The sequence below is a fragment of the Pseudomonas sp. NPDC090592 genome (assembly GCF_044769185.1).
GTDB lineage: Bacteria > Pseudomonadota > Gammaproteobacteria > Pseudomonadales > Pseudomonadaceae > Aquipseudomonas.
The window spans coordinates 169210-213058 of sequence record NZ_JBIVXJ010000010.1 but is presented as its reverse complement, the minus strand read 5'-3'; the positions used below and the strand labels follow the sequence as shown (position 1 = coordinate 213058).

Below are 43849 nucleotides of genomic sequence, written 5' to 3'. Positions count from 1 at the left end.
CTGCTGCACCTGGTTTACGGGGTGGTGAAGTCGGGGATACCGTTTGACCCCAAAATCCCTCTTGCGGGGTGAGGGTCAAGACGGTATCTACAGGGACCGTGCAGGTCATCATTAGCATCAACTTCAAAATGGCCCGGGCGCGTTGATGCATGGCGTATCGAGAGCGGGTGGCCTTATTGGGCGAAGCTTCATCAGCACTTAGGTTGGCTGGCCCAAGGCCTTGTAGCAGGCTGCAATCCTGGACGCTCAAACCGCAATAAGCTCGGCAAGGTTGCGGTATTGGCCCTTGAAGTACAGCAATGGCTGCGAATCAGCCGCTTTCTGCAAGTTGAACGCCTTCACCTCACCAATCACGATCAGGTGGTCGCCCGCTTCGTGCTCTGCGTGAATTTCGCAATCGAGCCAGTACAAGCTGCCCGCAATGACCGGATTACCCAAAGGCGATTGCTGCCACTCCACGCCGTGCCACTTGTCCGTACCCCGCCGGGCGAACTGGTTGGAGACATTGACCTGTTCACCGGACAGGATGTTGACCGCGAACCGACCGGCCTGGCGGATTCTAGGGTAGCTGGCCGAGCTGCGCATTACGCTGAATGACACCAGCGGTGGGCTCATCGACACGCTGTAGAACGACTGGCAAGTAAAGCCAATCGGCTCGTCGTCGATGTGCGTTGTAATCACCGTGATGCCAGAGGCGTAGTGCCCAAGCGCTTCGCGGAAGCTCAACGGCTCGATAGCAGTACTGGGGAGTGACATAGTGGGTCCTGGGTATTGATTACCGCTCGAAAGTGCAGGGGTAAGCCGAGCCAGCCCGATCACTCGGGCTGTACTCCACCTGAACCTTCGCTGCTTTAGGCTCAGCGCTTGTTCAGTAGCTCTTGACGGACAATTTCTGCGCCGGCGCTCAGGGCATTGAGCTTGCCTCTTGCCACGTGACGCGGCAGCGGCGCCATACCGCAGTTGGTGCAGGGGTAGAGCTTGTCGGCGTCTACAAATTGCAGGGCCTTGCGAAGCGTGTTTGCCACTTCTTCTGGTGTTTCGATGGCGTGGTTGGCCACATCGATGGCGCCGACCATTACTTTCTTGCCACGGATCAGCTCGATCAGGTCCATGGGCACGTGGGAGTTGTGGCACTCCAGCGAGACGATATCAATGCTGGACTTCTGTAGCTTGGGGAAGGCTTCTTCGTATTGACGCCATTCCGAGCCCAAGGTCTTTTTCCAGTCGGTATTGGCCTTGATGCCGTAGCCGTAGCAGATGTGCACGGCGGTTTCGCACTTGAGGCCTTCGATGGCGCGCTCCAGCGTAGCGACACCCCACTCGTTCACTTCGTCGAAGAAGACGTTAAAGGCAGGTTCGTCGAACTGGATGATGTCGACACCGGCCGCTTCGAGTTCGCGAGCTTCCTGGTTGAGGATCTTGGCGAACTCCCAGGCCAGCTTTTCGCGGCTTTTGTAGTGCGCGTCATACAGCGTGTCGATCATGGTCATGGGACCTGGCAGTGCCCATTTGATCGGTTGCGAGGTTTGCTGACGCAGGAACTTGGCGTCTTCGACGAACACGGGCTTGAGACGGGCAACGGCGCCCACCACCGTTGGCACGCTGGCATCGTAGCGATCGCGAATCCTTACGGTTTCACGTTTTTCAAAGTCCACGCCATCGAGGTGTTCGATGAAGGTCGTGACGAAATGCTGACGTGTTTGCTCGCCATCGCTGACGATGTCGATACCGGCGTGTTGTTGCTCTTGCAAAGACAAGCGCAGCGCATCTTGCTTGCCTTCGATCAGTTCATCACCTTGCAGTTTCCACGGTGACCAAAGTTTTTCAGGTTCTGCGAGCCAGGAGGGTTTAGGCAAGCTGCCAGCAGTCGACGTGGGGAGCAATTTTTTCACAATAAAAGACCTTGTACGTGGGCGATTCAAGCGGCGTAACGGGTAGACCACTGCTCAAGAATGGCGTGGTAAGGTTTGATGAAGTGCTCTTCGGCAAACTTCCCTTGCTCAATAGCGAGCCGGCCACGTTCTTCTCGATCATAAACAATACGCGTCAGCGAATAGTCCTGGTGTTGCAAGCTGGGTTGATAGGACTTTCCGGCTACGGAGTTCGCATTGTAGATTTCAGGGCGGTAAATTTTCTGGAACGTGTCCATCGTGCTGATGGTGCTGATCAATTCCAGGTTGGTGTAGTCACCCAGCAAGTCACCGGCAAAGTAGAAGGCCAGGGGCGCAACACTGTTCGGTGGCATGAAGTAACGCACCTTCAGGCCCATCTTCTTGAAATACTCATCTGTCAGGGAGTATTCATCCTGCTGGTATTCAGCACCGAGCACCGGATGCTGGTTCTCCGTGCGCTGATAGGTCTTGGCACTGGAGACACTCAGGCAGATTACAGGCGGCTTGTTGAAATGCGCCTTGTAAGCGTCCGAGCTGACAAAAGACTTGAACAGCTTGCCGTGCAGGTCGCCAAAGTTATCCGGTGTGCTGAACTCAGCGCGATCCTTGTTATGGCCCAGCAACAGCACGCTGAAGTCATAATCCCGCACGTACGATGAGAAGTTGTTGCCCACCATTCCGGCAATGCGCTCGTTGGTCAGGCGGTCAACCACGGTGGTTTTCAGGATTTCAATCAAGGGTAGAGCATGGTCGCTGTGCTCTGCCGCAATATTCATTTCTACAGAAATGATCTCAAGCTCGACGGAGTAGCGGTCAGCCTTGGGGTTGTCCCAGTGCGCCAGCGCATTGAAGCGGTTATCAATCATGTTCAATGTGTTGCGCAAATTCTCCTGACGGCTGGCCCCTCTCGCCAAGTTAGCGAAGTTGGTGGTTATGCGCGTATTGTTCGATGGTTGATAGTTTTCATCGAAACAAATGCTCTTAATGGCAAATGTAAAGTCATTGCTCATTTTGGCCTGTTACCCTGATCTCGTAATGGTTTCAGTGCGTCTTGTAGCGCTGTTGTTCAGCTAGCCAGAACTACACTGCCTATTTGAGATACATTTTAGGGGGCGCTATAGAGCGATAGCTAATGAATTGAATTCAGAGATTTTTTAGCGCTGCTCATGATGAGGCTAGGTTTGATTGAAAAATTCTCACCAGAATTTTCAGCACTGTGCGCAGCATCGTGTCGAGATTTTGCAGCGTGGGGCGCAAGATACGACCTGAAGGATATTCAGTGCAGGCACTGAGGCGTGTTACTTTCAGCGCCCCATTGCGCAACATATGGATCATCGTATGCGTACCGCCTTTCTCGCCGCTGCCGGGGTGGCTTTGCTATCCGGCTGTGCTACATCCCCGATTCCTTCCTCTCAGGCAGACCCTGTGCCAGCGAGCCGCCTGTTAGCGTTTCAAGCAACACCATCCACCCCTTACGGCACGCTTGTGGTCACTCGCGATTCAGGCTTCACCGGCAGCGCTTGCAACACCATCCTCTACATTGACGGCCAGAAATCAGCTGAAATTGCTTCGGGGGAGAGTGCAAGGTTCTACCTTGCGCCGGGCGAGCGAATTGTCGGGGTCAATTCCACTACCCTGTGCGGTGGGGGCCTGAAAGAGCGTGCATTTGTGCTGGATGCTGGCGCCACCAAGAAATACCGTATCTCGATTGATACCAGCATGAGCATGGATCTCTCGCCTACAGCTTTCTAGCCAGTCAGGGGCTTTCGCTGCCTCGCTGCACGAAATACAACCTTGAAGTCCGTAACGCCAGGCATCTCGCCACATTGAGGATACACCGCCATGGAAAGCGCATACGCCCACGTCAAACACAGGCTGCATAATCGTCGCTTCACTGTCGCCAACAACACCCAAGGCCTGTCGGGGACCGGCACGGTTTTCCACTATCTGGTCGAAGAATCTGCTATCACCAGCACCTATCAAGGCGGCCGGATTCGTTCCGGCCATCAGGTGGGCCGGGTAACCGGGCCGGATACCATCGAGCTGCTTTACCACTGCATCACCAACGACGGCGAAATGCTCGCTGGTTGGTCACGCGGCAGGGTAGGGGTCGATGAAGCTGGGCGCACTACGCTGCATTTCGTTTGGGGGTGGTTGTCGGGCGGGCAGGGTGGTGGGGAGTCCAGCTACGTCGAAGCCAAGGCAGCTGGCGCTGTGTTCGAGCAGATAAAGTAAAAACCACTGCAGGCTCGACGATGTATGTTCTGTCGCTGAGTAGCTGATCCATTTTCTGCACGTGCCGCGCGTGCTCGAAGGCCTCGAGCTGGCTGCTTTGCAGCCCTTCACGGGCTTGCCCGCCCTCATAGAACTGCACATCACTTACTGATTCAGCAGGGACCCTGTGGGAGCGGGCAAGCCCGCGAACACCGGCGCAGCCGGTGCCATGCACCGCGTAGGATTCTTCGCGGGCACGCCCGCTCCCACAGGGTACGCGGTGCGTCCGGCATCAGTTCTCTGCGCGAGAGCGCATGGGCAATCTCCCAAAGGGTCGGCGGCGCGCTTGCAAGCTTTCGCTCCTAGGCGGGCAGGCTCAGGCGCAAGGCCAGGGCGGCCAGGGTCGCGAGCAGGATCGGCAGGGTAAGCAGGGTGCCCACCTTGAAGTAGTAACCCCAGGTGATGCGGATGTTCTTCTGCGCCAGTACGTGCAGCCACAGCAAGGTGGCGAGGCTGCCGATGGGCGTGAATTTCGGCCCCAGGTCGCAGCCGATCACGTTGGCGTACACCATCGCGTCATGGATCACGCCCGTGGCATTGCTGCCCTGGATTGAAAGCGCACCGATAAGCACGCTGGGCAGGTTGTTCATCACCGAAGACAGCAACGCCGCGGTAAAACCGGTGCCCAACGTGGCGGCCCACAGGCCCTGCCCGGCAAAGTAGCTGAACAGTGTGGAAAGCGCATCGGTAAGGCCTGCGTTTCGCAAGCCGTATACCACCAGGTACATCCCCAGCGAGAACACCACGATGTGCCAGGGGGCGTGCCTGATGACCTTGCGCGTAGAGATGATGTGGCCCTTGCCAGCGATGACCAGAAGGATGACGGCACACAGCGTCGCGACAACGCTGACGGGTACACCGAGCGGCTCCAGCGCAAACAGGCCGGCCAACAACAGGGCCAGCACCCACCACCCCGCAAGGAATGTGGCCTGGTCCCGAATGGCCCGCTTGGGGGCGGCCAGTTGTTCGGGGTCGTACTGGGCGGGGATGGCCTTGCGGTAGAACAGCCACAGCATCAGCAACGTGGCGGCCACGCTCACCAGGTTCACTGGCCACATGACAGCGGCGTACTCACCAAAGCCTACCCCGAAGAAGTCGGCAGAGACGATGTTCACCAGGTTGGACACCACCATGGGCAGGCTTGCCGTGTCGGCGATAAAGCCCGCAGCCATGACGAAGGCGAGTGTGGCAGCAGGGCTGAAGCGCAGGGCGGTGAGCATTGCGATAACGATAGGGGTGAGGATCAGCGCCGCGCCGTCGTTGGCGAACAGTGCCGATACCGCCGCGCCCAGCAGCACCATCAGCGCGAACAGGCGCCCGCCGTTGCCCCGGCCCCAGCGGGCCATGTGCAAGGCTGCCCATGCGAAAAACCCGGCCTCGTCCAGCAACAGGCTGATGATGATGATCGCGATGAAGGTGGCCGTGGCATTCCACACCACGTGCCATACCACTGGTACATCACTGAGGCTGACCACACCGGTGAGCAGCGACAGGGTTGCGCCTGCAGCGGCACTCCAGCCAACGCCAAGGCCTTTGGGTTGCCAGATGACCAGTGTGAGGGTGAACACGAAGATCAGGGCAGCGATGAGCATGTGCGAACCTCAGCAGCACGAAGCCTGGCGGATGGGGCGGTCTTCCATGCCGGCAACCCGCCCCTATCGTTTTAATCCGCTTTAACCCACAGTGATAGCTGCATTCAACACCAGTACCACAATCAAACCGACTACCGCCACGATGGACTGCACCACCGAAATGGTCTTGGTGGCTTCGCCCATGCTCATGCCAAACGACTCCTTCACCATCCAGAAGCCGGCATGGTTGGCATAGTTGAAGAACAACGAGCCGCAACCGATGGCCAGGGCCAGCAACGGCAGGTTGAGGCTGGGGTCTGCACCTGCAAGCGGTGCCAGCAAACCGGAAGCGCCAACGATACCCACGGTGGCGGACCCGGTAGACACCGAGAGCAACATCGCAATCAGCCACCCCAAAATCAAGGGCGGGAAGGCCGATTGCTGGGTCAGGTGCACAATGGCATCGCCCACCTTGGCGCTGGTCAGCAGCTCCTGGAAGGCGCCGCCACCGGCGATGATCATGATGATGGAGGCGATAGGCTTGAGGCTTTTGCCCAACGCATCGCGCAGTTGTTCGGCGTCGCCGCCACGGGCCAGTACCAGGCTGGCGCCGGCGAACAGCACGCCCAGCAGCATGGCGATCAGCGGGTTACCGAGGAAGCTGGCCAGCTCCAGCAGTGCATTGCCTTTGGGCAGCAGCATTTCGGCCACGGCATGCACCAGCATCAGGATTGCCGGCAGCAGCGCGGCCAGCATGCCGATGAACACGCCTGGGCGGGGTTGGTCGCCGGCTTTTTCAGTCAGCGTGAACTGGTCGAGCAACGCCTGGTCGGGGCGTGTGCTCATACGTTTGGAAATGAACATGCCATACAGCGGGCCGCCCAGGACCATTGCCGGGATAGCCGCAAGGAAGCCGTAGAGCATGGTGGGGCCAACCGACGTCTTGAGCACGGCGATGGCGGTCAGCGGGCCTGGGTGCGGCGGCACCATGCCGTGCATGGCGGCCAGCGCCGAAATTACCGGCACACCTACATACACATAAGCCGAGCCTTTGAAGCGTGCCTTGCCTTCCAGCTTGCGCGCCACGCTGAAGATCAGCGGCAGCATGATCACCAGGCCCACTTCGAAGAACATGGGGATGCCGATGACGAAGGCAACCAGCATCATGGCCCACGGGATCATGCGGTCCGACGTGCGTTTGAGGATCACGTCAGCGACCTGCTCGGTGACGCCTGCGTCAGCCAGGATTTTACCCAGCATCGCGCCAAGCGCGATCACTACCCCGACTGCGCCCAGGGTCTTGCCGGCGCCGGTGATCAGGTGGGCGACGATGCTGCCGGGCTCCATGCGGGTTGCAAAGCCAACGCCGATGGACACCACCAGCAAGGCCAGCAGCGGGTGCATCTTCAGGCGCGACACGATAAGCGCCACCAGTACCAGAACACTGACCAAGGCAGTCAGCAACAGCTGTATATCTAAAGGAGTCATGCAAGGAATCTCGGTTGGGCAGGCGCTCTGGCGGCACTCAGGATTAGAAGGCGAACTGTTCGACGTCGAGAGGAATGGAGCTGAAGCCTGCGGATGGAGGTTCCGCACACGGCAAATGCACGTTGTTGCGTGGGGTAGTCATGGCACGATTCACCTTGTTATTTGGTCATCTATATGAATCGTTTCAAAGTATTTCGGTTGTGACCGGGTACTGTCAAGCGCAGGTGGTCGTCTCCAGGGGCGCGCGCTGTTGTCAGCCATCAGCTTCGAGTGGCCTTTTAGCCCCGGCGGGCAATACTTCTCTGTATACGCAGGCGTGTTCCTGGTGGCGCGCGCCGCTGGGAGGTGTCAGGTGAACAAACTTTCAATCATAGGTGCCGGCCTGGTCGGCGAAGCGGCGGCGCAGATCATCGCCCGGGATGAGCTGTGCCGTGAGCTGGTATTGATGGACGTGCAGGGTGAACTGGCGCAGGGCAAGGCGCTGGACGTGTGGCAGGCTGCCGTGGAATCCGGCTCGGATACCCGCGTTTACGGCGGCGCCAAGGCCGAAATGCTGGATGGCTCCGAGCTGGTGGTGATTACCGCAGGCGTGCCGCGCAAGCCCGGCCAGTCGCGCCAGGATGTGTTGAGCATCAACCTGCCGATACTGGATGGCATCATGGCCGACATCAAACACCATGCCCCAGCGGCAACGGTGCTGGTGGTGTCCAACCCGGTCGACGTGCTCACCTACCGCGCCTGGAGCCTCAGCGGCCTTGGCCGCGACAAGGTGTTCGGGCAGGCGGGGGTGCTGGATACCGCGCGCATGAAGTGTTTCATCGCCGAGCAAACCGGGTTTTCTGCACGGGACATCACGGCACTGGTGCTGGGCGGGCATGGCGACAGCATGGTGCCATTGATGCGTTATTGCCAGATCGGCTCGGTGCCGCTGTCCCACTTCCTGTCCAGTGACCAGATCGAGCAAATCGTCGAGCGCACGCGCAAAGGCGGCGGCGAGATCCTGGGGTTGAAGAAGATGGGCAGCGCCTGTGATGCACCGGGCGTGGCCATTGCGCAGATGGTGGATGCCATCGCCAACCAACGCAACCGTATCTTGCCAGCGGTGGCGATTCTGGAAGGGGAGTACGGGCGCAAGGACATCGCCATGGGCGTGCCCTGTGTATTGGCGGGCGCGGGGCTTGCGCGGGTAATCGAGTTGCCGCTGGATGCGCAGGAGCAGGCGATGTTTGACCATTCTGCCGATCAGGTGGCACGGGATATTGCCGAGATGAAGGCCCTTTGAGCGAAGGGCATGGCTTTATCGTCGGCGTGTGGGGATGCGATAAAGCCTGTGCACAGCGGTGAAAGGCCTGGAACGAACGACACATCATGTGTCAACCTGAATTTGACCTCTTCCACTTGACTTGTGCAAAATCGCGCCTCATTTTCGATGAAGAACCCGACCAAGCTCAGGAGGCCGAATGGAGTACCGTACTGCAAACGACGTCCTGCAAGCGCATTGGGACGGTCGGCTGCCTGTTGACCCGCTGGCAATCGCTCTGGCGATGGGTATTGAAGTCAAGGCGCTTGGTCCGTTCGATCAGGACAACTGGCGGCCAAACGAGAGCGGCCACTATTCCTATCGGGATGGAAAACCGCTGATCACCTACAACTTGACGGATGCGCCTGTCCGTCAGCGCTTTACCATCGCTCACGAGCTAGGCCATCACGTGCACGGTGATCTGGATGCCCCACGGGATACCATCGAGCAGTTCAGTGCAAGGGCACGAGACCCCAAAGAAGTTGCGGCCAACCGGTTTGCAGCTGCGTTGTTGATGCCGGCTGCATTGGTCAAGCACCTTGTACTCGAGCAAAGGGTCACAGACCTGGCTCGCTTGGCAAAAGCCTTTGGTGTGTCGACCGCAGCCATGGAGTTCAGGCTGAAAGCCATTGGGTTTCTATGACGAAATCAAGCGATGATCTGTCCCTTGGCGAAGCCGACAATGCAGGCCTTGTCAGTGACTATCTGAGACGGGAGTCCTGGCGTTTCAGGTGGGAAAAGCGCCTGACCAGTGTCACAGTGGCATTGGTGATCATTTTCTATCTAGCACTGCTTGGTTTCGTCTTTCTCGGCAACATGCGCATTTCCGCCGGCATGTGGTATTTCTTCACTTCGGTCAAACCTCACTCGACGGGCGATATTCCCATCATCGTGGCGTTATCGACAGTGCCTACGTTACTGCTTATTGCGTTGCTGCGGTATTTCCATCAACGACCAAAACCGGAGCAGGATGATTCACAAGCGCCGTTGCCGATCAGCGTCGAGGCCGCGAAAGAGCTCATCAAGGCTACGAGAGACGCCATGAAAGCACCCTGACAGCGCGGATTGCTCCTCGGAACGCATCCAAGCTACCATTGCTAATAATTCCTATTAGCACAATGGCGTCCCCCATGAATGCCCCTCCCAGTGCTCCAGCCCCTGGTTTCGAACTGGAGGCACTCTACCGTGCCCACCACGGCTGGATCCGCCAGTGGCTGCAGCGCAAGCTTGGCAACGCCCATGATGCGGCGGAGCTGGCGCAGGATGTGTTCGTGCGGTTGCTGACCAAACCCCGTGCCTTCAATGACCACGAGCACGCGCGCGCCTACCTCGGGCGCATGTCGCGCAATGCCTGTGTGGACTTCTGGCGGCGGCGGCGAGTGGAACAGGCCTACCTGGAGGTGCTGGCAGCCCAGCCAGAGCACCTGGTGCCGTCGCTGGAGCATCAGGCCGTCATCCTCGAAACCCTGGGGCAATTGCAGGCGATGTTCGAGCGCATGCCCAAGCGGGTGGCCGAGGCATTCTTCATGGCGCAGTTGCAAGGCATGAAGCAACGCGAGATTGCCGAGCAGCTGGGCGTAAGCGAACGCAGCGTGAACACATACCTGGCCCAGGCGATGTACCAGTGCCTGCTGCTGGAAGTGGACCTGGACGACGCGCTGACGTGAGCCGGGCGCAACTCGACCATGCCGTGCTGCAAGCGGCTGCCGGCTGGTTCGCGCGGTTGCACGCAGCGCCGAGCGACCCCGCCGTCAATGCACAATGGCGTGACTGGCTGAGCGAAGATGCGCGCCATCGCCTGGCCTGGTCCTATGTGGAAAACATCAACCAACGCTTCGGCAACCTCGACGGCCAGGCCGAGCAGGCGCGGCAAGTGTTCGACAGCGTTCGCCGTGGCCAGCAGTCGCGCCGGGCCGTGCTGGGCAGCTTTTGCGTGGCGGGTGCTGCCGGGCTGTTGGGGTGGGGCGGCTGGCAGCGGGGCTGGGTGGACTCGCCGCGCGCCTGGTTTGCCACCTATCGCACTGGCTTGGGCGAGGTGCGCCCGCTGACACTTGCAGATGGCAGCCAGCTGTGGCTGAACGGCGAAACGGCGCTGGATGTGCAGTTCGATGAGGGCGTACGGCAGCTGCGCCTGTATCGCGGCGAAATCCTGATCGAAACCGGCAACGACCCTCGGCCTCTTGCCGTCACCACGCGCGCGGGGCGCATGCAACCGCTTGGCACGCGCTTCAGCGTGCGGGACCAGGGGCTGGCAACCACCTTGAGTGTGTTCGAAGGTGCCGTGCAGGCCACCTGCTCCGGCAGCGGTGTGCAAACCACGCTGGGCGCCGGGCAAATGCTGGTGTTCGACGCGCATCAGGCGGGTGCGTCGACGGCTGCACAAGCCCTGCGCCAGGACTGGAGCCGTGGTGTGCTGGTGGCAGAAGACATGCCATTGGGCCAGGTAGTCGACGTCCTGCGTGACTACCGCCGTGGCCACCTGGGCATCGACCCCGCGCTGAACAGCTTGCGTGCGGTGGGTACATTCCCGTTGCTGGACACCGATCGCACCCTGGCGATGCTCGAGCGTGCGTTGCCCATTCGGGTGGTGCGCACCTTGCCTTGGTGGGTCTCGATCGAGGCGCGCTGAAAATTTTTCAAAATTCTTTTTCTGGTTTTGCGACGCTCATGCGCTTGGTGGGATGACGCTACTTCATCCTGCTTACGGAAGGACCCCTTCATGCTGCTTCGCGACCCTGCTTACCTGCGCCGCCATCCGCTGGCCCTGGCCATTTTCCTAGCCCTTGCTGGCCACGTTGCCGTCACCCAGGCCGACAGCAACAGCGTAGCGGCGCAAGGCGTGGTGTTCGACATCCCTGCCGGGCCGCTGGCGCAGCAATTGAACCTGCTGGCCAGCCAAGCCGGGTTGTTGATCGGTGGTGATGCCACGCTCACCGCCAACAAGCAGAGCCAGGCCGTCAACGCTACCAGTGTGGAACAGGCGCTGGCGCAGATGCTGGCTGGCAGTGGTGTGCAAGCCGTGCGTACGGGCGAGCGGGAATTCCAGCTGGTGCGCCAGGCCGAGGCCGCAGCAGGTGCGCTGACACTGGGCACCACCACCATCTCTGGTCAAGGCCTGGGCGACTTGACCGAAGGCACCGGGGCTTACGCCACGGGGCGTTCGTCCACGGCCACCAAGCTGCCGATGAGCCTGCGCGAAACGCCGCAGTCAGTCACCGTGGTCACGCGCCAGCGCATGGATGACCAGAACATGAAAAACCTCGATGACGTGATGCGCAATGCCACCGGCGTCACCATCATCAAGAACGGCAGTGAGCGCTCGCTGTACCAGGCCCGCGGGCAGACTGTGGAAAACCTGCAGATCGATGGCGTGCCGACCAACATCGGCAACCCGTACTCGATGGACACCATCTCCAAGCCCAACACCGACATCTACGACCGCGTGGAGGTGGTGCGCGGCGCCACCGGCCTGATGGAAGGCGCGGGTAACCCGTCGGCCTCCATCAACCTGGTTCGCAAGCGGCCCACGGCCGAGCCCCAGGCATTGATCGAAACCTCGGTTGGCTCCTGGGACGACTACAAGACCATGGTCGATTTGTCTGCGCCGCTGAACGACGCGGGTACCCTGCGCGGTCGCTCGGTCATTACCTATAACAACGCCCACAGCTACCTGGACACCGCCCAGAAAGAAAACCAGCTGTTCTACGGCATTGTCGAGGCCGACCTTGATGAGTCCACCCTGGCCACCATCGGCTTTACCTACCAGAAGGACCGCAACTCGGGTTACGACTGGTCGGGCCTGCCCAGCCAGCAGAGCGGCGCGTTCTACCCGATCTCGCGTTCCACCTCGCTGACCGGTGACTGGAACCACCTGGACAAGCGCAACACCACCCTGTTCGCCGATGTCCAGCACACCTTTGCCAACGGCTGGAAAGGCGTGGTGGCGGTAAACCAGATGTGGGCCAAGTCGGACTTCCTGGGCAACTACACCTACCCGGGTGGTGGCACCGACCTGTTCACCCTCAACCCACGCCACTTTCACTTCGACGACACCCAGACCAGCATCGATGGCTATTTCACCGGCCCGTTCCAGCTGCTCGGCCGCCAGCATGAGCTGATAGTGGGTGGCAACTGGAACAAGGACGACTTCGACTACCACGGCGGGCGCGATGCCACCTACCGCTACATTGTCGACATGAACAACCTGGCCGCGTTCGACCCGCCAAAGCCGACAGCCCTCAACGTCAACCAGTGGCAATACAACCGTACCCAGGAGCAGAAGGGTGTGTATGCGGCCAGCCGCTTCAGCCTTACCGACAGCACCACGCTCATCCTCGGCAGCCGCTGGAGCTGGTACAGCCACGATTCGCTGGACGACACCAATGGCGTGCGTGAACCCACCGACCACAAGCACTTCTCCAAAAGTGGCGAAGTCACCCCGTATGCGGGCCTGGTGCAGGACCTGAATGAAAACTGGTCGGCCTACGCCAGCTACACCGAAATCTTCAAGCCGCAGAGTTCGCAGGATGTGGATGGCAATACGCTGCTGCCGATGACGGGCAGCAACTACGAGGTTGGCTTGAAGGGTGAGTTTTTGGACAAGCGCTTGCAAACCTCCATCGCGCTGTTCCAGGCCGACCAGACCGGCCGTGCCGAACGGGTGACCTGTGCGCAGACCTTTGCTTGCTACCGGGCATCCGACAAGGTGCGCAACAAAGGCATCGAGCTGGAGCTGACCGGCGAGGTGCTGCCGGACTGGAACGTGTCGGCGGGGTATACCTATACCCAGTCCAAGTACATTGCTGGTGAGCAAAAAGGCGAAGACTTCAACGGCGCCTCGCCACGCCACCTGTTCAAGGTAGCCACCGACTACCGCCTGCCTGGCGTGCTCAACCAGCTGCGTGTGGGCGGCAGCTTCTACGCCCAGAGCAAGATGACCCAGACCGAGGCCGGCGCTAGCTACAAGATCCAGCAGGACGCCTACCACCTGACCAACCTGCATGCGATCTACGAGATCAACAAGCACTTCGAAGTGCAGTACAACCTGGATAACGTGTTCGACAAGAAGTACTACCAGACCCTGGGCAACCTCAACTACTGGAACTTCTATGGCGAGCCGCGCAATTTCAACCTGGCGCTGCGGGCGCGGTTCTAAGCAGGGTCCTGAACCTGGCGCTGGTCCTGTAGGCGCAACTGTCTTGCTCAAAACCTGAGGGCTGACGCGATCCCTGTGGGAGCGGGTTCACCCGCGAAGAGGCCGGCACAGGCAGCACAAGGCAGTTGCTCCCACAGGTAAACAGGGTGCAGTCACGACCGGTTGTAAATGAAAACCCTTATCGTTAAAGTCAGCGCCTTCTTCCCCTGCCCGGGTTGCCCTCACGCATGAAGACCGAAGAGCTGGAACTGGCTTTCAAGGCCCATGCCGGGGAGTTGCGCGCGTTCCTCTACCGGCAACTGCGCAACACTGACACTGCTGCCGATCTGGTGCAGGAAACCTACCTGCGCATGCTGCGCCAACCGCCTCGCAGCCCGGTGTTGAACCTGCGCAGCCTGCTGTTTCGCATTGCCCGCAACCTGGTCATCGACCACACCCGCAGCCGTGGCACGCGGGGGCAGCATGACGAGGGCATGGCCTACCTGTACGAAGTCACCGGGGAAAGCCCGGAGCCTTTTGCCGAGGTTGCCGCCCGGCGTGAGTTGGCGTTGATGGCCGAGGCGCTGCAGCGCCTGCCGCAGCGCTGCCAGCAGATTTTTCTGCTGTGCCGCCTGGAAGGCATGGCGCACAAGGCGGTAGCCGAGCAGTTGGGCGTGTCGGTTAGTACGGTCGAGAAGCAGCTGGCCATAGCGCTGGACTTTCTGGGCCAGAGTTTGCAACGTTGACGGTCATGCACAAGCCCTCTGCTCCCCTCGACCCTTCACCTGACGTACGCCGGGCTGCCTATGCCTGGGTGGTGCGTTTGACCTCGGGTGATGTGCAACCAGGCGATGTGCAGGCGGCGCGGGCCTGGTGCGCGCAGGCGCCAGAGCATCAGCAGGCGTTCGTCGAGGCGCGCCGGCTATGGGCGTTGAGTGGGCAACTTCAGGCCCCGGTACGGCGGCGTGCGCCGGGCCGGCAATGGGCGCTGGCCAGTGCGGCGGTGCTGGTGCTGGGCGTCGGCGTGGCGTTGGCTTGGCACGGGCAGTGGGGCGCGGATTACCGGACCGGGGTAGGGGAGCGCCGGGTTGTTGCGCTGAGCGATGGCTCGCGCATCAGCCTGGATGCCGAGTCGGCGGTGGATGTGCAGATCAGTGACCGGGCGCGGCGCATTACCTTGCACAAGGGCGAGGCGGTGTTCGAAGTGGCGCACGACCCGGCGCGGCCGTTTACCGTGCAGGCCGGCGAGGTGCAGGCCACGGCGCTGGGCACCGTGTATGCGGTGAGCCGCGAGGGCTCGGCGGTGGATGTGGTGGTGAGGCGCGGGCGGGTGGCAGTCAGCGATACGATGGACCGGGTTGAGCTTTCTGCCGGTGAAGCGGTGGAGCGAGGGGCAGGGCGGTCAGGCAGCAAGCATCGGCTGGATGTGGACAGTGCGTTGGCCTGGCAACAGGGGCGGCTGGTATTCGAGCAGGCCCCGCTGGCGCAGGTGTTGAAAGCGCTGGAGCGCTACCGGCCGGGGTGGTTGGTAATCGGCGATGCGCAACTGCGTGGCTTGAAGGTGAGTGGCACGTTCCGGCTGGACCGGCTTGACGAAGGGCTGGCGACGTTGGAGCAGGCTTTTCCATTACATATCCGCCGTTACTCGCAATACCTGCTGGTATTTGAGGCGCGTGACTGAGTAACAGTGGATGGCACCAGCCTGAGCGCTACGCGGTCGCTGTGGGAGCGGGCATGCCCGCGAAGCAGGCGACTCGGTGTATGGCACCGGCTGCGCCGGTGTTCGCGGGCTCGCCCGCTCCCACAGGTCCCACGCTAAATCAAGTTGTGCGGGTTATTCAAAACTATTTTTACGGGTCTGCTGCGGTCATCCGTCATCCCTGTTCAAAAACGAATGCTTCGTATTTGAACGGGGGAGTGAGATGGACCGAGGGCAATTGTGCAGGGCGTCGCTGACGTCGTTTTCTTTGCTGTGTGCGCTACTGCCGGGCCTGGCCCTGGCCGAGCCGCGCGAGTTCGACATTGCCCCGCAACCCTTGGCCAGCGCGCTCAACCGCCTGGCCGCGCAGGGTGGGCTGCAGGTGATCTTCGATGGCAACCTGGTGCAGGGCAAGAGCAGCCGTGGTATCAACGGCCGGCGCGAGCCGGAAGCGGCGCTGACCGAGTTGCTGCAAGGCAGTGGCCTGACCTGGCGCTCCACCGGCAGCGCCAGCGTCACCCTCGAGCCCGCTGCGCAGTCGTCCGGCACCCTGGAACTGGGCGCGACTTCCATCGTGGGCCAGGCCTACAGCTCGGTCAGCCCGGACGATGGCTACGTAGCCAAGCGCTCCTCGGTCGGCAGCAAGACCGACACGGCGTTGATCGAAACCCCGGCCTCGGTGTCGGTGATCACCCGCGAGCAGATCGAGGCCCAACAACCCAAGACCGTAGCCCAGGCGCTGCGTTACACCCCTGGGGTGAACACCGAACTGGCCGGCCCGCAGTTCGTGGTCGACCAGTTGTCCATTCGCGGTTTCCAGCAGGGTACCGGGCGCATGCTGCGCGACGGCACCCGCACCTTCCTGCCCGAGTTTCTCGGTTGGGACGCGCCAGAACCCTACGGGCTGGAGCGCATTGAAGTGCTGCGCGGCGCCAGCTCGGTGCTTTACGGGGCCTCGGACCCGGGCGGGCAGATCAACCTGGTGAGCAAGCGCCCGACCCAGCAGCCCCTGCGTCAGGTGCAACTGCAAGCCGGTAACCTGAACTACCAGCAAGGCGCCTTCGACCTGGGCGATGCGCTGGATGACGAGGGGATCTGGAGCTACCGCCTGACTGGCCTGTTCCGCGAAACCGACGCCCAGACCGATCACATCACCAATCGCCGTCAGTACATCGCCCCGGCACTCAGCTATCGCCCCAGTGCCGATACCGAGTTCACCTTGCTGGGCGAATACCAGCGCCAGACCGGCAACTTCGCCAATGCGCTGCCCGCCAGCGGCACGGTGTTCCGTGATGCGCGTGGCCGGCTGGACCGCGACACCTACGTGGGTGACAGTGCCTACGACTTCATGACCAACGAAAAAACCTCGCTGGGCTATGTGTTCGAGCACCACTTCGACGAGGTGTGGACCCTGCGCCAGAACGTGCGCTACAGCAACTACCGCCAGGCCAGCAGCGAAATCGCCCTGTTCGCCCCGGCGGGTGGCGGGCAGTACTCGCGCTACAGTGACGCGCGCAAGGGCGATGGCCGCCTGTTTACCGTCGATACCCACGTCCAGGCCAACTTCGCCACCGGGCCTGTGGAGCACACCTTGCTCACAGGCGTGGACTACAACAACGGCAAGTTCGACCAGCAGCAGTCGCTGGACTTCATCCTGCAAAGCTTTGACCCGTTCCAGCCGGTGTACGGCCAGCCGCTGGATACGGTGCCATTCAGCTTTGCCAGCTATGAGCAAAAGCTGTCCCAGACCGGTGTATACCTGCAGGACCAGCTGCGCATCGACAACTGGGTGTTGCTGCTGGGTGGGCGTTACGACTGTGCCGCCAACCAGAAGGACGACCGCGCCCCGCAAACCCAGAAGGACGAGAAGTTCAGCGGCCGCGCCGGGCTGGTCTACCTGTTCGACAATGGCCTGGCGCCTTACCTGAGCTACAGCGAGTCGTTCCTGCCAGTCATGGGCACCACTGCCGACGGTACCCAGCTTGACCCGGAAACCGGCAAACAGTACGAGCTGGGCCTGAAGTACGAACCGCCAGGCAGCAATAGCCTGTACACCGTCGCAGTGTTCGAGCTAACCCGGCAGAACGTGACCGAGAACGTCAACGGCTTCAGCCGCCAGGAAGGCGAGGTGCGCTCGCGCGGGGTGGAGCTGGAAGCCAAGACCGAGCTGGCGCCGGGCTTCAACCTGATTGGCAGCTACACCTGGAACGATGTTGAAGTGACCCGGTCCGAACGCGGTAACAAGGGCAACACGCCGTTCCGCACACCGGAGCACATGGCCTCGCTGTGGGCGGACTATCTGTTGCCAGGCGGGCTGCGACTGGGCGCGGGCACCCGCTACGTGGGCAGCACCTATGGCGATGCGCAGAATAGCTTCAAGGTCGACAGCTATGTGCTGGTGGACGCAATGGTCAGCTACGAGCTTGGCAAGCTGGATGCTTCGCTCAAGGGTGTGGAACTGGCACTCAATGCCAGCAACCTGTTTGACAAGGAGTATGTGGCCGGGTGCTTCAGCGACATGGGCTGCCAGTACGGACAGCAGCGCACGGTTTACGGCACGGTCACCTATAACTGGTGAGTGCCCACGGGGCCGCTTTGCGGCCCTTCGCGGGCAAGCCCGCTCCCACAGGATCGCGCAAAGCCCAGGATACGCGCGATCCTGTGGGAGCGGGCTTGCCCGCGAACACCGGCGAAGCCGGTGCCATGTAGCGCATCAACCTGAGCGAACCAATCAACCCACCAGCCGTGGCACTACCCGCACATAAATCAGCTCGCTGACCAACTCCACCAGCGTCTGGGTAATCACCGCCGCTGCAGCCAGCCCGCGCATGTCATCAGGTAACGCCAGTGCCAGCGGCAGCACCACCAACGAGTTGCGCGTGGCGGCACTGAACGTTACCGAGCGTGCCTCGGTGGCCGGCAGGCGCAACAGCCGTGCGGATAAAAAACCAAGCGCTGGCGCCAGCAGCATGAAGCCGACGTAAACCGGAATCACTGGCAGCAACCGGTCGAAATCACTCACCACCGCTGCAATCTGCGAAGCGATTACCACCACCAGCACTAACGCCATCGCCGGCACCGGCAGCCACGCCCAGGCATCGTTCCAGGCCGAGACTGCACGCCAGCGGCGGGCGCTGGCGCTGGTGAGCACGGCGAGTGCCATCGGCAGCACGATCAGCAACACGAACGCTTCCACGAACGGGGTGACGGAGATTGCCACGTGACTGCTGTCCCCCAGCATCAAGGCCAGATACACCGGTAGAAGCAGCAGTTGTACCAGCAGCAACACGGGGGTTGCGGCCAGGGTCAGGCGCGCGTCGCCTTTGCCGAGGTGGGTAAACACCACCACGTAATCGATGCAAGGCGTAAGCAGCACCAGCAAGGCACCGACGAGGATCGCCGGGTGCCCGACCAACCCACGGGTGATGGCCCACACCAGCAGCGGCACGAGCATGAAGTTGGCCAGTAGCAGGGCGCTGATGAAGCGGCGGTTACCCAAGCCCTGGCGCAGGTCGAGGAAAGGGATTTGCAGAAACATCGCATACATCAGCACGGCAATGGCGGGGGTGACCAACGCTTCAAGGTGTCGCGCGGTGCCGCTGGCCAGCAGGCCGAAAGCAGCGGCGGCGATTACTGCAGCGAAATACAGGGGTATCTGTCGGGTTTCCAGTTGTTCTCTGGTCAAAGGTGCATCCTGCGCGCTAGGGGGCTTTCAATAAAAAGCCCGGCACTAGGCCGGGCTTTTCAACTTCAGGCGGCTGCCAATCAGTTGCCGTAAACCGGCAGCTTCTTGCAGATGGCCTTGACCTTTTCACGTACAGCGTCGATCACTGCTTCGTTGTTCAGGTCAGCCAGGATGTCGCAGATCCAGCCGGCCAGTTCCTTGCACTCGGCTTCCTTGAAACCACGGGTGGTGACGGCTGGGGTGCCGAAACGCAGGCCCGAGGTGACGAACGGGGAACGTGGGTCGTTCGGTACCGAGTTCTTGTTGACGGTGATGAAGGCTTTGCCCAGCGCGGCGTCAGCGTCCTTACCGGAGATTTCCTGCTTGATCAGCGACAGCAGGAACAGGTGGTTCTGGGTACCACCGGAAACCACGTCGAAACCACGCTCGATGAACACGCTGGCCATGGCCTGGGCGTTTTTCACCACTTGTTGCTGGTAAGCCTTGAACTCAGGCTGCAGGGCTTCCTTGAAGCAGATGGCCTTGGCCGCGATCACGTGCTCCAGCGGGCCGCCCTGGGCGCCTGGGAACACAGCCGAGTTCAGCTTCTTCTCGATGTCGGCGTTGGCACGGGCCAGGATCAGGCCACCACGTGGACCGCGCAGGGTCTTGTGGGTGGTGGTGGTGACCACGTCGGCGAACGGCACCGGGTTCGGGTACACGCCAGCGGCAACCAGGCCGGCAACGTGGGCCATGTCGACGAACAGGTAGGCACCGACTTTGTCGGCGATGGCGCGGAAGCGGGCGAAGTCCAGAACCTGCGAGTAGGCCGAGAAGCCGGCAACGATCATCTTCGGCTTGTGCTCGTCAGCCAGGCGCTCGACTTCGTCGTAGTCGATCAGGCCGTTGGCGTCGATGCCGTACTGGATGGCGTTGTACAGCTTACCCGAGGAGCTTACCGAAGCACCGTGGGTCAGGTGGCCACCGTGGGCCAGGCTCATGCCCAGGATGGTGTCACCGGCCGACAGCAGGGCCAGGTAGACGGCAGCGTTGGCCTGGGAACCGGCGTGCGGCTGGACGTTGGCGTAGTCGGCGCCGAACAGCTCCTTGGCACGGTCGATGGCCAGTTGCTCGACGATGTCGACGTACTCGCAACCACCGTAGTAGCGCTTGCCTGGGTAGCCTTCGGCGTACTTGTTGGTCAGGACCGAGCCCTGAGCTTCCATGACTGCCGGGCTGGTGTAGTTTTCCGAAGCGATCAGCTCGATATGCTCTTCCTGGCGCAGGGCTTCTTGCTGCATGGCTTCGAAGAGCTCGGCGTCGTACTTGGCAATGGTCAAATCACGGCTGAACATGGCGGTCCTCAAGGATCGGGGTAATTTGGGGGGGCATTCTAACCGATTGCTTCGCGGCTGGCATATGAAGTGGCATCAAGTCGCGGACCAATGGGCTTCATGTTGCATCCCGCGCCGTGTCTGGGCTGCGCGGGTAGTGGAGTTGACTCCGAGGTCCGTTTTTTCTGGTGCGGATTCCAGCCTTGGCGCGGCCCCTGTAGGAGCGGCCTTGTGTCGCGAAAGGACCGCAAAGCGGTCCCGGCGATGTCGGCAGCGAGCTGCAATCGTGGGGCCGCTTCGCGCCCCGTTCGCGACACAAGGCCGCTCCTACAGGGACCGCGCGAGCTTGCAGCAGGCAGCATCAATGGAACATGAACAATGTCTCGTTGGAGAACTGCGCCTCGAACTGATGCGCCGGCATCGGTCGCCCGAACAGGTAGCCTTGAACCTCGTCACAACCATGCTCGCGCAGGAACTCCAATTGTTCGTGGGTTTCCACACCTTCGGCAATCACCGCCAGGTTGAGGCTGTGGGCCATGGCGATGATCGCCCGGGCAATCTGCGCATCCTGCTCGCCTTCGGGCAGGCCATCGACGAAGGTGCGGTCGATCTTCAGCACGTCGATGGGGAACTGCTTGAGGTAGTTCAGCGATGAATAACCTGTGCCGAAGTCGTCCACCGCAATGCTCAGGCCGAGGTTTTTCAGGCTGGCAAGAATCTGCAGTGCCTCGTTCACCTCACGCATCAGGATGCTCTCGGTCAGCTCCAGCTCCAGGCACGCTGGCGGCAGGCCGCTTTCATCAAGGATGTTGGCAATCCGTGTGCCCAGCTGGCCGTCGGAGAACTGCCGCGCCGAAATGTTCACCGACACCTTGGGTACTCGTACCTTGGCCTTGTGCCAGGCCTTGAGCTGGCGGCTGGCCTCGCGCAGCACCCAGTCGCCCACTTCCACCACCAAGCCAAGCTCTTCGATCACCGGGATGAAATCGCCCGGCGGCACCAGGCCACGGGTCGGGTGCCGCCAGCGCAGCAGCGCCTCGGCGCCGGTCAGGCGTTTGCCATCACCGCTGAACTGCGGCTGGTAGTAGAGGATGAACTCGTTCTGCTCCATGGCGTGGCGCAGGTCGCTTTCCAGCTCCAGGCGCTCCAGGGCGCTGGCGTTCATTTCGGCCTGGTAGAACTGGAAATTGTTCTTGCCGCGTTCCTTGGCATGGTACATGGCAGTGTCGGCGTTTTTCATCAGCTGGCTCAGCTCGCTGCCATCCTGCGGGCTGAGGGCGATGCCGATACTGGCGGTAACGAAGAACTCGCGGTTTTCCAGCACGAACGGCCGTACCAGGCTGCCGAGGATGTTCTCGGCCACATGGATGGCGCGGTTGAGCGCCATTTCGCGGCTGGGGCGCGGTTGCAGCAGCAGGGTGAACTCGTCGCCGCCCATGCGTGCAACGGTGTCGTCGTCATCCACGCAAGCCAGCAGGCGCTGGGCCATGTCCTTGAGCATGCGGTCGCCGGCGGCATGGCCGAGGGAATCGTTGATCGGCTTGAAGCGGTCGAGGTCGAGGAACATCAGCACCACCCAGGCCTTCTGCCGCTCGGCCTGCTGCAGGGCGTTGTACAGCCGGTCCTGGAACAGGGTGCGGTTGGGCAGGTGGGTGAGGGCGTCGTAGTAGGCCAGGCGGTGGATGCGCTGCTCGCTGGCCTTGCGCTCGCTGATGTCGGTGAAGAAGCACACGTAGCTGGCCAGGTCGCCTTCGTCGTCCAGCACTGCAGTAATGCCGACCCAGGCCGGGTAGTGGTCGCCGTCACGGCGTTTGAGCCATACCTCGCCTTCCCAGCTACCGCGCTGGTGCAGTTGCTTGACCACGTAGCGCAGGTGGCCTTCCTGCTGTTCGTCGACGGTGAGCATGCCCGGTAACTGGTCGAGCACTTCACTGACGGCGTAACCGCTGACGCGGCTGAACGCCTCGTTGGCCTGGACGATATAGCCGGCCGGGTCGGTGATGAGAATGGCCGAAGTGGAGTGCTCGAACACCGTCGCGGCCATGCGCAGGTCTTTTTCGGCGCGGCGTTGCTGGCTGATGTCGCGGCCCACGCCGAGCACGCCTTCAAAACGCTGGTCATCATCCCACACCAGCACCAGGCGCAGTTCGATGGGGATCTTGCGGCCGTCGGCGCGCAGGCAATCGAACAGGAACAGCTGGGTCGGCAACTGGCTGCGCAGGTGGGCCAGTTGGGCAGGGTCGCCCATGGCTTTGCTGACACGCTCCATCAGGCTGTAGATACCCGTGAGCTGGGCCGGGTTGGCAATGATCGATTGCCAGCCGTTGGCGAAGATCCAGTCAGCCTGGTAGCCCAGCACGCCCTGCACCGAAGGGCTGACATAGTTGAGCTGCAGCAGGCTGTCGGTGGAGAAGATCACGTCGCTGATGCTTTCGGCGAGCATGCGGTAGCGCTGTTCGCTGTCGCGCAGTGACTGGCTGGCTTCGATCTGCACCGTCACGTCCTTGCCCACGCCGATGATACGCGTGACCAGGCCGTCGCTGTCACGGGTCAGCACCTGTTCGCGGATGTCATAGCAGCGCCAGCCACCATCATGGTGGCGGAAGCGCAACTGGCAGTGCAGGGGGTGGTCATGGCCGTTGTCGCGTTGTTGCCGGCGCAGGGCCTGGTATTGCGTGGCGTCTTCCGGGTGCAGCAGCAGCTCCCAGAAGCGCTCGCCCATCTGGGCCAGCTCGGTACGGTCGTAACCCAGGGTCTGGCCGAGGTGACGGTTGCTGAAGATCATCCGCTGGCTGAGCACGTCCTGCACATACAGCTGGTCGGGCACGGTGCGCACCACGTCCGACCAGAAGCTTTCGCGTTCCAGCAGCGACAGCTCCACCTGCTTGCGGCTGGTGATGTCGCTGATGCTGAGGATTACCGCCTGGTGGTCGCGGCGTTGCTGCGGCAGCCGCGCCATCAGCCACAGGTGCAGTTCGCCGCCCAGGGGCGCTGGCAGGCGCACTTCCAGCTCCAGCAGCGGGCGTTGTTCGATCAGCGCATCGATCAGTTGCATGCCGATGCTGTCGCGGCCATCGCCAGTGCCGTGGATCAGGCGCTGCCAGGCACCTTCGTGGCAGTCGATGTTCAACAGCTGGCGGGCCACCTGGTTGACCTCTGTGATTTTCAGCTCAAGCAGCAGCGAGCGGCGCAGGTTAGGGTCCAGGGCCAGGCTCTGCTTGAGTGCAGCATGGTTGCGCAGGTGGTAGCGGTCGAGCTGGCCGGGCAGGCTGGACAGGTCGAGCACGCACAAGGCCACGCCGGTGCCTTCGAAGATTTCCTGGTAACGCCGGCGGTCTTCCTGCAGCGCCCGCTGGCGACGGCGCATGTTGATCAGGGCCAGAACGGGCAGCAGGGCGCAGAACAAGACCAGCAGGCATTTGCCGATCAGCGCTGGCAGCAGTTTCTGCTGGGCCAGCTTGGCGTCGAACAGGCCGCGCAGCTGCCAGGTGCTGTTGTCGATGAAAGCCAGCATCACGCTTTGCAGCGGCTCGTTGCTGGTATCGGCCGGCGCATGGCGCTGCAGTATCTCGCCGCTGCGGCTGTTTTCCAGCAACCACAGCGGGTGACCGCCACCGTCGAGGTGGGTAGTGAGTTCGCGGTAGAAGTCCGGTGACAGGCGCAGCAGCCAGTAGCCGCGGTCCTGTTCGGTAGCCTGGCGCAGCAACAGGTACAAGGTGCGGTTGTCGGCCGAATTGGTGAAGAAGTACGGGCGGCCCTGGTTCAGGGTGAGCAACTCGTCAAGCAACTGGCGGTCGGGGCTGGCGGCCAGGCTGTCAGCGCGCAGCTGCCCGGCGCTGTCCAGCCAGGCCACGCTCTGCAAGGCAGGCAGGCGCTCGCGCAGGGTATCCAGCAGGCTGGGCAGGGCCGCAGGTGCCGGTGAATTGACGTAGGGCTGCACTACATTTACCGCCTGTTGCGCCTTGAACGCCATGTTCAGGCTCAGGTGGTCGGCCAGCTCTGCAGTGGCGTCCAGGCTTTGTTTGCGCAGGTCGGCCTGGGTGTGGTTGAACTGGGCGAACAGCTGCCACAGCAGCAGGCCCAGCAGGATCAGGGCCAGCAGCGCCAGCGCACCCTTGATCGACCCGCGCAAAGTAGCGGCGGGCGCCTGTGGCACGTTACGCAATGACGACGGATGAGTAAGGTTGGTCAAGCGTTGATCCTGCGATTGGGCTGGCGATGGCAGGGACGGGTCATGCACGGTGTGTGCCGGTGTCCGGTTGCCGCACCGCGGTGGCGCACTATAAGGCCGGACACCTGAAACCGGCTAGCATGCCTAGGATTATGGCAAAGTGCCAGCCATGTTGACCGGTGGTGGCAGCCCGGTGGTTCGGCAAGCCCCTGCAACCTGTGCGAGAATAGCGCCCGCTCTACATGACAACGCATCGGAGATGTTCGGTTTTGGTTACTCACTTTTCCTCCAATGGCCTCGATTCCGCCTGTGGGCGCAGCAGTCAGACCCTTGTCAGCACTGCCGTGACCGAGGACGTATCCTGCAAGTCTTGCCAGCGTTCGCTGGTCAAACCCGAGGCGACCGCCGCCAAAAGCAAGGCCCCATCGCTGGCTGAACTGCGCAAGACCGCCAAGGCGGCAGCAGCGCCGGCAGTTGCAGTGGCTGCGGCCAAACAGGCGGCCAAGGTTGTCAGTGCGGCACCTGCGGCTGCCAAGCCGGCCAAGGTGGCCGAGCCGCAACCGGCCCGTAGCGCTGGCTTCAGCGTGAAATCCGCCTGGGCTGCACGCCTGGCCGAGCAGGGCGACCGCTGCCGGTTGCCGCGGGGCAAGGCCCGGCAGCGGCACGTCTGAGCCACCTTCGGCTGCTGTGCCGGCCCCTTCGCGGGCACGCCCGCTCCCACAGGGATATCTGATTGCTTCGGCCCTGTGGTGAACCTGTGGGAGCGGGCGTGCCCGCGAAGAGGCCGGCACAGGCAACAAATTCTCCCCAGAGATCACACCGATCCCTGCCCACCATCGACCCCTCCTATGCAACGCCGTGCGTTGGCGTAGAATGGTCGCCTTTGTTCAATTACACCCAAACACACATCCCCCTGGCCAGCGCGCCGGGGCGATCGTCGATGTCTTTACCTATCTGATTAGAGGGCTTGGTTTTGGCTCAATACGTCTACACCATGCATCGGCTGAGCAAGGTTGTGCCGCCGAAGCGGGAAATTCTCAAGAACATCTCCCTGTCGTTCTTCCCGGGCGCCAAGATTGGCGTGCTCGGCCTGAACGGCGCCGGTAAATCGACCCTGCTGCGGATCATGGCGGGCGTCGACAAGGAATTCGACGGCGAAGCCCGTCCGATGCCCGACATCAACGTCGGCTACCTGCCACAGGAGCCGCAGCTGGACCCGACCAAGACCGTGCGTGAAGTGGTCGAGGAAGCGGTCAGCGTGATCAAGGACGCCCAGGCGCGCCTGGACGAGGTTTACGCCGCCTACGCCGACCCGGATGCCGATTTCGACAAGCTGGCCGCCGAGCAGGCCAAGCTGGAAGCCATCCTGCAAGCCGCCGATGGCCACAACCTGGAGCGCCAGCTGGACGTGGCTGCCGACGCCCTGCGCCTGCCTGCCTGGGATGCCCGCATCGAGCACCTGTCCGGTGGCGAAAAACGCCGTGTGGCCCTGTGCCGTCTGCTGCTGTCGGCCCCCGACATGCTGCTGCTCGACGAACCGACCAACCACCTGGACGCCGACTCGGTGGCCTGGCTGGAGCGCTTCCTGCACGACTTCCCGGGCACCGTGGTAGCCATTACCCACGACCGTTACTTCCTCGACAACGTCGCTGGCTGGATCCTGGAACTGGACCGCGGCGCCGGTATCCCGTACGAAGGCAACTACTCGGGCTGGCTGGAAGCCAAGTCGGACCGTCTGGCGCAGGAATCCAAGCAGCAAAGCGCCCACGAGAAGGCCATGAAAGAGGAACTGGAGTGGGTGCGCAAAGGCGCCAAGGCCCGCCAGTCCAAGTCCAAGGCCCGTCTGCAACGCTTTGAAGAAATGCAGTCGCAGGAATTCCAGAAACGCAGCGAAACCAACGAGATCTACATCCCGGCCGGCCCGCGCCTGGGTGACAAGGTCATCGAGTTCAAGAACGTATCCAAAGGCTATGGCGACCGCGTGCTGATCGACAACCTGTCGTTCGCCATGCCAAAAGGCGCCATCGTCGGCGTAATCGGTGGTAACGGTGCCGGTAAGTCGACCCTGTTCCGCATGCTAATGGGCAAGGAACAGCCGGACTCGGGCAGCATCGAGATCGGTGAAACCGTGCAACTGGCCTGCGTGGACCAGAGCCGCGAAGACCTGGACGGCGCCAAGACCGTGTTCCAGCAGATTTCCGACGGTTCCGACCAGATCCGCATCGGTAACTACGAGATCCCGTCGCGTACCTACGTTGGCCGCTTCAACTTCAAGGGTGGCGACCAGCAGAAGTTCGTCAAGGACCTATCCGGTGGTGAGCGTGGCCGCCTGCACCTGGCCCTGACCCTGAAGGAGGGCGGCAACGTCCTGCTGCTCGACGAACCGTCCAACGACCTTGACGTTGAAACCTTGCGTTCGCTGGAAGAAGCCCTGCTGGACTTCCCTGGCGCCGCGATCGTGATTTCCCACGACCGTTGGTTCCTGGACCGTGTGGCTACCCACATCCTGGCGTACGAGGATGACTCGAACGTGGTGTTCTTCGAAGGCAACTACACCGAGTACGAAGCTGACCGCAAGAAGCGCCTGGGCGATGCTGCTGCCCAGCCGCACCGTGTACGGCACAAGAAACTGGCCCAGTAAGCCGGAATTCTGATGCACAAGAATGGGGCCCTGGGTGGCCCCATTTTTGTGCCTGGCTGGAAAGCGGTGCTGGCTTCATTCGCGGGCGCGCCCGCTCCCACAAGAGCCCCATGATGTCTGGACCTGTGGGAGCGGGCATGCCCGCGAAGAGGCCACCACCGACCGCACTTTTTGTATACATTTATAGAAACGCACCAAATAATTTCAAAAAAACGACATTACGCCCTATTCCAGTGCGATTGCTTCTTGGTACATTCCCGAAAAAACCAATAAGCCCAAAACCTTCGGTGAGATGTCTACCATGATCGAATCTGTCGACAATTTCCTTGCGCGCCTGCAACAGCGTGATCCAGGCCAACCTGAATTCCACCAGGCGGTGGAAGAGGTGCTGCGCACCCTGTGGCCATTCCTTGAGGCCAACCCTCACTACCTGCAATCGGGCATCCTCGAACGTATGGTCGAGCCTGAGCGCGCGGTGCTGTTCCGCGTTTCCTGGGTCGATGACCAGGGCAAGGTGCAGGTCAACCGCGGCTACCGCATCCAGATGAGCAGCGCCATCGGCCCGTACAAGGGCGGCCTGCGCTTCCACCCGTCGGTGAACCTCAGCGTGCTGAAGTTCCTGGCCTTCGAGCAGGTGTTCAAGAACTCCCTGACCTCGCTGCCCATGGGCGGCGGCAAGGGCGGCTCGGACTTCGACCCGAAAGGCAAGAGCGACGCCGAAGTGATGCGCTTCTGCCAGGCGTTCATGAGCGAGCTGTACCGCCACATTGGCGCCGACTGCGACGTACCGGCCGGTGACATCGGTGTGGGTGCCCGCGAAATCGGCTTCATGTTCGGCCAGTACAAGCGCCTGGCCAACCAGTTCACGTCGGTGCTGACCGGCAAGGGCATGACCTACGGCGGCAGCCTGATCCGCCCGGAAGCTACCGGCTACGGCTGCGTTTACTTCGCCGAAGAAATGCTCAAGCGCCAGGACAAGCGTATCGATGGCTGCCGCGTGGCGATTTCCGGTTCGGGCAACGTGGCCCAGTATGCGGCGCGCAAGGTCATGGACCTGGGTGGCAAGGTGATTTCGCTGTCCGACTCCGAAGGCACCCTGTACGCCGAAGCCGGCCTGACCGACGCCCAGTGGGATGCGGTCATGGAGCTGAAAAACGTCAAGCGTGGCCGTATCAGCGAGTTGGCCGGGCAGTTTGGCCTGGAGTTCCGCAAGGGCCAGACCCCGTGGAGCCTGCCGTGCGACATCGCCCTGCCGTGCGCCACGCAGAACGAACTGGGCGCCGAAGACGCCCGCACCCTGCTGCGCAACGGCTGCATCTGCGTAGCCGAAGGTGCCAACATGCCGACCACCCTGGAGGCTGTGGATATCTTCCTGGACGCCGGCATCCTGTACGCGCCGGGCAAGGCCTCCAACGCCGGCGGCGTGGCTGTGTCGGGCCTGGAAATGTCGCAGAACGCCATGCGCCTGCTGTGGACTGCCGGTGAAGTGGACAGCAAGCTGCACAACATCATGCAGTCGATTCACCATGCGTGCGTTCACTACGGTGAAGAGGCGGATGGCAAGGTCAACTACGTCAAAGGTGCGAACATCGCAGGCTTTGTGAAAGTGGCTGATGCGATGCTGGCACAGGGCGTAGTCTGATCTTAGGCCGCAGGGGGCCGCTTTGCGGCCCTATCGCGACACAAGGCCGCTCCCACAGGGACAGTGCAGCCTCAAACTCAGTGATACTCCTGTGGGAGCGGCCTTGCGTCGCGATGGGCTGCAAAGCAGCCCCCTGGGCCCTCAGCTTTCACCCTCGATTTCGAGAATCTCGATCACCTGATCCCCCACCGGCCGCCGCCAGACCAACTCATCCCCAGGCCCCGCGCCCAGCAAGGCCCGCCCCAATGGCGACCCCCAGTTGATCAGCCCCCGCCCAGCATCTGCTTCGTCCTCACCCACCAGCTGCACCACCTGTTCCTGATCCTGCGCGTCGACAAACCGCACCCTGCTACCAATCTGCACTTTGCTGCGGGAACTGGCTGCCGGCACCACCTGGGCACTCTGCACCCGCGCGCTGAAGTAACGCAGGTCCCGCTCGGTATCGGCCAGCCGTTGCTTGTCGCCACGCTCACCCTGCGCCTGCAGTTCGCTGCGCAGAGCATTCAGTTCGGCCACGCGCGCCTGCAACTGGCGCAGGCCGTTGGCGGTGACGTAGTTGGGTTGTTCGCTGACGCGTCGCTCTACCGGCTGGTCGGCCTGGGCGGCGGCCTGTTCCTCGTTGACGAATGCTCGGCTCATGCAGGGCCTCCTTGTGCAGGAGACCATCATGGCAGGCCGCCGGTTTCAAGGGATGTCCGTTTGCGACTCAGTTGTGGCGATAAGCCTTGGCGGCGCCACGGTCCTTTTCCTGCTCCCACTCGCGGTCGCGCTGGTCCCAGAACCGTTCGTGGTACTGGCGCTGTTCTTCACTGTTCTGCATGGCGTGGCACTGGCGAAAGCCGTCGTCCCAGCCGGTTTCGTACTGTCGCTCGTGGAGGTAGCGCGGCACGTCCTTGCGGAAGTTGCCCACCATCAGCCCGGCCGCCTGACGACCGCTGCTGCAGCCGTCCTGGAAACCATCGGCATAAGCGGGAGGATAACCACGGTTGACCATCTGTTCATGGGTGGTTTCGCAACCTGACAGCAACAACGCAACGCACACGCCGAACCAGTACCGCGACATGACCACTAAACCCTCCAGTTGATGCTGGCAAGTCTAGGTGGCGATTTGTCGGGGAGGTGTCAAAACAGTGTCAAAGAGTTGGTGGGTCACACTGTTGCCTGTACTGGCCCTATCGCCGGCAAGCCAGCTCCCACAAGATAGCTTCAGGCTTCCAGGCCTGTGCAATACCTGTGGGAGCTGGCTTGCCAGCGATAGGGCCGGTGCAGGCAACCGGCAATTTTCAGTAGTGATACCACTTCAGCTCCAGCATCACTTCGTTCTGCGCCGTGGCCAGGTGGCTGAACTCGCGCGAAGCACTCAAGCGCAACCCCAGGTTCTGGCTGATCTCCCACTGCTGGTTAAGGCTCACACTGCGCCGTACCTCGCCATTGGTGAAGTAATCACCCTTGGCCTCCAGGGTCATGTTGCCCAGCCCGTTGCGCCACAGCAGCCCGCCATTGAACCCTGCGGCCGGGGCAATGAATTCGGCGAAGTCGTTATGGTGCTCGATCCGCACCGTGCCCAGAGCAAAGCCCAGCAAACCATCGGCCAGTTGCCAGGTACCACCGGCGCCACCATTCACATGGCTGACCAGCACCTCGTCGTCGTGTTTGCCAGGCACACGCTCCAGCCCGCCAGCCACTTGCCACGACCAGGGTTTCAGCAGCTGGTTACGGGGTGTCAGCGAGCGGATGGTGGCCAGGTCCAGGCGCTGTACCTGCCAGTCATTGCCCTCGTATTGGCGCACCTTCAGTTGCAGGATCTCGATCTGCGCCCCCAGTGGGAAGCCGTAAGCGTTGTCGTTGAGGTCGTGGTAGGCCATGCGCAGGCCATATTCGGCGTAGGCACGGTCTTCACGGGTGCCCACCCCCAGCTGCCAGGTGCGCGAGTCGTGGCCATCCTCGGGCAGGCCGGGGCGTTCGATCTGCAACGGCGGTGGCGGGTTGCTGTTGATCGCCCGCAGCAGCTCGAAGCTGCGCGTCGCCTGCCCGGGGTCGCGCTCCTGGCCATTGGCCCGGTAACGCTCCAGGCGGTACGCGGCGTCTTGCACGAGTGCTTGCCGTTCACGGGGCAGGGCCTTGAATTCGGGGCTCTGCAATTGAGCGGTGTCGGCACTCACGGCCAGCACCTGTTGCTTTTCGCCGTGGTCCAGGGGCTCGGCGCGGGCCAGCAATTCACGTTCGCGAGAAGGGCGGTAGGTTTCGCTGGCGACCAGGCCGGACTGCTTCACGGCCTTCACGGTGTCGGTGGGGATGGCGGTCAACGGGAACTGCGAGGTCAGGTCCAGGCTCGGCCGGGCAACCTGCAGCAGCTCCAGCAGGCGATACGAGCAGTTTTCGTCGAAGAAGAAGTAGTCGAACTGGACCTGCTTCAACTCCCACACATGCTCGACCATGCGCCCGGTCTCTTCGGGCGTGAGGTCCAGCTGGTACTCCCACAGGTCGCGGTTTTCCAGGCTGCGGTATTCGGAGAGTTTTTCCTGGTAGGGCATCAGCGCGAAAAGCCCCGGGTAACCGCCCATCAGGCCCTTCCATGCGTACAGGATGCTGTTGTCGCTGCCTTCGATGTAGGCACCGAAGTTGATCGCATAGCTCAGCAGCGTAGTGTCGTCGCTGCGGGTGCTGGACTGGTCGATGCGCAGCAGGGTGTGGCCGAACATCGAGGATGGGCTGTTCAGATAGGCCGCCGGGAAGATCAACGCGGCGCTGTGCGGGTCGATCGACTGGTACCAGGTCTTGAATTCCTGGCAGTCCGGTTGCGGCAGGCCTTGCAGGCCGAGCTGTTCACGTAGCCAGCGGGTGCGTGCAGGGAATACACACTGGGCATGCTTGTCGCCGAGGCTGGCGGGGGCATACAGCGCTTCGACCGTGGCTTGCAGCTCCTGGTCGGGGTGGTGCGCACCGTCCTTGGCGAGGAAGAACGCATCATCGTCCACATAACTGCGCCAGCCGCCTAGCTTGGCAGTTTCGTAGTGGCCCAGGGCAATCCAGTAAGGGGTGTTGGCCAGTTGCTGGAGACGACCTTGGTCCAGCACGGGCGCGGCATGAACAGGGGCGCAGGCACACAGCGCCAGCAAAGCGAGGCGTTTGAGCATATCGGGCAACTACTTCTTGACGATGCCGAAAAAGGCGAAACCCGCCCCAGGGTGGGGCGGGAGCAGCAGTGCTTAGGCCTCGGTAGCGTATTTGGCCAGGCGTGGGTCGTTCTTCAGAACGGCCAGGGTGTTGCTGTGGACCGTTTCAGCAGTGACGTCGGCGCTGGTGAAGATCTGGTTGAAGTGCTGGTGGGCGACCGACTGGAAGTAGGTACGGTCTTCCGGGGCTACACCCAGGACCACGGCATAGGTGGTCAGTGCTTCGCCCTGGCCCATGGCCATGTCTTCGGAAAGCTCGTTCATCATGCCGTTCATGGCGAACCACGACTTGCCGCCGTAGGTCAGCGAAGCCTTGGTGGAGCAGCCGTTGGTGCCGGAGGTCATGCCGAAGGTGGCGTTACCGGAGGTGCCGTTGGTGGTGGAAGCCAGGAAGTGCGCCGGCGTGCCGCGCTGGCCTTCGAACAGCATGTTGCCCCAGCCGCAGTTCGGGCCGCCAGGCGCTTCGGCCATGGCGTTCAGCGAGACCACGGTGAACAGAGTACCCAGAAGAATCCGTTTCATAGCATTTGTTCTCTTTGTCTTAACCAAGGGTCAGGGTTTCTGGCAACTCGGTTGCCAGGTCGGGAAAGCATTTCACCCACCCGCGCAGCTTGGAGTTTAGGCACGATCTAAAGGTTGCGTTGTTGATTGCGAAAAATTTGCTGTTACATGACCTGCGCCAGCTGCGACCGGCGCGATATAAAGTCCCGCAGAGCCTTGCAAGGCGCGCTTGGGCAGCGCCAGAATGCTGCGTATCTGCCCCGTCGAAGTAAGGAAACCCAATGCCCGATCCTGTCGCTGCGCGCCTGCGTCTTGCGCCTGAAGCCCTGACCCGGCGTTTCTCCCCCGAGCAGTTTGCCTTTACCAATACCGACGATCTGGAGCCGTTTCGCGGAGTCCTGGGCCAAGAGCGTGCTGTCGAGGCCCTGCAGTTCGGCGTGGCCATGCCGCGCCCCGGTTACAACGTATACGTGATGGGCGAGCCCGGCACCGGGCGCTTCTCGTTCGTCAAGCGCTACCTCAAGGCCGAGGGCAAGCGCCAGCAAACCCCGGCCGACTGGGTGTACGTCAACCATTTCGACGACACCCGCGAGCCCCGTGCCCTGGAATTGCCATCGGGCAGCGCGGGGGCATTCATCGCCGACATGAGCGGGCTGATCGACAACCTGTTGTCGACCTTCCCGGCCGTGTTCGAACACCCGTCGTACCAGCAGAAGAAAGGCGCCATCGACCGCGCCTTCAACCAGCGTTATGACCGTGCCCTGGATGTCATCGAGCGGGCCTCGCTGGAAAAGGACGTGGCGTTGTACCGCGATGCCAGTAACGTCGCCTTCACGCCGATGGCAGACGGCAAGGCACTGGACGAAGCCGAATTCGCCCAGTTGCCGGAAGAGGTACGCGAGCAGTTCCACGAGGACATTGCCCTGCTTGAGGAGCAGCTGAACGAAGAGCTGGCCAGCCTGCCGCAGTGGAAGCGCGAGTCGAACAACCAACTGCGCCAGCTCAACGAAGAAACCATCACCCTGGCCTTGCAGCCGTTGCTGGCCCCGCTGTCGGAAAAGTACGCCGAGAATGCCGCGGTGTGCGCCTACCTGCAGTCGGTGCAGCTGAACCTGCTGCGCACCGTGGTCGAGCAACTGGTCGACGACAGCAAGACCGACGCCGTTGCGCGCAAGCTGCTTGAAGAGCAGTACGCCCCAAGCCTGGTGGTCGGCCACCATGCAGCTGGTGGCGCGCCGGTCGTGTTCGAGCCGCACCCGACTTACGACAACCTGTTCGGCCGTATCGAATACAGCACCGACCAGGGCGCGCTGTACACCTCGTACCGCCAGCTGCGCCCGGGCGCGTTGCACCGTGCCAACGGCGGCTTCCTGATCCTTGAAGCCGAGAAGATGCTGGGCGAGCCGTTCGTGTGGGATGCGCTCAAGCGTTCCCTGCAGTCGCGCAAGCTGAAGATGGAGTCACCGATCGGTGAGCTGGGCCGGGTCGCCACCGTCAGCCTGCAGCCGCAGATGATTCCGCTCAACGTCAAGCTGGTGATTATCGGCTCGCGCCAGCTGTACTACGCACTTCAGGACCACGACTCGGATTTCCAGGAGATGTTCCGGGTGCTGGTGGACTTCGACGAAGACATGCCCATGGTCGACGAGAACCTGGAGCAGTTTGCCCAGTTGCTGCGCACGCGCACCAACGAAGAGGGCATGGCGCCGCTGACCAGCGATGCGGTGGCGCGCCTGGCCACTTACAGCGCCCGCCTGGCAGAGAACCAGTCGCGCCTGTCGGCGCGTATCGGTGACCTGTTCCAGCTGGTCAGCGAAGCCGATTTCATCCGTCAGCTGGCCAGTGACGAAATGACCGACGCCGGGCACATCGAGCGTGCGTTGAAGGCCAAGGCCACCCGCACCGGGCGTGTTTCCCAGCGTGTGCTCGACGACATGCTTGCCGGCATCATCCTGATCGACACCGAAGGTGCGGCCATCGGCAAGTGCAACGGCCTGACCGTGCTGGAGGTGGGGGACTCGGCGTTCGGTATGCCTGCGCGTATCTCTGCCACCGTGTACCCAGGCGGCAGTGGCATCGTCGACATCGAGCGCGAGGTCAACCTTGGCCAGCCGATCCACTCCAAGGGCGTGATGATCCTTACCGGTTACCTGGGCAGCCGTTATGCCCAGGAATTCCCGCTAGCGATTTCTGCGAGCATCGCCCTGGAACAGTCCTACGGCTATGTAGACGGTGACAGCGCCTCGCTGGGCGAAGCCTGTACGCTGATCTCGGCCTTGTCGCGTACGCCGCTCAAGCAGTGCTTCGCCATCACCGGCTCGATCAACCAGTTTGGTGAAGTGCAGGCAGTGGGCGGGGTGAACGAGAAGATCGAGGGTTTCTTCCGCCTGTGCGAGGCGCGTGGCCTGACCGGCGAGCAGGGGGTGATCATACCGCGTGCCAACGTCGCCACCCTGATGCTCGACGAGCGCGTGTTGCAGGCGGTGGAGAACGGCATGTTCCACGTCTACGCGGTCAGCCAGGCTGATGAGGCACTGAGCCTGCTGGTGGGCGAGGAAGCCGGCGTGCTCGATGACCAAGGCCTGTTTACCGAGGGCAGCGTCAATGCCCGAGTGGTGGAACGCCTGCGTGAAATTGCCGAGATGATCAGCGAGGAAGACATCGAGAAGGCTGAAAAGGAGCGCCTGGAAGAGGTGATTGCCCAGGCCAAGCCGGCCTAAGTCAATAAACCGGCGCTAGCGGCTATGTGCTACCGTTCAGCGCCGGTTTTCCATCTTTTTACACGGTTCTTCTATGATGGAACTTAAGGACAGCATCAGCGTTCAGGATGGAAACAGCCTGGGTTCAGGCTGAACAAGGCTTATTGGAGGGGACGCGGCCATGCGCAACCTCAGCCTCACACGCCAGTGCCTGGGCCTGGTGACCCGCATCGAATGCAGCATCCGCCCACTGGCCGGGGACAACGGCATGTGGACGCTGCTGTTCGCCGCCGGCATGGCCGGTGAACAACCTTCCGCAATCAAGGCCCAAGGGCCGTTTCATGGGCCGATGGTGGCCGAATCGGTGCTCAATGCCATTGTCGATAGCCTGACGTTGCACGGGTACCAGGTGGCCGAAGACCCGCAGATCTGGTGCCTGCATTTGCAGGCGCAGTTGCGCAAGATCAATGGCGAGCGGTGTCGGAACCTGGGGGATTACCAGTTTCATCCGGAGACCTGAACGAATGCTGGGGCCGCTTTGCGGCCCGATCGCGACACAAGGCCGCTCCTACAGGGGATCGCGGTCTCTTGTAGGAGCGGCCTTGTGTCGCGATGGGCTGCAAAGCAGCCCCCATTCACCGGGCTTTTGCTGTAACAGGTGGCTGGCTATACTCGCGGTCGTTTTTCCAGTCACCTGACGAGTCCCAAACCCTCCATGGAACGTATTCTTGAAAATGCGATGTATGCCTCGCGCTGGCTGCTCGCACCCATCTACTTCGGCCTGTCCCTCGGCCTGCTGGCCCTGGCGCTCAAATTCTTCCAGGAAGTGGTTCACGTCCTGCCCAACGTCTTCGCCTTGAGCGAAGCTGACCTGATCCTGGTGATCTTGTCGCTGATCGACATGTCGCTGGTGGGCGGCCTGCTGGTGATGGTGATGATTTCCGGCTACGAGAATTTCGTCTCGCAACTGGACATCGACGAGAGCAAGGAAAAGCTCAACTGGCTGGGCAAGATGGATTCTTCGTCGCTGAAGATGAAGGTTGCGGCGTCGATCGTGGCCATTTCGTCCATTCACCTGCTGCGGGTGTTCATGGATGCGCAGAACATCTCCACCGATTACCTGATGTGGTATGTGATCATCCACATGACCTTCGTGGTTTCGGCGTTCTGCATGGGTTACCTGGACAAGCTGACCAAGCACTGAGGCCTGTCAGGCCGCTTCGCAATCCCTGTGGGAGCGGGCAAGCCCGCGAACACCGGCAAGGCCGGTGTCAGCCACCGCGTTGCCTGTTTCGCGGGCACGCCCGCTCCCACAGGGATCGAGGCTAAACGGACGGGCGGTGTTGTTTCTGGCTTGTGATTTCTGCCCGCCTGTACAAAAAATGAGCTCTCATGCGTGGTTCCCATCGCGAGGTGCTCTCATGAACCTGCATCAGCTCAATCTCGAGGCCAGGGCCGGCCATGTCGACGAAGTGAACCTGATCGCCATCGAAGGCGGCGATTATCTTATTGAGGCCCGGCTTAAAGGGCATGCCCATCCGCTGGCTGACATCCGTGGTGAACGCCTGCGTGTACGTTCGGTTGAAGATGCGCGCAAGTTGCTGCAAACCATCCCCATGGTTTCGATGAACCTGGTGCATTGGTCGGTGCAGGACGAAATGTGTGGCATGGGCACACACCCGGAAGAAGACCTGAAGGTGCCGATTTCCCAGCGTTCGGCCTGGTAGCTGCTCGCCGCGCCCCAGTGTGCTAGGCTGCTCGCCCTTTTCATCAAGGGCGCGGCTGCACTGCGCCCTGCAGTGGAGCACGACAATGTCCGAACTCAACCTGTCCACCGACGAAACCCGCGTAAGCTACGGCATCGGCCGTCAGCTGGGCGGCCAACTGCGCGACAACCCGCCACCAGGTGTCAGCCTGGAAGCGATCCTGGCCGGCCTGACCGACGCCTTCAACGGCGCCGACAGCCGCGTCAGCGAAGCCGACCTGTCGGCCAGCTTCAAAGTGATCCGCGACATCATGCAAGCCGAAGCTGCTGCCAAGGCCGAAGCCGCTGCTGCCGCTGGCAAGGAATTCCTGGTCGAGAACGCCAAGCGCGAAGGCATCACCACCCTGGCTTCGGGCCTGCAGTTCGAAGTGCTGACCGCAGGTGAAGGCGCCAAGCCGACCCGCGAAGACAACGTGCGCACGCACTACCACGGCACACTGATCGACGGCACTGTGTTCGACAGCTCCTACGACCGTGGCCAGCCGGCTGAATTCCCGGTGGGTGGCGTGATCGCTGGCTGGACCGAGGCCCTGCAGCTGATGAACGCTGGCAGCAAATGGCGCCTGTACGTGCCGAGCGAGCTGGCTTACGGCGCCCAAGGCGTTGGCAGCATCCCGCCGCACAGCGTACTGGTGTTCGACGTCGAGCTGCTCGACGTTATGTAATACCGCTGGGGCCGCTTTGCGGCCCATTCGCGGGCTCGCCCGCTCCCACAGGTGTCGCGTTAGCTTCCAGGCTTGTGCAGTACTTGTGGGAGCGGGCATGCCCGCGAAGAGGCCGGCCCTGCCGGCTTCAATTCCAGTCTGTTCCCGCAGGGCGCAACGCCCGCGCATAGCAGAACAGAAACAAATTCCGCACCAGCTCCTTGAGCACCCCCGGTTCACTCGAATTCAGCCCGCTCATGTCCAGGTCGCCCTGGTCACGCAGTTCGTCGAGCGCTTCTTCTTCAAGCACCGCGCACACTTCGCCCGTTTCACGATGAAGAATGCGCAGGTAGGGGTGAGGGCGGTCCAGCCAGGCGTCGATCAGATAAGTCATGGCTATTCTCCTTGGATAGCAGTTCCAATGAGAATAATTCTTATTATCAAAATAGCAAGCGCCAATTGGCAGATTTTTGTGTAATCAGACTTTGCGCACGAACTCGGACTTCAGCTTCATGGCGCCGATGCCGTCGATTTTGCAGTCGATGTCGTGGTCACCGTCGCACAGGCGAATGTTCTTGACCTTGGTGCCAACCTTGACCACCAGGGAAGAACCTTTCACCTTCAGGTCCTTGATCACGGTGACGGTGTCGCCGTCCTGCAGGATGTTGCCGACCGAATCCTTTTTCACCACGTCGTCACTGGCCGCCTCGGCGTCGCCGCTGGCCGACCACTCGTGGGCGCATTCAGGGCAGATCAGCTGGGTGCCATCCTCATAGGTGTATTCGGAGGTGCATTTCGGGCAGGGTGGCAGAGTGCTCACTGGGGTTCCTCAAACAAACAGACGGGCGGTAGAAAGCCTGCATTGTAAAAGGTATTTCTGCAGAAGGGATTATGTCCGGACAAAAAGCTTCGCGGGTAAACCCGCTCCCACAGGTACAACACAGGCCCTGAGGCCTGCGATTTTCCTGTGGGAGCGGGTTTACCCGCGAATGAAGGCGACTCGGTCTATCAGTGAGTACGGGCTACAGCAAACTCGCTGAGCTCGACCAGCGCATCCCGATACTCGCTGGCTGGCAGCACTTCCAGGCAGGCAATGGCACGCTTCACGTAATCACGTGCAAGCTCCGCGGTGTACTTCAGTGCGCCCGACTCTTCGACCGCCACGCGAATCTGCTCCAGGTCCTCCAGGCCACCCTTCTGGATCGCCTGGCGTACCAGCGCAGCCTGCTCGGCAGTGCCTTCGCGCATGGTGTAGATCAGCGGCAGGGTAGGCTTGCCTTCGGCCAGGTCGTCACCGACGTTCTTGCCCAGGGTTTGCGAGTCGCCCTTGTAGTCCAGCAGGTCGTCGACCAGCTGGAAGGCCACGCCCAGGTGGTCACCGAAGGTGCGCAGGGCTTCGCGCTGCTCGTCAGTGGCTTCGGCCAGCGCCGCGGCGCTGTGGGTCGAGGCTTCGAACAGCATCGCGGTCTTGCCGCGGATGACTTCCATGTAGACTTCCTCGGTGGTGCTTGCGTCGCGTACCCGCGACAGCTGCAGCACTTCACCTTCGGCAATCACACGGGTGGCCTTGGACAGGATCTGCATGACCGGCATCGAGCCCAGTTCGACCATCATTTCGAACGAGCGCGAATAAAGGAAGTCGCCCACCAGCACGCTCGGTGCGTTGCCCCACAGGGCATTGGCAGTGGAGCGGCCACGGCGCATGCCGGACATGTCGACCACGTCGTCGTGCAGCAGGGTGGCGGTGTGCAGGAACTCGATGGTGGCAGCCAGCAGGCGCAGGTCGTCGCCCTCGCGGCCCAGGGCCTTGCCGCACAGCAGCACCAGCAGTGGGCGCAGGCGCTTGCCACCGGCGGACGTGATATAGTCGCCGATCTTCGATACCAGCGGCACGCGCGAGGTCAGCTGCTTCTTGATGATCTCGTCGACGGCGCTGAAATCATCAGCCACCGCGCGGTAGAAGGTTTGGGGTTGCATCGGCTGCTCCAGTGAGGTTGCGCGGCATGCTAGGTCGCAGGTCCCGGTGTGTCAAGGCGCGGTGCCGGCTGGCCGGGGGCGGTACTTGCAAGCAAAACCCGTGTTGCGTACAATCGCGCACCCTAACTTCCTGGGCAGCACCTGCCTTACGCAATTGCACCGGGCCGTTCCAGCCCTGTGCAGCCATGCCAGCCAATACTCATCATATAAAGCGCTGGGTGAGCAGGATTATCGGAGAAATACCATGTCTTACGCAGTAATCGTTACCGGCGGCAAGCAGTACAAAGTCGCTGAAGGTGAATTCCTCAAGATCGAAAAACTGGAAGTCGCCACTGGCGAATCCGTGACCTTCGATCGCGTTCTGCTGGTCGCCAACGGTGAAGAAGTCACCATCGGTGCTCCAGTTGTTGCTGGCGCTAAAGTAGTGGCCGAAGTCGTTTCGCAAGGCCGCCACGACAAGGTTCGCATCATCAAGTTCCGTCGTCGTAAGCACCACATGAAGCGTATGGGCCACCGCCAGTGGTTCACCGAGATCAAAATCACCGGCATCCAGGCTTAATCCCCTAGATCCCCTGAATTTATTTGGAGAATTGAACCATGGCTCACAAGAAGGCTGGTGGTAGTACTCGTAACGGTCGCGACTCAGAATCTAAACGCCTTGGCGTGAAGATGTATGGCGGCCAGGTTATCAAGCCAGGCAACATCATCGTCCGTCAGCGCGGCACTGAATTCCACGCTGGCTACGGCGTTGGCATGGGCAAGGACCACACCTTGTTCGCCAAGATCGAAGGCGTGATCAAGTTCGAGAAAAAAGGCGAGTTCATGCGCCGTTACGTGAGCATCGTCGCCGCTTAATCGCGACGTCGCTCCAGAAGCCCCGTCATGCGACGGGGCTTTTTCGTTTGTGGTGAGCCTCTTGCAAAGCTGTTTGTCTGGGTTGCCGGCGTTGGTTTCTACGGTCGTACGGGGCCGCCGCGCTCATTTTTGCAAGAGCCTCATGTTTTTGAGTCATTCAGCTCGTCTGCCGACGAGAGGCGGTTTTAATGAAGTTTGTTGACGAAGTATCGATTCGGGTCAAGGCCGGTGACGGCGGCAATGGTTGCATGAGCTTCCGTCGCGAGAAGTTCATCGAGAACGGCGGCCCTAACGGCGGTGACGGTGGTGATGGTGGCTCGGTGTACATGGTTGCCGACGAAAACCTGAACACCCTGGTCGACTACCGCTACACCCGTCACCACGAAGCCCAGCGTGGCGCCAACGGCGGCAGCACCGACTGCACCGGCAAGAAAGGCGACGACCTGTTCCTGCGCGTACCGGTCGGCACCACCGTGATCGACGCCTCCACCCAGGAAGTGATCGGTGACCTGGTGACCCCGGGCCAGAAGCTGATGGTCGCCCAGGGCGGCTGGCACGGCCTGGGCAACACCCGCTTCAAGTCCAGCACCAACCGTGCGCCGCGCCAGACCACCCCGGGTAAGCCAGGTGACCAGCGCGACCTGAAGATGGAAATGAAAGTGCTGGCCGACGTGGGCCTGCTGGGCCTGCCGAACGCCGGCAAGAGCACCTTCATCCGCTCGGTTTCCGCAGCCAAGCCAAAAGTAGCCGACTACCCGTTCACCACCCTGGTGCCTAACCTGGGTGTGGTCAGCGTCGACCGCTGGAAGAGCTTCGTCATCGCCGACATCCCCGGCCTGATCGAAGGCGCTTCCGACGGCGCCGGCCTGGGCATCCGTTTCCTCAAGCACCTGGCACGTACCCGCGTGCTGCTGCACCTGGTCGACATGGCGCCGCTGGACGAAAGCAGCCCGGCCGATGCCGCCGAAGTGATCGTCAACGAGCTGACCCGCTTCAGCCCGTCGCTGGCCGAGCGTGAGCGCTGGCTGGTGCTGAACAAGGCCGACATGGTCATGGAAGACGAGCGCGACGAGCGCGTCCAGGAAGTGGTCGAGCGCTTGCAGTGGGAAGGCCCGGTCTACGTGATTTCGGCCATCTCCAAGCAGGGCACCGAAAAGCTCAGCCACGACCTGATGCGCTACCTCGAAGACCGCGCCGATCGCCTGGCCAACGACCCGGCCTACGCCGAAGAGCTGGCCGACCTCGACCAGCGTATCGAAGACGAAGCCCGCGCCCAGCTGCAGGCCCTGGACGACGCGCGCACTCTGCGCCGTACCGGCGTCAAGAGCGTGCACGACATCGGCGACGATGACGGTTGGGACGACGATTTCGAGGACGACGAAGACGGCCCGGAAATCATTTACGTGCGCGACTGACCGGTTGCAGTACACTAAACGCCGCTCTCTGGAGCGGCGTTTTTGTATCCACGGTATCTACAGATTCGACATAGGTTGGAAGAAGATGCGAAGCAAGGTGACGGGCGCCAAGCGCTGGGTCGTGAAGATTGGCAGTGCGCTGCTGACCGCCGATGGCAAAGGCCTCGACCGGGGTGCCATGGCCGTTTGGGTCGAGCAGATGGTCGCGCTGCGTGAGGCAGGCGTGGAGTTGGTACTGGTCTCTTCCGGGGCCGTGGCTGCCGGCATGAGCCAGCTGGGCTGGACCACGCGACCGAGCGCGATGAACGAGCTGCAGGCGGCTGCCTCGCTCGGCCAGATGCGCCTGGTGCAGGCCTGGGAGTCGAGCTTCGGCGAGCACGGCAAGCACACCGCGCAGATCCTGCTGACCCATGACGACCTGTCCGACCGCAAGCGTTACCTGAACGCCCGCAGCACCCTGCGTACGCTGGTCGACCTGGGTGTGGTACCGGTGATCAACGAAAACGACACCGTGGTCACCGACGAGATCCGTTTTGGCGACAACGACACCCTGGCGGCACTGGTGGCCAACCTGGTCGAGGCCGACCTGCTGGTGATCCTCACCGACCGCGATGGCATGTTCGACGCCGACCCGCGCAACAACCCCGAAGCGCAGCTGATCTACGAAGCCCGTGCCGACGACCCGTCGCTGGACGCCGTGGCCGGTGGCACCGGTGGTGCCCTGGGCCGTGGCGGCATGCAGACCAAGTTGCGCGCTGCGCGCCTGGCCGCCCGCTCCGGTGCCCACACGATCATCATCGGTGGCCGCATCGAGCGCGTGCTGGACCGGCTCAAGGCGGGTGAGCGCCTGGGGACCTTGCTGTCGCCCGAGCGCGGCATGCTGGCTGCGCGCAAACAGTGGCTCGCCGGCCACCTGCAGACCCGTGGCACATTGGTGCTGGATACCGGTGCCGTGCAGGCATTGCGTGAAGCCAACAAGAGTTTGCTGCCGGTCGGCGTAAAGACCGTGCAGGGCAGCTTCCGTCGCGGCGAGATGGTGGTGTGCGTCGGCCCGGATGGTGTTGAAGTGGCCCGAGGGCTGGCCAACTACAGCGCCCTGGAGGCGCAGAAGATCATTGGTCAATCGTCCGACGCTATCGAGTCGATCCTTGGCTACAGCGCTGAGCCTGAGTTGGTACACCGCGACAATCTGGTGCTGGTATGAGCGTGTTCAAGCGGGTGATTACCGTGGCGGCGCTGGCGCTGCCAATACTGGCCGGGGCCGAGGAAATTGGCCAGGTGTCCACCGTGTTCAAGTTCCTTGGGCCGAACGACCGCATCGTCGTCGAAGCGTTTGACGACCCCAAGGTCGAGGGCGTGACCTGCTACCTGTCGCGGGCCAAGACTGGCGGTGTGAAGGGTGGCTTGGGGCTGGCCGAGGACCGTGCGGAGGCGTCGATTGCTTGCCGTCAGGTTGGGCCGATCAACTTCAAGGGTGAGTTGAAGGACGGCGAGGAAGTGTTCAAGGAACGCACCTCGCTGGTGTTCAAGACCATGCAGGTGGTGCGCTTCCTGGACAAGAAGCGCAATACGCTGGTGTACCTGGTGTATAGCGACCGCATCGTCGAAGGTAGCCCGCAGAATGCGGTGACTGCTATCCCGATCTTGCCTTGGGCTCACTGAAAGCCTGGTAGATCGCCGGGAGGCCTTTGGCCTCCATCGCGACACAAGGCCGCTCCTACAGGGGAACGCAGATCCCTGTAGGAGCGGCCTTGTGTCGCGAAAGGGCCGCAAAGCGGCCCCACCTACCTCAGGCCAATTCTTCGGCCTGATCCTCCCGCACAACCGCCTTCACCACATCCAGCCGGCTGATGAACTTCCAGTCCGCTTCGTCGATGTAGATGCCATTCGGCCCGCTACCACCTTCCAGGTCGATCGCCACGTGCGCCGAGACCTGTGGCTTCACGCTCGCCAGAATCGGTACGAAGCCCAGCTGCAAGCTGGTCTCCAGCAGTGCGGCCTGGTTGC

General features: G+C 61.8%; 40 protein-coding genes (1 of these 40 cut by a window edge). 24 read left to right on the top strand and 16 right to left on the bottom strand.

What is annotated here, in order from left to right; all coding sequences use genetic code 11:
* Nucleotides 1–246: 246 nt before the first annotated feature.
* The 3 genes from ACIQUI_RS11830 to ACIQUI_RS11820 form a co-directional block, all read right to left on the bottom strand.
* Nucleotides 247–756, bottom strand: coding sequence for a flavin reductase (locus ACIQUI_RS11830; RefSeq protein WP_391132331.1), 510 nt, complete (start codon nucleotides 754–756; stop codon nucleotides 247–249).
* Between the two features lie 101 nt (nucleotides 757–857).
* The gene (locus ACIQUI_RS11825; RefSeq protein WP_403198467.1) at nucleotides 858–1892 is read right to left on the bottom strand and encodes a methionine synthase; all 1035 of its coding nucleotides are present in this window, start codon (nucleotides 1890–1892) and stop codon (nucleotides 858–860) included.
* Nucleotides 1893–1918: 26 nt separating this feature from the next.
* Nucleotides 1919–2902, bottom strand: a complete 984-nt coding sequence (locus tag ACIQUI_RS11820; protein WP_403198465.1) for a DUF1852 domain-containing protein — start codon at nucleotides 2900–2902, stop codon at nucleotides 1919–1921.
* A gap of 328 nt (nucleotides 2903–3230) precedes the next feature.
* On the opposite strand from ACIQUI_RS11820, the gene ACIQUI_RS11815 reads away from it, so the two are divergent.
* Both ACIQUI_RS11815 and ACIQUI_RS11810 read left to right on the top strand, forming a co-directional pair.
* On the top strand, nucleotides 3231–3644 hold the full coding sequence (locus ACIQUI_RS11815) for a hypothetical protein (RefSeq protein WP_403198462.1): 414 nt from the start codon (nucleotides 3231–3233) through the stop codon (nucleotides 3642–3644).
* Between the two features lie 90 nt (nucleotides 3645–3734).
* Nucleotides 3735–4127, top strand: a complete 393-nt coding sequence (locus ACIQUI_RS11810) for a hypothetical protein (RefSeq protein ID WP_403198460.1) — start codon at nucleotides 3735–3737, stop codon at nucleotides 4125–4127.
* Between the two features lie 341 nt (nucleotides 4128–4468).
* Here the strand turns inward: ACIQUI_RS11810 and ACIQUI_RS11805 are convergent, their stop codons facing one another.
* Together ACIQUI_RS11805 and ACIQUI_RS11800 are read right to left on the bottom strand one after the other, a co-directional pair.
* Nucleotides 4469–5758: an arsenic transporter gene (locus ACIQUI_RS11805; protein ID WP_403198458.1), complete on the bottom strand. Its 1290-nt coding sequence runs from the start codon at nucleotides 5756–5758 to the stop codon at nucleotides 4469–4471.
* Nucleotides 5759–5839: 81 nt separating this feature from the next.
* Nucleotides 5840–7225 (bottom strand): GntP family permease, encoded by a 1386-nt coding sequence (locus ACIQUI_RS11800; protein ID WP_403198456.1) that lies wholly within the window; start codon nucleotides 7223–7225, stop codon nucleotides 5840–5842.
* A 352-nt stretch (nucleotides 7226–7577) separates the two neighbouring features.
* Between ACIQUI_RS11800 and ACIQUI_RS11795 the strand changes: the two genes are divergently transcribed.
* From ACIQUI_RS11795 to ACIQUI_RS11755, 9 genes are all read left to right on the top strand, one after another.
* Nucleotides 7578–8507: a malate dehydrogenase gene (locus ACIQUI_RS11795; protein ID WP_403198454.1), complete on the top strand. Its 930-nt coding sequence runs from the start codon at nucleotides 7578–7580 to the stop codon at nucleotides 8505–8507.
* 178 nt (nucleotides 8508–8685) lie between these two features.
* Nucleotides 8686–9168 carry an ImmA/IrrE family metallo-endopeptidase gene (locus ACIQUI_RS11790; RefSeq protein WP_403198451.1) on the top strand — a complete coding sequence of 161 codons (483 nt, stop codon included), beginning with the start codon at nucleotides 8686–8688 and terminating at the stop codon, nucleotides 9166–9168.
* On the top strand, nucleotides 9165–9581 hold the full coding sequence (locus ACIQUI_RS11785) for a hypothetical protein (RefSeq protein ID WP_403198448.1): 417 nt from the start codon (nucleotides 9165–9167) through the stop codon (nucleotides 9579–9581). The genes ACIQUI_RS11790 and ACIQUI_RS11785 overlap by 4 nt, the downstream gene beginning before the upstream one ends.
* Nucleotides 9582–9655: 74 nt before the next feature.
* The gene (locus ACIQUI_RS11780) at nucleotides 9656–10192 is read left to right on the top strand and encodes a sigma-70 family RNA polymerase sigma factor (RefSeq protein ID WP_403198447.1); all 537 of its coding nucleotides are present in this window, start codon (nucleotides 9656–9658) and stop codon (nucleotides 10190–10192) included.
* Nucleotides 10189–11154, top strand: coding sequence for a FecR domain-containing protein (locus ACIQUI_RS11775; RefSeq protein ID WP_403198444.1), 966 nt, complete (start codon nucleotides 10189–10191; stop codon nucleotides 11152–11154). The genes ACIQUI_RS11780 and ACIQUI_RS11775 overlap by 4 nt, the downstream gene beginning before the upstream one ends.
* Before the next feature lie 90 nt (nucleotides 11155–11244).
* Nucleotides 11245–13680, top strand: coding sequence for a TonB-dependent siderophore receptor (locus ACIQUI_RS11770; RefSeq protein WP_403198441.1), 2436 nt, complete (start codon nucleotides 11245–11247; stop codon nucleotides 13678–13680).
* A gap of 227 nt (nucleotides 13681–13907) precedes the next feature.
* Nucleotides 13908–14405, top strand: a complete 498-nt coding sequence (locus ACIQUI_RS11765) for an RNA polymerase sigma factor (protein WP_403198438.1) — start codon at nucleotides 13908–13910, stop codon at nucleotides 14403–14405.
* Between the two features lie 5 nt (nucleotides 14406–14410).
* Nucleotides 14411–15340: a FecR family protein gene (locus ACIQUI_RS11760; RefSeq protein ID WP_403198436.1), complete on the top strand. Its 930-nt coding sequence runs from the start codon at nucleotides 14411–14413 to the stop codon at nucleotides 15338–15340.
* A 241-nt stretch (nucleotides 15341–15581) separates the two neighbouring features.
* Nucleotides 15582–17936: a TonB-dependent siderophore receptor gene (locus ACIQUI_RS11755; RefSeq protein ID WP_403198434.1), complete on the top strand. Its 2355-nt coding sequence runs from the start codon at nucleotides 15582–15584 to the stop codon at nucleotides 17934–17936.
* Nucleotides 17937–18089: 153 nt separating this feature from the next.
* Here ACIQUI_RS11755 and ACIQUI_RS11750 read toward each other — a convergent pair whose 3' ends face one another.
* The 3 genes from ACIQUI_RS11750 to ACIQUI_RS11740 form a co-directional block, all read right to left on the bottom strand.
* On the bottom strand, nucleotides 18090–19043 hold the full coding sequence (locus ACIQUI_RS11750; protein ID WP_403198431.1) for an arsenic resistance protein: 954 nt from the start codon (nucleotides 19041–19043) through the stop codon (nucleotides 18090–18092).
* Between the two features lie 80 nt (nucleotides 19044–19123).
* On the bottom strand, nucleotides 19124–20377 hold the full coding sequence (gene glyA, locus ACIQUI_RS11745; RefSeq protein ID WP_403198428.1) for a serine hydroxymethyltransferase: 1254 nt from the start codon (nucleotides 20375–20377) through the stop codon (nucleotides 19124–19126).
* A 340-nt stretch (nucleotides 20378–20717) separates the two neighbouring features.
* Nucleotides 20718–24548: an EAL domain-containing protein gene (locus ACIQUI_RS11740; protein ID WP_403198425.1), complete on the bottom strand. Its 3831-nt coding sequence runs from the start codon at nucleotides 24546–24548 to the stop codon at nucleotides 20718–20720.
* Nucleotides 24549–24796: 248 nt separating this feature from the next.
* Between ACIQUI_RS11740 and ACIQUI_RS11735 the strand changes: the two genes are divergently transcribed.
* From ACIQUI_RS11735 to gdhA, 3 genes are all read left to right on the top strand, one after another.
* The gene (locus ACIQUI_RS11735; protein WP_403198422.1) at nucleotides 24797–25198 is read left to right on the top strand and encodes a hypothetical protein; all 402 of its coding nucleotides are present in this window, start codon (nucleotides 24797–24799) and stop codon (nucleotides 25196–25198) included.
* 302 nt (nucleotides 25199–25500) lie between these two features.
* On the top strand, nucleotides 25501–27168 hold the full coding sequence (gene ettA / locus ACIQUI_RS11730) for an energy-dependent translational throttle protein EttA (RefSeq protein WP_391132291.1): 1668 nt from the start codon (nucleotides 25501–25503) through the stop codon (nucleotides 27166–27168).
* A 301-nt stretch (nucleotides 27169–27469) separates the two neighbouring features.
* The gene (gene gdhA, locus ACIQUI_RS11725; RefSeq protein ID WP_391132289.1) at nucleotides 27470–28810 is read left to right on the top strand and encodes an NADP-specific glutamate dehydrogenase; all 1341 of its coding nucleotides are present in this window, start codon (nucleotides 27470–27472) and stop codon (nucleotides 28808–28810) included.
* Nucleotides 28811–28951: 141 nt separating this feature from the next.
* Here the strand turns inward: gdhA and ACIQUI_RS11720 are convergent, their stop codons facing one another.
* The 4 genes from ACIQUI_RS11720 to ACIQUI_RS11705 form a co-directional block, all read right to left on the bottom strand.
* A complete protein-coding gene (locus tag ACIQUI_RS11720; protein WP_403198420.1) occupies nucleotides 28952–29449 on the bottom strand; it encodes a GreA/GreB family elongation factor in 498 nt (165 codons plus the stop codon).
* 67 nt (nucleotides 29450–29516) lie between these two features.
* Nucleotides 29517–29873, bottom strand: a complete 357-nt coding sequence (locus ACIQUI_RS11715; protein ID WP_403198417.1) for a hypothetical protein — start codon at nucleotides 29871–29873, stop codon at nucleotides 29517–29519.
* A gap of 220 nt (nucleotides 29874–30093) precedes the next feature.
* Nucleotides 30094–31947: a DUF4105 domain-containing protein gene (locus ACIQUI_RS11710; protein ID WP_403198415.1), complete on the bottom strand. Its 1854-nt coding sequence runs from the start codon at nucleotides 31945–31947 to the stop codon at nucleotides 30094–30096.
* 72 nt (nucleotides 31948–32019) lie between these two features.
* On the bottom strand, nucleotides 32020–32508 hold the full coding sequence (locus ACIQUI_RS11705; protein ID WP_391132281.1) for a DUF3015 family protein: 489 nt from the start codon (nucleotides 32506–32508) through the stop codon (nucleotides 32020–32022).
* Between the two features lie 260 nt (nucleotides 32509–32768).
* On the opposite strand from ACIQUI_RS11705, the gene ACIQUI_RS11700 reads away from it, so the two are divergent.
* From ACIQUI_RS11700 to ACIQUI_RS11680, 5 genes are all read left to right on the top strand, one after another.
* The gene (locus ACIQUI_RS11700; protein ID WP_403198413.1) at nucleotides 32769–35207 is read left to right on the top strand and encodes a Lon protease family protein; all 2439 of its coding nucleotides are present in this window, start codon (nucleotides 32769–32771) and stop codon (nucleotides 35205–35207) included.
* 160 nt (nucleotides 35208–35367) lie between these two features.
* Nucleotides 35368–35706: a hypothetical protein gene (locus ACIQUI_RS11695; protein WP_403198411.1), complete on the top strand. Its 339-nt coding sequence runs from the start codon at nucleotides 35368–35370 to the stop codon at nucleotides 35704–35706.
* A 195-nt stretch (nucleotides 35707–35901) separates the two neighbouring features.
* Complete coding sequence (locus ACIQUI_RS11690; RefSeq protein WP_003247486.1) at nucleotides 35902–36390, top strand: TIGR00645 family protein; 489 nt, start codon at nucleotides 35902–35904, stop codon at nucleotides 36388–36390.
* Nucleotides 36391–36607: 217 nt separating this feature from the next.
* Entirely contained in the window at nucleotides 36608–36913 is a 306-nt protein-coding gene (locus tag ACIQUI_RS11685; RefSeq protein WP_403198409.1) for a DUF6482 family protein, read from the top strand.
* A gap of 85 nt (nucleotides 36914–36998) precedes the next feature.
* Nucleotides 36999–37616: an FKBP-type peptidyl-prolyl cis-trans isomerase gene (locus ACIQUI_RS11680; RefSeq protein ID WP_403198406.1), complete on the top strand. Its 618-nt coding sequence runs from the start codon at nucleotides 36999–37001 to the stop codon at nucleotides 37614–37616.
* 127 nt (nucleotides 37617–37743) lie between these two features.
* Here the strand turns inward: ACIQUI_RS11680 and ACIQUI_RS11675 are convergent, their stop codons facing one another.
* From ACIQUI_RS11675 to ACIQUI_RS11665, 3 genes are all read right to left on the bottom strand, one after another.
* Complete coding sequence (locus ACIQUI_RS11675) at nucleotides 37744–37989, bottom strand: hypothetical protein (protein ID WP_016713350.1); 246 nt, start codon at nucleotides 37987–37989, stop codon at nucleotides 37744–37746.
* Between the two features lie 84 nt (nucleotides 37990–38073).
* Nucleotides 38074–38415 (bottom strand): zinc ribbon domain-containing protein YjdM, encoded by a 342-nt coding sequence (locus ACIQUI_RS11670; protein WP_403198404.1) that lies wholly within the window; start codon nucleotides 38413–38415, stop codon nucleotides 38074–38076.
* 188 nt (nucleotides 38416–38603) lie between these two features.
* Complete coding sequence (locus ACIQUI_RS11665; protein ID WP_012270433.1) at nucleotides 38604–39572, bottom strand: polyprenyl synthetase family protein; 969 nt, start codon at nucleotides 39570–39572, stop codon at nucleotides 38604–38606.
* Between the two features lie 244 nt (nucleotides 39573–39816).
* Between ACIQUI_RS11665 and rplU the strand changes: the two genes are divergently transcribed.
* From rplU to ACIQUI_RS11640, 5 genes are all read left to right on the top strand, one after another.
* Nucleotides 39817–40131, top strand: coding sequence for a 50S ribosomal protein L21 (rplU, locus tag ACIQUI_RS11660; RefSeq protein WP_003247466.1), 315 nt, complete (start codon nucleotides 39817–39819; stop codon nucleotides 40129–40131).
* 38 nt (nucleotides 40132–40169) lie between these two features.
* Nucleotides 40170–40427 carry a 50S ribosomal protein L27 gene (gene rpmA, locus ACIQUI_RS11655; RefSeq protein WP_003247464.1) on the top strand — a complete coding sequence of 86 codons (258 nt, stop codon included), beginning with the start codon at nucleotides 40170–40172 and terminating at the stop codon, nucleotides 40425–40427.
* Nucleotides 40428–40615: 188 nt separating this feature from the next.
* Entirely contained in the window at nucleotides 40616–41842 is a 1227-nt protein-coding gene (gene cgtA / locus ACIQUI_RS11650) for an Obg family GTPase CgtA (protein WP_391132269.1), read from the top strand.
* Between the two features lie 85 nt (nucleotides 41843–41927).
* Nucleotides 41928–43046: a glutamate 5-kinase gene (gene proB, locus ACIQUI_RS11645; RefSeq protein ID WP_403198400.1), complete on the top strand. Its 1119-nt coding sequence runs from the start codon at nucleotides 41928–41930 to the stop codon at nucleotides 43044–43046.
* Entirely contained in the window at nucleotides 43043–43504 is a 462-nt protein-coding gene (locus ACIQUI_RS11640) for a CreA family protein (protein ID WP_403198397.1), read from the top strand. Before proB ends, ACIQUI_RS11640 begins: the two co-directional genes overlap by 4 nt.
* A 127-nt stretch (nucleotides 43505–43631) precedes the next feature.
* On the opposite strand, the gene mksF is transcribed toward ACIQUI_RS11640, so the two are convergent.
* On the bottom strand, nucleotides 43632–43849 hold the 3' end of the coding sequence (gene mksF / locus ACIQUI_RS11635; RefSeq protein ID WP_391132261.1) for an Mks condensin complex protein MksF. The gene runs 2614 nt beyond the window's last position; 218 of the gene's 2832 nt are visible here — the last part of the coding sequence; its start codon lies off the right edge, out of view — the gene reads right to left on this strand; the stop codon is at nucleotides 43632–43634.

Excerpts from the sequence above, each read along its gene's own strand:
- ACIQUI_RS11675 (WP_016713350.1), bottom strand. The coding sequence starts at position 37,989 with ATGACTTATCTGATCGACGCCTGGCTGGACCGCCCTCACCCCTACCTG.
- ACIQUI_RS11760 (WP_403198436.1), top strand. The coding sequence starts at position 14,411 with ATGCACAAGCCCTCTGCTCCCCTCGACCCTTCACCTGACGTACGCCGG.
- ACIQUI_RS11785 (WP_403198448.1), top strand. The coding sequence starts at position 9,165 with ATGACGAAATCAAGCGATGATCTGTCCCTTGGCGAAGCCGACAATGCA.
- ACIQUI_RS11765 (WP_403198438.1), top strand. The coding sequence starts at position 13,908 with ATGAAGACCGAAGAGCTGGAACTGGCTTTCAAGGCCCATGCCGGGGAG.
- ACIQUI_RS11755 (WP_403198434.1), top strand. The coding sequence starts at position 15,582 with ATGGACCGAGGGCAATTGTGCAGGGCGTCGCTGACGTCGTTTTCTTTG.
- glyA (WP_403198428.1), bottom strand. The coding sequence starts at position 20,377 with ATGTTCAGCCGTGATTTGACCATTGCCAAGTACGACGCCGAGCTCTTC.
- ACIQUI_RS11810 (WP_403198460.1), top strand. The coding sequence starts at position 3,735 with ATGGAAAGCGCATACGCCCACGTCAAACACAGGCTGCATAATCGTCGC.
- ACIQUI_RS11720 (WP_403198420.1), bottom strand. The coding sequence starts at position 29,449 with ATGAGCCGAGCATTCGTCAACGAGGAACAGGCCGCCGCCCAGGCCGAC.
- ACIQUI_RS11685 (WP_403198409.1), top strand. The coding sequence starts at position 36,608 with ATGAACCTGCATCAGCTCAATCTCGAGGCCAGGGCCGGCCATGTCGAC.
- ACIQUI_RS11695 (WP_403198411.1), top strand. The coding sequence starts at position 35,368 with ATGCGCAACCTCAGCCTCACACGCCAGTGCCTGGGCCTGGTGACCCGC.
- ACIQUI_RS11715 (WP_403198417.1), bottom strand. The coding sequence starts at position 29,873 with ATGTCGCGGTACTGGTTCGGCGTGTGCGTTGCGTTGTTGCTGTCAGGT.
- ACIQUI_RS11710 (WP_403198415.1), bottom strand. The coding sequence starts at position 31,947 with ATGCTCAAACGCCTCGCTTTGCTGGCGCTGTGTGCCTGCGCCCCTGTT.
- gdhA (WP_391132289.1), top strand. The coding sequence starts at position 27,470 with ATGATCGAATCTGTCGACAATTTCCTTGCGCGCCTGCAACAGCGTGAT.
- ACIQUI_RS11790 (WP_403198451.1), top strand. The coding sequence starts at position 8,686 with ATGGAGTACCGTACTGCAAACGACGTCCTGCAAGCGCATTGGGACGGT.
- ACIQUI_RS11830 (WP_391132331.1), bottom strand. The coding sequence starts at position 756 with ATGTCACTCCCCAGTACTGCTATCGAGCCGTTGAGCTTCCGCGAAGCG.
- rplU (WP_003247466.1), top strand. The coding sequence starts at position 39,817 with ATGTCTTACGCAGTAATCGTTACCGGCGGCAAGCAGTACAAAGTCGCT.
- ACIQUI_RS11665 (WP_012270433.1), bottom strand. The coding sequence starts at position 39,572 with ATGCAACCCCAAACCTTCTACCGCGCGGTGGCTGATGATTTCAGCGCC.
- cgtA (WP_391132269.1), top strand. The coding sequence starts at position 40,616 with ATGAAGTTTGTTGACGAAGTATCGATTCGGGTCAAGGCCGGTGACGGC.
- ACIQUI_RS11770 (WP_403198441.1), top strand. The coding sequence starts at position 11,245 with ATGCTGCTTCGCGACCCTGCTTACCTGCGCCGCCATCCGCTGGCCCTG.
- ACIQUI_RS11820 (WP_403198465.1), bottom strand. The coding sequence starts at position 2,902 with ATGAGCAATGACTTTACATTTGCCATTAAGAGCATTTGTTTCGATGAA.
- ACIQUI_RS11805 (WP_403198458.1), bottom strand. The coding sequence starts at position 5,758 with ATGCTCATCGCTGCCCTGATCTTCGTGTTCACCCTCACACTGGTCATC.
- ACIQUI_RS11700 (WP_403198413.1), top strand. The coding sequence starts at position 32,769 with ATGCCCGATCCTGTCGCTGCGCGCCTGCGTCTTGCGCCTGAAGCCCTG.
- rpmA (WP_003247464.1), top strand. The coding sequence starts at position 40,170 with ATGGCTCACAAGAAGGCTGGTGGTAGTACTCGTAACGGTCGCGACTCA.
- ACIQUI_RS11800 (WP_403198456.1), bottom strand. The coding sequence starts at position 7,225 with ATGACTCCTTTAGATATACAGCTGTTGCTGACTGCCTTGGTCAGTGTT.
- ACIQUI_RS11680 (WP_403198406.1), top strand. The coding sequence starts at position 36,999 with ATGTCCGAACTCAACCTGTCCACCGACGAAACCCGCGTAAGCTACGGC.
- ACIQUI_RS11815 (WP_403198462.1), top strand. The coding sequence starts at position 3,231 with ATGCGTACCGCCTTTCTCGCCGCTGCCGGGGTGGCTTTGCTATCCGGC.
- ACIQUI_RS11780 (WP_403198447.1), top strand. The coding sequence starts at position 9,656 with ATGAATGCCCCTCCCAGTGCTCCAGCCCCTGGTTTCGAACTGGAGGCA.
- ACIQUI_RS11690 (WP_003247486.1), top strand. The coding sequence starts at position 35,902 with ATGGAACGTATTCTTGAAAATGCGATGTATGCCTCGCGCTGGCTGCTC.
- proB (WP_403198400.1), top strand. The coding sequence starts at position 41,928 with ATGCGAAGCAAGGTGACGGGCGCCAAGCGCTGGGTCGTGAAGATTGGC.
- ACIQUI_RS11640 (WP_403198397.1), top strand. The coding sequence starts at position 43,043 with ATGAGCGTGTTCAAGCGGGTGATTACCGTGGCGGCGCTGGCGCTGCCA.
- ACIQUI_RS11705 (WP_391132281.1), bottom strand. The coding sequence starts at position 32,508 with ATGAAACGGATTCTTCTGGGTACTCTGTTCACCGTGGTCTCGCTGAAC.